The following is a 42,316-nucleotide window of genomic DNA, read 5'->3' as shown; positions in this document are numbered from 1 at the left end:
GCCAGCCGCCCATCACCTGGACCACGGCACTTAGCCTGGCCGGCGCCATGAGCAACCCGGCTACCGGCACCATGGCCCTGATGTCTTTTGCGGCCTCGAAGATTGACAAGCAGACCACCGGCGGGGCTCCCACCAAAAGCACGAAATGTCACTGGTACATTACCCCGGACGCCGAGGCCGCGCAGCAGTTTCTGGACACGAAAGGCTACATCACCAAGCCCAACGTGTGCTACAAGGCGGAACAGAACACGCCGACGGAAACGAAATCACTAGCCATTAAGCCCGGTACCCGGCGGCTCTACGTGTGCGTAAACAATGATAATTACACAACTGATGCTACGGCCACGCTGAGTGTGACGGCGCTGGTACAATCTTGCCAGTAAGCAGCGTCGGCATTAATGATGCTCTTGCTCCAGTCGCTGCAGCATGCGCTTCATCTGGCCAATCTCGCGCTGCTGGGCGCTGATGATGCTGTCGGCCAGGACGCGCGCTTCGGGGTCTTTGATGGTGGCCCGCTTGCTGACCAGAATGGCAATGGAGTGGTGCGGAATCATGGCTTTCATCCACAATTGGTCATTGACGAACACCTGGGTGCGCACCATGAAGGTAACCACCGCAAACAGCACTAGGCTGCCGGCCATAATCAGCGCATTGCGGCGCTTGTCGGGATACATGCTCCACATAAAGCCCATCATAATCAAGGTCATGGGCACCAGCATGAGCAGGGCCATATACAACCGCGTCAGGCTGAAGTACACGTGGTCCCACTCATACACGTTCAGGTACATGACCACGTACATGGCCACCAGCGAGGCGGCCAGCATCAGGAAGAAGCGGGGATAGGGGTTCTTGTGTTCCATAAAGACAAGGGAAGTGGGGTGAGGGTGCCTGGTCAGGCCGGCCGGTGCACCGGTAAGGAAAATCAGCTAGGAAGTATTGATGTCGGTTCAGGAAATCGTGTTCGTAGCGAGGCCCTGCGTCTCTGCTCCTAGCGGGGCGCGGACGGCTCTGCCTACAAGTCGTCTCCTCCTACCCCCAGCACCCGGAGCAGCTCGGCCCGGAAGCCGGCTTCCCGCAGCCCGTTCTCTATCTGCTGCGGGTCAAGGTTGTGGCCCGAAATGCTTAACACGTGGGACTCGGTTTCGGGGGCGATGTCCCACTTCTCCACGGCGGGTAGCTGGTTTAAGAATGGAGCAACGCGGGCTACCTCTTCCGCTGTTGTGACGGTGGTTTTGAATTTTAGCAGTTCCATAGATTCTTCATTTAAGGGCGACGCATGGCACGCGTTTGCCTGCTAGTAGTGAAACGTGAGGCCGGCGCCCCAGCCGTACTGGTTGTCGTAGTTGGTGCTCAGCGAGGCGTATTTGCTGACCATGTAGCGGAAGCCCAGGGTGAATTCCTTGTCGGTGTTGCCGCTGATGTCCATGAATACGTTGTTGCTCAGCGGCAGGTCGCGGCGCTCCAGGCGCAGGCGCAGCTGCCCGGTCAGGTCCGTGCGCAGTTCGGCGCGCACGAGCATCGGCAGCAGGTAGTACACGCCCACTTCGGCCTGCCGGCGGAAGTTGCGGTTGTTTTCGGTCGTGCGGCGGTTGCCGCCCTCGGCATCTGCTTCCGAGCGCAGCGTTTTGTTGTCGCGGAAGTCGTAGCCGACGAAGCCGGCCCACAATTGCCGCTTGTCGAGGTAGCGCAACAGGTGGGTTTCGGTTTCGAAGTTGCCCTCGTAGTTCACGCGGCCCTCAAATTCCAGCGCGTTGCGGTTGTTGGAGAGGGTGCCTTCCAGGTACGCGGCTTGGGAGTGCACCGACAAGTCAAACCACGGGTACACGGCGTTGTCTTCGCGCTTGAGGTACTTGTAGTTGGTTTTGGCAAACTCGTTCTGGGGGCTGGCGTCGTAGCTGATGATGCGGGCCATGCCGGCCATCATGTGGTAGAGGATGTGGCAGTGGAAAAACCAGTCCTGCTCCTCGTTGGCCTCAAACTCGATGGTCACGGTGCCCATGGCCGGGATGTCGAAGGTGTGCTTCATGGGCGAATAGGCGCCCTGAGCGTTGACGAGGCGGAAAAAGTGCCCGTGCAGGTGCAGCGGGTGGCGCATCATGGTCAGGTTGGTGAAAGTCATGCGCACGTTCTCGCCCCGGCGGATGGGGATTTTATCGGCCTCGGACAAGGTCTTGTTGTCGAACGACCACACGTAACGCAGCATGTTGCCGGTGAGCGTGAGCTTGATGTCGCGCCACTGCCGGGTGGAGTCCAGCGTTGTTGGGTTCAGGGCCCGCAGCTGGTTGTAGTTGAAGTCGCCGCCGCTGCCGCCCATGCTCATGCCGGCCATGCCGCCGCTCATGTCCATGCCGGCAATGCTACCGCCCTTATCCTGCATGGTGCCCATGCTCTTGCCGCTTTTTTCCTGCTCGTTCATGGGCCGATTTTGGGGTGAAGGAGCGGTGCTGGCGGGCATGGTGCCGTTCTGCATGTTCATGCCTTTCATGGCCGGGGCGTCGGCCATGTTCATGCCTGACGTTTCGTTGCCCTTCTTCTTTTTACCCATGTCCATGCCTTTCATAGCCCCACTGCCACCTTTCATGTCCATGCCCTTCATGCCGCCGTTGGGGTCCATCTCCCCGTTGCCGCCCATGTCCATGCCGGTCATGTTGCCCATGCTGCCCATCTCGCGCATCATCTGGAAGTAGTTGATGCGCGGCAAATCGGGCGCTTTCATCGGCTCGCCGGCCCCGAAGTAGCTGGAGGAGTAGCCGGTGATGTCGTTGGCGGTGGCCCGCAGCTCGGCCGCCCCCGCGGGCGGAATGGTCACCAGCAGGTCGTACGTTTCGGCCGTGGCAATTTCGAGCTTGGACACCGGGAAGGGCTCCACGTTGATACCATCGGCGGCGATGACCTGCATGGGGCCGCTGGCGTACTGCAGGTAGAAGTAGGAAGAGGCGCTGCCGTTGATAACGCGCAGGCGCACCACCTCCCCGGGCTTGGCGTCGGGGTAGTAGCTTTTCTCGCGGCCGTTGGTGAGGAACTTGTTGTAGTAGATATCCGTGAGGTCCATTGCTGGCATGCGGCCCCACTCCTGCCGGACCTTGTCCTTGAAGTAGCCGGCAGCAATGGCCTCGCCGTAGCTCTGCGTGGCCCCTTTTTGCACGGCAAACCACTCGCCGGCCCGCTTGAGGTAGCGCAGCACTTCCTTGGGCGGGTGGTCGGTCCAGTCGGAGAGCAGCAGCACGTACTCCTTGAGCTCGTACTTCACTTCCCGGGGCTGGATGACGATGGAACCGTACAGCCCGGACTGCTCCTGCAGCATGGTATGGGAGTGGTACCAGTAGGTGCCGCTCTGAATCAGCGGAAACGTAAACGTGTGCGTGCCGCCTGGCTGAATGGGGGCCGTGTTGAGGTAAGGCACGCCGTCGTATTGGTTGGGCAGCAGGATGCCGTGCCAGTGGATGCTGGTTTCGACGCTCATCTGGTTGTGCACCCGGATGATGGCCGTGTCGCCCTCGGTGAAGCGCAGCGTGGGCGCCGGAATCTGCCCGTTGATGGCAATGGCCAGGCGGGTGCGGCCGGTGTAGTTGACCTGGCGCTCGTCCACGTACAGGTCGTATTCGACCCGGTGGCCGGCGTGGCTGGTGCGGGGCGTCACCACGTGGCCCCGCAGCTCCTGGTCCGGTGGCGGGGTAGCCGGGCCGTTGGCGGCCTGGCCTTTGGGCATGGCCTGGTGCTGGGGCATTTGCGCGGCCAGGGGCAGCGCGCCAAGCAAAAAGAAAAGAAGGGCTAATAATCTCATCAGGTCGCTACTGTTTAGCTTTTTGGGGTTTGTTCCGGGCGGGGTTGTTGTCCTCGAAGCGGAATTTGTCCATGGGGTTGGCGGGCATGCTCATGCCGGGCATGGTGCCCATGGCGGGCATCTGCTGGCTTTTTTCCATGCCGGGCATGTCTTTCATGTTGCCCATGGCTGGCGTGGCTTGCCCGGGCTGCTTCGTACTGGAAGCCTTCATGCCCGGCATATCCGCCATGGTGCCCATGCCTTCCATACCGGATTGCGCTTTGGCCGGCTTTTTCGTCCCTGCTTTCGGCGGCCTCATGCCCGGCATGCTCTCCATGCCGGGCATGTCACGCATGGGCTTTTGGGTGGCCGGGCCGCTCATATCCATGCCCGCCGGCATAGGCTGCGTGCTTTTTGAGGCGGGCATCTTCATACCGGACATGCCCGGCATAGCCCCTTTCGGAGCAGTCGGCCGACGCTGGCCCGCTGGCTGGCCGCCGTTCATGTCCATGTTATCCATCGCACCCGAGGAAGTGGGGCTGCCTTTTTTGCCGGCCGCGGGCGAGCTCATATCCATGCCGGGCATGTCGGTTGCCTTCGGAGTGGCTGGGGCGGCGTTCGGGTTGGGCGAAGCGGGCGCGGGGTCCCCGTTGTGGTCATCGGCCTCGGCCGCCTCGTCGTGGGCCTCGCCTTCCATTTCCATGGCCGGCATGGTCTCCCCGCCCCCGTGGCCGTGGTGTTTATCGAGCAGGCGGCCCTGCGGCCCCACGCCCTCCACGTAGACGAGCTGCGCCCCGCGGTGCCCGGCCACCGACAGCACCCCGGCCGTGGCCACGGCCGCCACCAGCACCAGCACTTCGTAGGCCCGCCGCTGAATCTTGAAAAACGTGCCGACCCCGGCCAGCAGCAGCGTAATGCCGGATAGCCACAGGGTGTAGCCGGCGAACTTTTCGTGGGCCTCAAACACGGCCGCCGCCCGGGGAGACAGGCCCAGGGGCATGGCATGGAACACGGTGCTGGCGGCCAGCGCGCCCAGAAAGCCGCCGGCCATCACCCCCATGGTAATCCATTTCACCGGGGGCCAATCCTTGTACACGAGCAGGGCCTGCAGGGCCGCGCTGAGCATGAGCAGGACTATGGGCAAATGCACCACCAAGGGGTGCAGGTTGGGAAAATCTGAAAACATAGGCGCAGGGTAAAAGCGTCCCGGGTACTTCCGTGGGCCGCCGCGTCGTCGGTGGCCCCGCCCCATGGCCCTACTAGCCGCCGAGCTTAAGAGGTAACGCAATAGAGACTAGTAGGGACGAGCCGCTTCTTTTACTGTACGCCATCGGCCCTGGCTAATGTTTGCTGCTATTACGCGCCGCAGCTACATAATTTCCATGATGGGCGCCTAACGGGTCCGGACGGGACCCAAAACGAAAAACGCCCGGACCAGCCGGGCGTTTTTTGACAACTTTTGCCTGCAGGGCGCTTACGCGGCCTGAATCTCGAAGCCGGCGTTTTTAACAGCTTCTACCACCTGCTCCGGGGTGAGCCGGTCGGAGGTGACGGTGAGAATCTTGTCGGGGTTGGCGGTGTCCACCTGCCAGTTGCCGGCGCCGGCTTCCTGGTTGAGGGTGGGCGTAACGGCCTTGATGCAGCCGCCGCAATTGATATTGGTCTTAAACTGAAGGGTTTTCATGGGAGAAACGGGTTAGGCAACCGAGCAGGTCGGTTTCAACTAAATAACGCTCAAAAGTAAAGTTGGGTGCGCAGCCGCGCGTACAGAATTGCGCCGGGGGCTTACATGATTTGCACGGCGCCCGGGGCGGCTAATGGTGGCCCATCCCGCCGCCGAGCAGGTGCATGAGGATGAATAGCACCACCAGCCCGAGCAGGCCCAGCAGCACGTACTGGCCCCAGGAAGTAGGCGTGGCCGCGCCCTGGGCGGGCGCATTGCGCCGCTCCAGCCAGTTGCCGATGCGGCCCCAGGGCTTGTAGACCGAGATAGTAGTTGCGGCCAGCAGCACCACCAGGGCCGCCACGGCGTCGGCAATGAGTCGCAGGCGCATGCCGCGCAGCTCCGTCGAGGACAAGTCGGCTTTGGCGGCGACTTCGGCGAGGTAGCTGATGGGCTGCATGTGCACGAGCAGCAGCACGGTGGCCGCCACGGTCAGCAGCAGCTTCACCAGCACCCAATAGTGCTTGAACAAGCCCCAGGGCGTGCCCAGCGCCTGCACCACGCCCGTGAGCAGGGCCGCGAAGCTGGAGGGCACAATCACAAACCAGCCGCTCAGCCCCATGGCCAGGTAAGCGGCCCGCACTAGCGGCGGGTCGTGGCTGGTCAGGCCCGTGACGGCGAGGGCCAGAAAAACGGCCACCGCCCCCAGCCACCCCACCGAGAAGGTGATGTGGGCGGTGAGCATGAGCTTGCGAAAAGGAGGCGCCAGGGTCATAACGGGAGGGGTTCGTGATTGCGTCAGGAGTTGTTCAAAGCTAGGCGCCAGCCGGCGGGGGTTGGTATACGATTGCGCCGCCGGCTTACAGGATTTCAAGGCCCCAAAGCCAAAAAGCCAGCCCGAGGAGACAGGCTGGCTTCTTTGGTTCGGTTCACGCGTTACGCGGTTACGCTCATGCCTTGACGGCAGGCCTGCTCGCAGCGGCGGCAGGCTTCGGCGCACTCCTGGCAGTGCTGCATGTGAGTGTGCTTGGCACATTCGTCGCCGCAGGCCTTGCAGATTTCAGCGCACTCGCGCAGCAGGTGCTCGGCGTGCTCGGAGCCGCGGGCCACGAAGCGGGCCGTCAAGGCGCAGATGTCGGCGCAGTCACGGTCCAACTGAATACAGCGGGCCATCATTTTGACGTCCTGCTCGCTCAGGCAAGCGGTAGCGCAGTGTTCGCAGGAGTTAACGCAAGCGTAGAGAGCGGCAAGGAGGCTTTGGTTTTGGCTATGCATGGGACTGGAAAGTAAGGTGAATGATGGTTTTCACTGGTTTACTCACAAAAGAGGTCCTTGTTGTGCACGATTGCCAGCCCTTCCATGCATAATTCAACTGGGCTGTCAACACCATCTACTGCTCACCGTCCACATGACTCCCCGTTATTGCCAGGTGCTGCTCCCGGCGGTACTCGCTTGGCGAAGTGCCCGTCTCGCGCTGAAACTGCCGCGACAGGTGCCCCAGGTTGCTGTAGCCCAGCTCCCGGGCCACCCGCCCCACGGGCAGTGTGCCTTCGCGCAGCAGGCGCCGGGCGGCTGCCACGCGCTGCCGGATGACGTACTGCTCCAGGCACAGCCCTTCGGTGGCGGAAAAAACGTCGCTCAGGTAGGCAAAGCGGCGGCCCAGCTGCTGGCTGAGCTGCCGCGAGAAGTGCCCGCTGCGCAGCGCCGCCGGGTTGCTGACCAGCAGGTGGGCGATGAATTCTTTGATTTGGGCCACCAGCCGCTGCTGCGGCGAAAGCTGGTCCAGAATCTCAAATCCTTGCGCCTCCAGGCACTCCCGCAAGCGGGCCCAGTCGATGGTCGTGGCGTCGTCGCGCAGCTCCACTTCCCCCAGCTCCACGCGCAGCGGCACCAGCCCGAGCTCCACGAGCTGTTCGCGCACCACCAGGATGCACTTAACGCAGACCATGTGCCGGATGTAAAGGAGCGTAGAGGCCATAGAGCGGGGATTACAGGGCCGGTGATAAGTCGTTCTGGTCGGCGGGCGGCGTAAGCGGCTGCGCGTCCAGTTCCTGCGGGTGCTCATCCAGCCCCACTTCCTGGTGGGAATCGAAGTACTGGGCCAGGGCCTTCTCCCCTACCAGCCAGAACACGACCGGCGTCACGATGATGTCGAGGAAGGTGGAGCTCAGTAGGCCGCCGAGGATGACGGTGGCCACCGGGTAGAGGATTTCCTTGCCCGGCGCGTCCTTGGCCAGCGTGAGCGGCACCAGCGCCAGCGCGGCCACCAGGGCCGTCATGAGCACGGGCACCAGACGCTCCAGCGAGCCGCGGATAATCATGGGAATGCCGAACTTCTCCCCTTCGTGCTCGACGAGGTGGATGTAGTGCGAAATCATCATGATGCCGTTGCGCGAGGCAATGCCCGTGAGCGTGATAAAGCCCACCAGTGAGGCAATGCTGAAGGTGCCGCCGGTGAGCAGCACCGCCACCACCGAGCCAATGAGCGCGAGCGGGATGTTAAGCATGATTTGCCCCACCATGTAGCTGGACTTGAAGTGCGAGAACAGCACCAGGAAGATGCCGGCCAGCGAAAACAGGCTCAGCCAGAGAATCTTCTGCGAAGCCGACTGCTGGCTTTCGAACTGCCCGCCATACGTCAGGTAGTAGCCCGGCGGCAGCTTTACCTGCGCGTTTACCTTGGCCTGAATCTCCTTCACCGTGGAGCCCAGGTCGCGCTCGGCCACGTTCAGGGAGATGGTGATGCGCCGTTGCGTGTTCTCGTGGTTGACGGTGTTGGGGCCGGGCTCGTAGAGGATTTCGGCAACCTGGCTCACGGGTATCATGGCGCCGGTGGGCGTCTCGATACGGGTCTGGCCGATGGTGGCTATGTCGTTGCGCTGGGCTTCGGGCAGCTTTACCACCAGGTCAAAGCGCTTCTGCCCGTCGAGCATCTGCGAAACCACGGCCCCTTGAAACAGCGTTTCCAGGTCGCGCACTACTTCGCCGCGCTCCATGCCGTAGGCCCGCAGGGCCTCGTCGCGGGGGCGGATGAGCAGCTGCGGAATCTGCACCTGCTTTTCCACCTGCAGGTCCACCACGCCCGACACCGTGCCGGCCACCGCGCGGATTTCGTTGGCGTAGCGGCGCAGCTCCAGCAAATCGTTGCCAAAGACTTTGATGGCCACCTGGGCCCGCACGCCCGAGAGCAGGTGGTCGAGGCGGTGGGAAATGGGCTGGCCGATGTTCACGTTCACCCCCGTTATCAGGCTGAGCTTGTCGCGCATGTCGGCCAGGATTTCGTCCCGGCTGCGCATGGTTTTGCCTTCCTTCTCCAGCTCGGCCTCGGTTTTGAACGCCACCTCGATTTCCGAGTTGTTGACGGATTCGGCGTGCTCATCCAGCTCGGCGCGGCCGGTGCGGCGGGCGGTGTAGGCCACTTCCGGAATCTTGAGCATCTGCTGCTCGCCAAGACTGCCCAGGCGGTTGGACTCGGTGAGCGAGGTGCCGGCCGGGGCCGAGAAGTTCACCGTGAGTGAGCCTTCGTTGAAGGGCGGCAGAAACTCGGTGCCGAAGAAGGGCACCATGGCCGCGGCCATCACAAACAGCAGGGCAGTGGACGCCAGAATCAGCTTAGGGTGGGTCAGGCCCCAGCTCAGCAGCCGGGTATCTTTCTTCTTGAGCCAGCGCACCAGGCCCCCGTCGGTTTCGGGGTGGTCCATCTGCTTCATCTTGGGCAGCAGGTAGTAGCAGAGCACCGGCGTGACGGTGAGCGACACGAACAGCGAGGCCACGATGCTGGTGATGTAGGCAATGCCCAGTGGGGCGAAGATGCGGCCCTCCATGCCTTCCAGCGCAAACAGGGGCAGGAACACCAGCACCACGATGATGGTGGCGTACACAATGGAGTTGCGCACTTCCGAGCTGGCCGCGTAAATGACCTTGAGCACCGGCTGCGGATTGGGTCGCTGCTTGTTTTCGCGCAGGCGCCGGTACACGTTTTCCACGTCCACGATGGCGTCGTCGACCAGCTCGCCGATGGCAATGGCCAGGCCGCCGAGCGTCATGGTGTTGATGCTGATGCCCGCCGCGCGGAACACCAGCGCCGTCACGAGCAAGGACAGCGGAATGGCCACCAGCGAGATAAACGTGGTGCGCACGTTCAGCAGGAAGGCAAACAGCACGATGACCACCAGGATGGCCCCGTCGCGCAGCGCCTCTTCCACATTGGTGATACTCGACTCGATAAACTCGGACTGCTTAAACAGGCGCGTGTTCACCTGCACGTCCTTGGGCAGGGAGGGCTTGAGCTCGACCAGGGCTTTTTCCACGGCTTCGGTCAGCCCCACGGTGGCGGCCCCGGGCTGCTTTTCAATGCTCAGAATAACGGCGGGCTGGCCGTTCACGCTGCCGTCGCCGCGCTTGAAGCGGGCCCCAAACTCTACCTTGGCCACATCGGCCACGCGGATGGGGGACTGCTCGCGGTAGCCCACGATGATGTTTTCGATGTCGGCCACCGAGCGCAGGCGGCCCAGGTTGCGGATGAGTACCTCCGAGCCGTTGCGGTCGAAGAAGTTGCCGGTCGTGTTCATGTTGGACTTGCGCAGGGCCTCCTCCACCTGGTTCACCGTCAGGCCGGTGGCGTTCAGCCGGGGCATGTCCAGCAACACCTGGTACTGCAGGTTGTCGCCGCCGATGGGAATGACTTGCGCCACGCCGGGAATAGAGAGCAGGCGCTGGCGCACGGTGTAGTTGGCCAGGGTGCGCAAATCGGCGGCGTTGGTCTCTTTTCCGCCCGAGAGCCCCACGAGCATAATCTGGCCCATGACCGAGGAGATGGGGCCGAGCACGGGCGTAATGCCCTGCGGCAGCTGCTCGCCGGTGGTTTGCAGCTTCTCGCTCACAATCTGGCGGGCGGTAAAGATGTCGGTGCCGTAGTCGAACTCCACGAAGACCATGCCCAGGCCAATGGCCGAGTTGGAGCGCACGGCCGACACGCCGGTGGCCCCGTTCAGGGCCGTTTCCACGGGCAGCGTCACCAGGGCCTCCACCTCTTCGGGGGCCATGCCGGGCGACTCTAGAAACACGGTCACGCGGGGGCGGTCCAGGTCGGGCAGCACGTCCACGGGCAGCTGCTGGGCCGTGTAGGTGCCGGCAATCAGCAGGCCTGCGGCAAAGGCCAGCATGAGCAGGCGGTTCTGCAGGGCAAAGCGAATGATTTTATCGAGCATCCTCTACTGGTTGAGGTAAATGGATTTAAGCTGGTAGGTGCCCGTCGTAACCACCCGGTCGTTTTCGTTGACTTGGCCCTGCACCAGCACCGTTTGCTCGCCGCTGGCGGCGCCGGGCTGCACGTAGCGAATCTTGAAGTGCTCGGGCTCGGTGTGCACAAACACCACGGGCTTGCCATTCAAGTCGGTAATGGCCGAGGTGGGCACGGTCAGCTGCGGCTTGCCGCCCCCGGTCTGTCCCACGACCTGCACGTTCACGGCCTGGCCGGCGCGGTAGGCGCTGCCCTCCTGCGCGTCGAGCTCCAGCACCAGCTGGCGGGCCTGGTTCACGGGGTTGACCACGTTGCTGAACACCACGAGCCGGGCGGGTACGCCGGGCTGCCCCTGCAGGCCCTCCACCCGGAACACGGCCCCGGGCGTCACCTTGGCCAAGTCCTGGGCAAACACCTGCGCTTCCACGCGCAGCTTGCCGGGGTTAATGACCCGAAACAGCTCGTCGCCCTGGCTTACTTGCTGCCCAACCGCTAGGTTAAACACGTCCACCGTCCCGCTCACCGGCGAGGTGATGCTGACGCGGCGCTGGCTGGCCTGTCCGTTCTGGATGCCGGCATTCTGCCGTGCCTGGCGCAGGCGCAGCTCGGCGGCCACCACGTCCTTGCGGGCGGCGATGTCGGCGATGCTTTGCAGGCGGGCGTAGTCTTGCTGGGCCGCGCGCAATTCGGCCTGGGCGTTGGCCCGCTCGGTGCTAAGGCCGATTTGCTGGGTGGCGTCCAGGGTTTGCTCGATGACGGCCAGCGTCTGGCCCGCCCGCACGGGTTGGCCGACCTTCGCCGCCAAACTCACGATGCGGCCCCCCTGCGGTACTACAATTCGGCCCTCGCCGCCGGCTGCGGCCGACACCGTGCCGTAGAGCGTGGCCCGGCTGTAGGTGGTGGAAAAAGCCGCCAGAGTGGTCTGCACCTGAAACAGGAACTGGCTTTCCTTGGGCAGCAGCACCTCGTCGGTTGGAGCCGCGCCGGTAGAGGCCTTGGCCCCTTCGTCGTGCCCTGGATGGGCCCGTACCAAACCCGGCGGGGGCAGCAGCACGGTCAGGACCAGGCCGGCCGCGGCCGTGACCGCCAGAAATTTATGAGTGGTTTTCATGTCAGTTGAGCGTTAAGCAATGGGGGTGCGGCGGCTGGCGGTCAGTGCCTGCTCCGAGGTTTGCAGCACGGGCTCCGGGCGCCGCCGGCGCATGAGCAGGGCCGTGAGGACGATGCCGAGCACGAAGGCCCCGACCAGGGCCAGAATGGTTTTCCAGGAAGAGAAAAGCGAGGTCGCGGCCGTCGGCGCTGTGGCGGCCACGGGCAGCTTCTCCCCCACTTTGATGCCTTCGAGCAGCATCAGGTCCGCCTTGTCGCCGGCCACGATGTTGGCCGCGAAGCTGTAGGCCTTGTTGGCCGGGAACTGGCCTTCCACCAGGTACTCCCCCGGCCCTTTTTCCGTCACCGCCCACTTCAGATTCGCATCCTCGGGGTTGGTGAACGTGAGCTTGGCGCCTTTGATGGGGGCGTTGGTGGCGTAGTCCGAGAGAAACAAGCGCAGGTCGGCGGGCTTGCCCCCTTCCAGCGGCTCGTAGCGCAGCAGCACCTCGAACTGTTCCGAGAGCGCCGCCACCGAAAAGGACGTGGCGCCGGCCGGGGTCGAGGCCTTGGGCGCGCCGTGGTCTTCGCCCCCGTGGGCGGAGGCCCCGCCGCTCAGCAGCAGCAGGCCCAGCAGCAAAATCAGGAGTTGTTTCATGTTATTCACCCCGCAGGTAGTTAAGTTCGATGAGGGCCTGACGGTAGTCGCGAATGGTGGTCAGGTAGGTATTCTGAATGGTAAAGGCCTGGTTGAGGCTCTGAATCAGCACGAGGTAGCTGATTTCGCCGGCCTTGAAAAGTCGTTGGGATTGGCTGATGATGGCCCTTGACTGCGGCACGCCGGTCTGCTCGTAGTAGCCCAGCGAAGCCGAGAACTTGCGCGTGTCGGCCAGCGACTGCTGGTAGAGCGTGCTCAGCTCCAGGCGCTGGGTTTGCAGCTGGTAGCCGGCAGCTTGGCTGCGGGCCGTGGCCGCCTGCAGCTGCGAGCGGTAGGTCCAGAACCAGATGGGCACCGACACCCCGAACTGGAAGCGGTACTTGAGGGCCGAGTTTTCAAAAGCCTGATTCTGATAGCCCACGGTCATGGCCGGCGTGCGCCGGGCCCGCACCAGGCTGATGCCCGACTGGCTCAGGGCCACGTTCTGGGTGGCGGCGGCCAGCGTGGGACTGCGCACCAGGGCCGTGCTGTCTTCGGCGGGCAGGCTGCTGAGCAGCGCTCCGCCCGTCTGCACCAGCTCGGGGCCGCTGCGGCGCAGGTCGGTGCTGGTGGTCAAGGCGGCCGTGGGCTGGCCCAGCAGCAAGCCCAGGCGGCGCTGGGCGGCCTGCCGGTCGGCGGTGGCCTGCTGCAGCTGCACGCTCACCTGCCGGGCTTCGGCGTCGGTGCTGATGCGCTGCAGCGAGGTGACTTCGCCGGCCGCGAACAGGCGCTCGGTGGCCACGCGCAGGGCGCGGAATAGGCTGTCCTGATAAGTGAGCTGGCGCACTTGCGCTTCGGCAAACTGCAGGCTCAGGTAGGCCAGGCGGGTGTCGCGCAGCACGCTGGCCCGGCTCACCTCGCGGTTGCGCTCGGCCAAGGTGATGCCGGCCTCGGCCACCTGGCGCTGGCGCCGGTACACGTTGGGCAGGTCAATGGTCTGCACCACGCCCGGCGCCCACCGCTCGCCCGTGGGGGCCGAGAACAGAAAGTCCGGGTTGGCGGGCGCGAAGGAGCCCCGCTTGAGGGCGCGCTGCTCCTCAATTTCGCGCTCTGACTGGCGCAGCCGGGGATGGCGGCGGAGGGTCAGGGCTTCGGCGCTGTCCAGGCTGATGGCGGTTTGGGCCCGCGCGGCTTCCGGCAGCAGCCCGAGCAGCAGCGCCAGCACCAGCAGCCCTTGCGCCGCACATGTCATTTTGAGGTACTTCATGTTATCCGATTAGAGTCCGGCTAGGGGCCGCCCACCGTTGCAGCGGCGGACGACCCGAGACGGAGGAGATGGTCCGGACGCACGGCGTCCGAAAAACAGGCTCCGCCTACGCCTTTTTCACGAGGGCCATGCCGCACTTCGGGCAGCTGCCCGGCTTGGTGCTGGCGCTGCCTTCGCACTTCATGGGGCACTCGTAGGCGGCGCCCACGGCCTTGCTGCCCGGGGCGGCCGCGTCGAGCTTGTCGAAGCGGGTGTTGATGGCCTTGCCGTCGGCCGTCAGGCTGACGATGGCCGTGCGCACCTTGGCCCCGGCCGGCAGCTTGGCCACCAGGTGGTCGTCGCCGCCGGCCACCAGCGTCACCGAGGTGGTTTTGTTGTCGGTGGTTTGCACCATCACCTTGCCTGAGAGCGACTTATTGGGCACGGGCGCCATTTTGGCCGCCAGCAGGTAGATGTGCAGCTCGCCGGCCTGCTGCACCAGCTCCATGTGGTAGGGGCTGGCCGAGCGCACCACGCCGCCGTGGGGCGCCACGTGGGCGTGGGTTTCGCCGGGGGCCATGTGCGCTTCCGGCTTGCCACCGGCGGGGGCGTGCTGGGCGTGCGAGGCCAGGGGGGCGAGGGCGAAAAGGGCGGCCGTGGCCAGGGAAATTCCAAAAAGCTTCATTGACAGGGGATTGTGGGGGCTGTGGGGGAGAATTAGGGGGCCGGCCGCGGCCCGCTGCGGGCAACGCTGCCGGCTGCCCGGTTTACATCTTGTCGGCGTTCTGAGCGTGCCAGGTTTTGAAGGCGGAAATCTCTTTTTGCTGGGTATCCACCATCTTCTGGGCCATTTCTTTCAGCTTGGTGTCCTTGCCGTGGGTAAGCTCGGCCTTGGCCATGTCCATGGCGCTCTGGTGGTGCACGGTCATCATCATGTTGAAGTTCATGTCCGGGTTGGCGACCGTTTTGGGCATGTTTTTCATCATGTTGTCCATCGACGTCTTCATCTGGGCCGTGAAGGGGTCGTTGGCGTCCTGGGGTTTGTAGTTGGTCGGCGCGCTGTCGAGGCGCTCGGCGATGGGCTCCAGCTCCCCGATTTCCTTTTGCTGGTCGGCCTTAATCTTTTCGGCCATCTGGCGCATGGTGGCGTCCTTGCCGTCGCGCAGCTCGATGTCGGACATGGCCACGGCGCCGCGGTGGTGCTCCATCATCATGTGGGCAAAGTCGTGGTCGGTGTTGCCCTTGGGCTTCATGGCGTTCATCTTGGCCATCATGTCGTTCATGGACGCCATCAGGGGCGAGTCGCCGGCCGTGCCGCCCTCGGCCATTTTGGAATGGTCCATGCCGGCCATGTCGCCCGAAGCGGTGGCATCGGTCGAAGTGGTTTCGGTGGTCGTGGCCGTGGTATCAGCGGTTTTGTCGCTGTTGCACGAGGAAACGAGCAGGGTGCCCGAGCAGAGAACGGCGAGGAAAAAAACAGACTTTTTCATGGGGTTTGGATTGGTTGAGGGTTGGAAAAAGGAACTGATGACTGGGAAGGAAGCAGCCTAGCTGGCGGCCGGGCCCTGCACGTTGATGGTGAAGTCGCCGGTGTGAATCTTGCCGCCGTGGTTGAACTGCAGAAAGACGCGGTACAGGCCGGGGGCCTCGAAGTTGGTGTTGAAGCCGATGGCCGGGCCCTTGTCGGCCTGGTCGTTGGGGTGCACGTGCAGGTAGCGCTCGGTGTCTTCGCTGATGACCACCACGTGGCCCAGGGCGCCGAGGTAGTTGTCGAGGTCGGTCACGGGCTTGCCATCCTTGCTGATGGTGATTTTCATGCCCAGCAGCTGGCCGGTGTTCAAGGGCTTGTCAAACGCCAGGGTGGCCGAATAGCCATCCTGCGTCCACTGCATGTCGTCGTTCTTGAACTTCACCGGGGCATACGCGGCACCTTTTACCGTCACGGGCTGGCGGCCCAGCTGGTGGCCCGAGCCCGTGGGCGTGTAGTCCTGAAACAGCACGTAGTCGCCGCCCTTGGGGAAGGTGTAGCGGACCTTGTAGTTGCCATCGGCCGTGTACTCGGGGTGCTCGTGGTAGAACTGGCCCAGGTCCTTGCTCACAATGATGAGGTGAATCTTCTTCTCGTGCACCACTGCCAGCGGCACCGGCGCGGCTTCGTTGCCCACTTCCTGCGGTGTGAAAAGCAACTGCGACGGCTGGCCGGCCGTCAGCTGCATGGGCTGCGGCTCGAATTTCATGGCGTAGGACTTGCCGCTCCCGGCCACCTGGTCGTTGTGTTCGAGCTTCATGCCGCACTTGGGGCAGGTCTCCCCTTCCTTGGTGCTGGTCACCTCGGGGTGCATGGGGCAGGCGTAGGTGTGGCCGCTGGCGTGGTCGGCCGTGCCCTCGGCCGGTCCTTCCGTGGGGGTGGTAACGGTGTTGGTGGCGCTGCTCGACGCGGAGTCGGACGAGCAGCTGGCCACGGTTAACAGGCTGGCCACAGCCAGCAGGGAAACGGGTAAGCGGAACATAAAATGGGGTAAGGGTGAGAAAATGGAGGGCCGGCATCGGCGGCCCGGCGGCTGCAGGAGCCGTGTCAGGCCTGCCATTGCTGCCAGAGCACGAAGCCCAGGGCAGCGGCCAGTACGGCGTAGAGCAGGCCCGTGAGCAGGCGGCGCAGCGGCCCGCGGGGTGGCGGGCCGGCGGCCGGTTCGCAACAATCTTTCATTGCGGAGCAGGGGAAACCCGGAAAATGGAGGGGGAGGAAATGCCGGCGTAGGCGGCGCGACGGGCAAACGAAAAGGCCCGCCCCGGACACAGCGTAGCTGTGCCGGCGCGAGCCTTAGCGCGTCGGATTAATCAGACAGTCAGCGACTGGATGAAAATGCGGATGTCGGGTATTTTGGGTTTCAGCTGCCGGCGAGCCACCAGCAGCACGGGCTGCGTGCGGTCCCATTGTTGAAAGCGGACCAACAGGGCCAGCGGGGCCGGGGGCAATGCCACCGGCATGAATGCCATCTTTTCGATGCCGGCTTTCGGCGGATGAGCCAGCGAGGCCCACACGGCGGCGGCATCGTCCTGGCAGCAGGCTCCCTTGGAACCGTGCTTATGGGTGCCGGGAGTTTCGCTGTCGTGGTGCTCGTGTTTGGCCGTGGCACCGCCGTGCTGCTTCCCGTGGGAATGACCTGCCCCGTGGGAATGCGGTGCTTTGTGCTCGTGCCCTTGCTTATGCTCATGGGCCGGCGTACCGGCCGGGTGCTTATGCTGGTGTCCGACAGCCGGCGTGGCGGGCATGGCCAGCGCGCAGACGACCTGCCCAAAGAACACGTTGAGGAAGACCACCAGCAAGGAGGCCGCCATCGTGCGTCGGGAATGGGTCTTGAGTCGGAACATTGGTACGAAGCAACGACAAAATTATTCGAAAGGTTTGAAAGGTTCGTAGTCTGTCTTAACCTCCTCCATTGCCCAGTGGCTTGTTTTGCCGCTGGGCTATTTGCTTGAAAATGCAGCCATTAAGTCCGTGCTACCGATTCAGGCAGGTTGCCTTAGGCTTTGTCAAGTTGGACATTCGGCGCACGGCTCTGGAAATTTTACAAGTTCAGCGGCCTAATCATGTACAACCGCACGGGGCTTCTGGCCGGGGCCACGAATGTTGCAAGCGCTAAGCTCAATTCTACACATCCCTAGCCAACCGAAAGGAGTTTAGATGATGTTGTTTTGCCGGCCGCTATTTGCGCCGCTTCCCCTGACTTATTCTTCCTATGGAAACCTCCCATCACCATCACCCGGCACCTCCGGTGCCCGCCGGCCCGCCCCCGGCGCTGGCCGCCGGCACCGAAACGGCGACCCTCAATATCGAGGGCATGACCTGCGCCTCTTGTTCCAATTTCGTGGAAAAGGCCCTGAGCCGCACGCCCGGCGTGCAGCGCGCCACCGTGAACCTGGCCAGCGAAAAGGCCACCATCGAGTACCTGCCGGGCCAGATTGACCGCGCCGGCCTCAAAGCCGCCGTGGAGCAGGCCGGCTACGGCGTGCACGAGGCCAGCCCGGCCGTGACGGCCAACGTGCTGGCTTCCGACGAGGAGCTGGACGCCCGCAAGGCCGCCGCTTACCAGAACCTGAAGCGCCGCTTTCAGGTGGCCGTGGGGCTAGCCGTCGTCATCATGCCCCTGAGCATGCTCATGCTCTGGCCCGCCATGATGAGCCGCATCTCGACGCCCCTGCTCAACTACGTGCTGCTGGCCCTCACGCTGCCCGTACTGCTCTACAGCGGCCGCGAGTTCTACGTGTCGGCCTGGAACGGCCTGCGGCACCGCACCGCCAGCATGGATACCCTGATTGCCGTGGGCACCGGCGCCGCCTTTCTCTATAGCCTGGCGGCCACGCTGATTCCGCACTGGTTTATGCAGCACGGCCTCATGCCGGAGGTGTACTACGACACCACGGCCACCATCATTGCCCTGATTCTGCTCGGCAAGGTGCTGGAGAGCCGGGCCAAGTCCAAGACCTCGGCCGCCATCAAGGCGCTGATGGGCTTGCAGGCCAAAACGGCCCGCGTGGTCAGGAATGGCCAGGAAGTCGACGTGCCCATCGAGCAGGTGCTCGTGGGCGACGAAGTGGTGGTGCGCCCCGGCGAGAAGGTGGCCACCGACGGGCTGATTCTCACCGGCCGCTCGGCTGTGGACGAGAGCATGCTGACCGGCGAGAGCCTGCCCGTGGAGAAAAAGGAGGGCGACAACGTATTTGGGGCCACGCTGAATAAAACCGGCTCTTTCCGCTTCCGGGTGAGCAAGGTTGGCGCCGAAACCATGCTGGCCCAGATTGTGAAGCTGGTCGAAGAAGCCCAGGGCAGCCGCGCCCCCATCCAACAGCTGGCCGACAAGGTCAGCGCCGTGTTCGTGCCGGTGGTCATTATGATTGCCATTGCCACGTTCGTGCTCTGGTTTGACCTGGCCCCCGAAGCCAGCCGCGTGCCGCTGGCGCTGGTGGGCTTCGTAGCCGTGCTCATCATTGCCTGTCCCTGTGCGCTCGGGCTGGCCACGCCCACGGCCATCATGGTCGGCACCGGCAAGGGCGCTGAGCACGGCGTGCTGATTCGCAACGCCGAGGCCCTGGAGAAAGCCGAGAAAGTCACCACCGTGCTGCTCGATAAAACCGGTACCATCACCCGGGGCGAGCCCGCCGTGACCGATTTTGTGCCCACCAACGGCGACACCCCCGCTCACCTGCTGCCGCTGCTGGCGGCCGTGGAGCGGCAGAGCGAGCACCCGCTGGCCGAAGCCGTGGTGCGCTACGCCGACGCCCAAGGAGTCGCTGCCGGCAGCGCCGCGCTAACGGCCACCGCCTTCCAGGCCTACGAGGGCCGGGGGGCCGGTGCCACCGTCGACGGGCAGGTGATTCTGCTCGGCAACCGGCGCCTGCTCAGCGAAAATAACGTGGTGCTTTCCACCGACACCGAGCAGGCCGCCGCCCAACTGCTGAGCGAGGCCAAAACGGTGCTGTACGCCGCCATCGGCGGGCACGTAGCCGCCCTGATTGGGGTGGCCGATACGGTGCGCGAATCCAGCCGGGCGGCCATTCAGGCCCTGCAGGCCGACGGCATCGAGGTGGTGATGATGACCGGCGACAACCAGCAGACCGCCGCCAAGGTGGCCGAGCAGGTGGGCATCAAGCGCTTCTTTGCCGAGGTGCTGCCGGCCGACAAAGCCGGCAAGGTGAAAGAGCTGCAGGCTGAAGGCCGGGTGGTGGCCATGGTGGGCGACGGCATCAACGACGCGCCGGCCCTGGCCCAGGCCGACATCGGCCTGGCCATGGGCGGCGGCACCGACGTGGCCATGGAAGCCGCTGGCATCACCCTCATGCGCTCGGACCTGCAGGGCGTGGTCACGGCCATCGACCTCTCGCGTCAGACCATGCGCACCATCAAGCAGAACCTGTTTTTTGCCTTCGTCTACAACACGCTGGGCATTCCCATCGCGGCCGGGCTGCTGTATCCGTTCACGGGCTGGCTGCTCTCGCCCATGCTGGCGGCCGGGGCCATGGCCCTGAGCTCGGTGTCGGTGCTCACCAACTCGCTGCGCCTGCGCGGCTACCAGGCCAAGGCCTAACGGCGGGCTATTTCTCTCCCTTTTGTTCTCGTTCTCATGGATACTGCTCAGATAATTGTGACCCTGGTGGGCGTGGGCCTGTTGGCGTTTGTTGGCTGGTTTTTCTTTCTGGCCCCGCACCGGGTGGCGGCGGCCGTGTCCTCTTCGGCGGGCGTGCAGCAGGTGGATATCGTGGTGAAGGGCGGCTACTCGCCCAACGTCATCGAGGTGGAGCACGGCAAGCCCGTGCAGCTCAACTTCTACCGCGACGAGGAAGGCACCTGCTCGGAGGAGCTGCTGCTGCCCGACTTTAACATCCGGCGGGACCTGGCGCCATTTAAAACCACGGCCATCGAGTTTTTGCCCAAGCAAGCCGGTACCTTTGAGTTCACCTGCGGCATGCACATGCTGCGGGGGAGCCTCGTCGTTAAATAAGCGTCATGCTGCAATCCGCCACTTCGGTGTTGCCGGCCCCGGCGGCCGGCGCTACCCGCCTCTCCATTCGCAACATGGTGTGCCCCCGCTGCCTGCGGGTGGTGCAGCGCGAGCTGGAAAAGGCCGGGCTGGTGGTGGACAACGTGGCCCTGGGCGCCGCCAACGTGCGCACGGCCGACGGCAGCCCGGTGGACCTGCCGGCGGTGGAGGCCGCGCTGCAGGCGTTCGGCTTCGCCCTCGTCGACGACCCGCGCGACCAGCTGGTGGAGCAGGTCAAGGCCCTGGTGGTGGAGCTCATTCACTACACCCCGGCCGAGCAGCAGCCTTACCAGACCTACTCGCACTTCATCAGCGAGCGGCTGGGCCGCTCCTACGCCTACCTCTCGCACCAGTTCTCGCTGCGCGAGGGCCTCACGCTGGAGAAGTACATCATTCGCCAGCGCGTGGAGCGCGCCAAGGAGCTGCTCAGCTACCAGGACGCCAAGGTGACCGAAGTGGCCCGCCTGCTGGGCTACAGCAGCGCGGCGCACCTGACCAACCAGTTCCGGCAGGTGACGGGCATGTCGCCGTCCGACTTTCAGGCCCTGGGGCCGGGCAGCGCGGGCCGGCTGAGCCTGCATAATCTGGGCTAAAGCTGGAAACTTTACAACGCCACAGGGCGAATTGTGCGCATACAGGGTAGGGCTTAGTCCGTTTAGAAGAAGGAGCATTTCCTCCATCATTTCGACTAAAAATCCCCTTTCCAATGCTACGTTCCCTCCGCCTCCCCTTGCTGGCTTCCGTGCTGGCCTTCGGTGCCCTGACTTCCTGTGAAAAGGACGACGCCGATGGCCTGATGACCATTGCCCACGACGACAGCGTGTACATGCGCAACATGCACGAGTCGATGGCCATGATGGAAGCCATGCCCAAAACCCAGGACCCCGACAACGACTACTCTTCCATGATGATAATGCACCACCAGGTGGCCATTAAAAACAGCCAGGAGGAGCTCAAAAGCGGTAAAAACGCCGAGATGAAAGCCATGGCTCAGTCGATTATCGACAAGCAGCAGGCGGAAATCACCCAGTTCAACGCCTTTTTGTCGAGCCACCCCGCGCACGCCCCGGCTGTGCCCGAGTTCAACGCCCTGCAAATGATGAACATGATGCAGATGATGAAGGCCGTGGATTTGCGCCCCTTGACGGGCGACCCGGACTTTGACTTCGCGCAGCTCATGGTTGACCACCACCAGTCTGCCATTGAAAACTCGGACGCGCTGCTGAAGTACGGGCGGGAGAACACCACCAAGGCCCTGGCCCAGCAAATCATCACGGACCAGAAAATGGAAATCAAGATGCTGCAGGATTGGCTGCTGGCCAACAAAAAATACTAGGCCGCGGCGGGCCTTGTTCACCTCCAAAAGAGCGGCTCCATTGGGGCTGCTCTTTTGCTTTTCGCGGGCCGCGGCCCTGCTTCTTGACGTGGACCACTGCCGGCTCACCATCAATTTATGGCGGCCGCGCTAAGCAAGCCGGCCTTTCCCTTGTACCCCCTGATTGACTCTGCGCCATGCACCCGATGAATCCGCCGCTGTTTCCCGAGTACCTGTTGTGGGGGTGGTTTGCCCTCACAGCCCTGTCCGCGGCCTACGTGGCCTGGGACCTATTTACCAGCACCCCGGAAATGAAGGTGATGAAGTGGGGCTGGGTGCTGGTGACGCTCTACACCGGGCCGGTGGGGCTGCTGGTGTACTGGTTTTCCTGCCGCGAGCCCTCGCCGGGCACCCACGAGCAGTTTGTGGCCCCCCTGTGGAAGCAGGCCGTGGGCTCCACCATTCACTGCGCCGCCGGCGACGCGACGGGCATCATCGTGGCGGCTGCTATCACCGGCTACTTCGGCCTGCGCATGGGCGTGGACATCTGGCTGGAGTACGCGGCCGGGTTTGCCTTCGGGCTGTTCATCTTCCAGGCCCTGTTCATGAAGGACATGATGGGCATGAGCTACGGCGAGGCGTTGCGCAGCTCGTTTCTGCCGGAATGGATGTCGATGAACGCCATGATGGCCGGCATGCTGCCCACCATGGTCATTCTGATGAGCCGCGACATGCGGGCCATGGAAGCCACCTCGCCCTGGTTCTGGGCGGCCATGTCGGCCGCGACGCTGGTGGGCGTGGTGGTGTCGTACCCGGTCAACTACTGGCTGGTCAAGAACCGACTCAAGCACGGCATGGGCACCGAGCGGGCCCTGGGCAAAGGCGGGGCACCCCAGGAAGCGGTAGCCGCCCCGGCCTACGCCGGCCATGGCATGGCGGCCATGCCCCATATGGCCGGAATGAGCCACGGCATGCCCGCAGCGGCCCCCACGCCTGCCCACACCGGGCACCACATGGCGGCGGCGCCCCAGGAAATGCCGGGCATGGACATGGGCAGCGGCACCCCGGTATCCGGGCTGCGCAAAGCCGTGGTTACGGGGCTCACCCTCCTCATGCTGGCCGTGGGCTACTGGCTGGCGGCGCGCTACGGCGACCTGTCCATGCGGCCGGGCGAGCCCATGACGGACATGCCCGGCATGTCAAAGCCGGGCCATAGGATGTAGGCCAGGCTGGGGCGAGCGTCGGCCTATGCCTACGAGGAATAGTCGCCGAAGTAAAAATGAGCGTCAAAACCTTCCCGAGCGGCTAATGCTCTTTAGCAGTTGATTCTGCAGCAGTTGGTCCCGGTAAGCCCCTTCCACGGCCTGCCGAGCGGGGCCAGGCCGGCCCGCTTCGTGAATGAGGCGGTCGGCTTCCTGCCGCAGCTGCAGGGCTTTCACCATGTTGTCGTTGGCCTGCCCCATGGCTCGTAGCCGTTCGGCTTCGGTCATGGAGTACCGGCCGGGGTTCTTCAGCGTGGCCATGAGCTCGACGCTCTGCGCCGTCATCTCGTCGGCAATCTTCTGGTAGTTGAAAGCCGTTTCGACATTTTTCTTCTTGAGCACTTCCTCGTAGGCATAGGCCGACGCAAAGGCTTCCTGCCGCATGTTCTTGTAGTCGCGGTAGGTAAAGGATTGCGCCCCGCTGCGACCAATATCCAATCCCGAGAAGGCCTGGTACACCGTTTCCACGTCCTGCTCGGTGCGGCGCTGCAGCGCCTGGCGCAGGCGCCGGGCCTTATTCACCGGCGGCATGTAGTCGGGCTGGGAGCTGGTGTTCATGGCCATGGCCCGGCCGAACAGCTCCAACGGATTGGCGTAGCGCAAATCCTTCACCGATGCCACTTTGCGCAGGTCGGCCTGAATCTGGCGCTGCAGCTCCAGCCCTTCGTAGGTAAGCTCCTTCACCTGGCCGGTAATGTCACGCGTGACGCCGGCAATCTGGCGGGCATCCTTGATGACCTGATAGTTCTTAATAGTCTCGGTCCACTGCTTGAGCTGCTTGGCGAATTGACCGATGTGCACGCCCATGTGCACGGGGTCGTTGACGACCATCTGGGCAGAAACGAGGTGCGGAACGGTGCTGGCCCCGACAGCCAGCGCGAGGGCAAAGGCAATCCTTTTCATGGCTTGGAAGTGACGTGATACTTAGTTAGTAGCCGTGGGCGCGCCCGCATCGGTTGCGCCCGTGGTGATTAGCACAGGGTAGCCGTCGGGCAGGCGCACGTCACGCAGCTTCTGGCGCGGCGTAGAGGCCCGACTTACCATGGCGGCCGCTACCCGGCCGCCCACACCGACTACGGAGTTGGCTGCTGAAGCCGAGCGGTCAATGGCCAGGCCTACTTCCTGGGCGCCGATGGCGCGGGCGTCGTTGAGAGGGTTGTCAGCGGCCGGCAGCGGCTGGCGCTTCTGCGGGTCAATCATGAGCCCGGGCAGGTAGTGGTAATCATAGATGTCGGCGGCCACCCGCGTGGGGCCCAGTCGGCTGATGCGAATGGCCACGTGGTTGGTTTCAACGCTGGCCACGCCGGCAAACACCAGGTTTTTGGGAAAGGTCTGCCCGCTGATAACAGCGTCCTCGACCAGGCGCAGCAGCACGACAGAACCCGTGCGAATCTTCTGCTCTCCGTTCACTACGGCTTTATAGAAAATGTCAGGCAGCAGCTGCGTCTGCCCATTATCGGCAGCATAGCGGTAGGAGCCCGCCTTAATGGTGCCAAAGGCATCGTAGGCCATAGCACTATTGCTACCTGGTGCAGTGGCACCGCCGGCCCGCAACGCGGCCCGCCGGTCGAAGTAGCGTCGCCCCGTCATCTGCTCGTACGAGGTGCGCGAGGCCGGGGAAGCCGCGTCGAGCATGTCCAGCACGTCGTCGTTCTGCTCGTAGGGCACCCCATCGGGGGCTGTGCGCGGCCGGGCCCCAGCCCGTAAGTGCCGGCGCGGGTCAGCGCCATAGCCGGCACCACGGCCCCCGGTTTGCACCACCGGGATGCGCACGGCCCGGTAGGCGCCAGTCTGTGCATCCACTGCTGTCACCTCCGTCGAGTCGGGCGGTGGCAGAGCAGCGCGGTTCGCGGCCGCCCGGGCCTGCCGCTCTGCCGCGGCCAGCGTCGTGCGCCGCCGCAAGGCCGCCTGGCCCACCGTATCGACGGCCATACCACCGGCCAACTGGTCCGGGGAGGGAACGGTGCCCGGCAGCTGCGCCCCGGCTTGCCGCGCGGCCGCCTGCTTTTGCTCCAGCACGTCCGTAGGGGCCGGGGCCGCTTCGGGGGTGGCCGGCGCAATCGTGGGCTCCAGATTTTGGGAGGTCGCCGCCACGGGGCTGGCCTGCTGCGCTACTTCCTGAGAAAGGGAGCGAGCGTAGAAAAACAGCGTCACGGCCGTCAGCAGGCCGATGCCGACCAGCAGGGGCAACCAGTGCCGGCGGGCCAGCTCTCCCACCGAGGGGCGAGGCGTTGCGGGCGGAGTGGGTACAGAAGCAGGACCAGAAGCGGGCTGGGGTTCGGTCGTGGAGTTGTCGCCGGCAGGATACACCGGCTGCATGTTGTGCTCAGACATGGTGAGAAGGGTATTAAATGGCGGCAGCCGTGTTGATGACTTTGCTCGGTACTTTCAACACCAGCACCCGGGCCCCGAACTTCTCGCGCAGGGTGATTTCGAGGTGGCCCCGGTCGGTGGCCGCATAGAGCGGCACGGCGTAGAGGAGGTAGCCTGTGGCCCGGGCCGGGATGGTTTGGCTTTCGGCCCCGCCGGCGGGCGCCAGGGGCCGCCGGGCCTCGTTCTTCTTCTTGCCCAGAAACTTCTTGCGCGAGTTTTCCACCAGCTCGAAGTCGGTGAAATCCACGGCGTAGTCGATAGTGGTGGTATTGCGCAGCTTCAGGCGCAGGTAGGTAAAATCCTTGTCGTTGCGCACGTTGGCCAGCGAAAGCACCAGGTCGTTGTCGGCGGTGCGCAGCCCGCTGGTATCGGCGTGTTTGGCGGTGGCCAGCTTGGCTAGGCGCGTCTCGGCCAGCTCCCGCTTTTCTTGGCCCTGGTCCAGGGCCAGCGCATCATCGACGCCGGCGCCGTTGCGGGCATTGCCGCCGGCGCTGACGCCCAAGGCCCCGCCATCCTGAAAGTCGTAGAGCTGCAGCACTGGCCGGCCAGTGTACACCAAGTGCCCCATCCAATAGCGCGAGCCGTAGCGCACCAGAATGGGCGTGGGCGGCGGGTTGCGCCGCTTGGCCCGCACGAAGACGGCGTTGCTCTCAATCTTGACCAGGTAGTGCGGGGCCTGGCCCACGTCGACCAGGGACACCGGCCCTGGGAAAACCAGGTAGGTCGTCGAGGAGTCGGAAACAGCTATTTCCAGCTGCATTTTCGGCGCCACGTTAGCCGGATGCGGGACCTGCACACCGGCAGAACGGGTAGCAGTCGACGCAAGGGTCTGCGCTTGCAACGCGACAGGTAAGAGCGCCAGCAGCGCGCAGGAAGCAAAGGATAAGGGGAAACGCATAAGAAGTAAAGAGAGGTAGCTTACTGAGCAGGTTGAGCGGCAGGAGCCGGCGTGGTGGGGCCTGGTTGCGTTAGGGGCACGCCGGCGGCTTCGGCTTCTTCGCGCAGCTTGCGCTGCCGGGCCTGCTCCTGGTCGCGCAGCTGGTCTTTCTCTTCCTGCGTGACGGGTGGGTTGTAGGGAATGAAGTCGAAGTCGGTGATGAGCAGCCCGAAGGGGTTAGCGTCGGAGCGGTCGGTTTCGATGAGGGCGAACTTGGCGCCCAGGGGCTTGCTCTGGCTTTGCTGGTCGCCGATGAACACCGTCTGCTTTATGTAGGCGCGGCCGGTAATGGGGCGGTGGTTCATGTCCAAGTGGATGCTGTCCACGGTCACGGCCTGCCTGGCGCCGTAGCGGATGTAATTCTGCAGCACCTGCCCGCGTTGGAAGCTCTCGAACAGAAACCGCCCGCCGCGTTCCTCAATCAGGGGCAGGCCAGCATCGAGGTTGTGCTTGAAGCTGTATTGGTCGTGGCCGAACATGGTCAGCAGAAAGGTCTTGACTAGGTTGCGGGCCTCGAAGGGCGTGTGGCCCGCGCCGCGGCCAATCTGGGCCGAGAAGGAGCCAGTATCACTGACCACGTACACGCGCTGGCCGGTGGATTCGTAGGCGCGATAAAGCAGCGCACCGGAGGCCACCGTGACCACCCCCAACAGGGCCAGGGCCGACAGCGCCATGGTGCGCATGGTGATAAACGTCTTATTTAGGTCTTGGACAGAGTTCATGAGTGAGTTTAAGTGGATGGAGAATAAAAGGAGCTCAGCCGCCCGGCCTTTTTGCCCCACAGCCCCCTGCTAGAGCGGCAGGTAAACCATCTTGCGCGAGTCGGGTGGCCCCAGTGGGTTCTGGTAGGGGTACAGCACCAAGCGGGGCGCTTGGCCGGCCGCGGGTGTAGTAGCATAGGCGTAGGCCACCCCGCGCACGGTTACGGGCTGCCCCGGCTTGAGCAGGATGGGCGCAGCCGCTGCCTGGCCAGGAACGGTCACCTCGGGCTCTCGCAGCGAGAAGCTGTTCAGGGTGTCGGGCGTCCACGGGCCGTCCAGCGCCATGGCGGCGGGTATTTTCTCGCCTGGGCCGTAGCCCATCGGCTTCCACTTGAGCACGGCTTCGAAGGGCAGCCGGTAGCCGGGTGCCACCGGTGGGTAATTCCCTTTGATGGGACGCCACAGAATGGGTAGCAGCAGGATAGCGGGCTGCGCTGCATCTGCTGCTTTAACTGATACCAGCTGCAGGTAGCCATCCTTAGGCAGGAGCTGCTCCAGGGCCGGGCGCAAATCAACCGGCTTATCGGCAGTCAATTGCGCAGGTTTGGTTGTAGCAAGTCTCCAGGCAGCCTCTCTGGCTTTGGCTTCGGGGGAATTGGCGGCCGCAGCAGCTACCTGCTGCAGCTTTTCCGCAGCGGCTTCGTTGTCGCTCTTGCAACTGTTGAGAAGTACGCCTGCACCCAGCAGGCTTAAGAGAAGCTTTTTCATAGCAGTGATTGGTTAGCGCCGGCGGCGCGTGGGCGCGCCCGAGTCGGCAGAAGACATGGTGGGCAGCTCGGCCGAGGCTGAACCCGAAGGCGCGCTGCTGGAGCTACCACCGGAACTGCCGCCCTTGTCAGGGCCGAAGCCCAGCTTGCGGCCTAGTGAGCCGCTGGCCCCGCCACCGTAGGCCCCGGGAAACACGACGCTACTCACGGCCCCGGCAGCCCCGGCCACGGCACCGCCGAACATGCCCACGAAGCCCTGCACGGCCGAAGAGCCGATAAGAAAGCTCGTCAGCCAGGGCACCATGCAGTAGAGGATGACGAAGCCGATGGAGTTGATGAGGTAGGTTACATCATTGGCGTAATCGCCTGGGGTCATGCCAGTGGGCAGCAGCACGTTGCCCGTCGCGGGCCGGGTGCCGGCGTAGTTGGCGTAAATGGTATCCAGCAGTGAGTAGGTCAGGGACCAGAACTGCACGGCCATGAAATTCTGCAGCCATTGCTTGCCCAGCTGCGCGAAGGGCGGCAGCGCGGAAAGGCAGATGGCAATGGGCCCGCTCACGTACAGGAAGGCCACGATGTACTGGCGCACCATCACCAGCACCTGCCGGATGAGCACCACGGTGCTGGTCGTGAACAGCTCGGTGAGCAGGTTGAGCAGGGAGAAGTTGGTGAGCTTGTCCCAGAAGGAGGTGATAGCGCCAATCTGGTCGTTGACAAAGCCGGCCGTGTTGGTGGCCTTGTCGGGCTCGATGGAGGCGGCCCCCGCCGGATTGGTCAGGCTTTGCAGGGCCTCGGCAATGAAACCGGGCTTGGCCGGCGCCACCAGGCTGGAAAACCCACCAATGGCCCCGCCAATCAAGTCCATAAAGTCCCGGTAGAAGAACAGGATGAAGTACACGAACAGCGCCTTGAGCAGGGGCGAGAAATCCATGCGCAGCTGTCCGCCCTGAAGGTAGCCGCGGCCCACGGTGTAGAGCAGCGCCACCGAGAGAAACGGCGGAATCAGGTAAAGCTGGCAGGCCTGCAGCACCTTACGCAGGGCCCCGTCCGCCGCCGTGATGAAGTCGGTGTCGAGGTCCATGCCGACGAGCAGCAGCAGGGGCGCGCTCATGCCGGCAGCGCCCCCTTGCGCTTCTGCTTTTCTTCCACGAACTGGTCGACGGCGAAGTCCAGCCGCTGCTCGGTGACGGTGGTGTACGTGGGCCGCCCTTCGGCGTCGCGCACCAGGTTGCCCAGCGCGTCGCGCACTTCCACCGGCCGCTGGCGCTGGTAGTGGCGCACGAGCTGATTGAGGTAGTTGCGCTCGGCGGGCCGCGAGGTCAGCACCGCGTCGAGCTGAGGCGAGGCTTCCAGCGCGTACACCTTGGCCTGGGCGCCCTGCTTGATGAAGAACTCCCGGAACGAGTCGGTGGAGCGCACCGAGCGTATCAAATCCATCTCGTGGCCCGTGAGGCCCAGCGGCGCCTGCAGGTGGGTGAGCGAGGCCTCGTTGGAGTGACGCAGGATGATTTTGGTCGAGGAGTTGTCAATCAGCGTGTAGCCGATGGGCGAGTCGATGATTTCCTGAATGCCCTGGGTGATGATGGTGATGGAGCCGTTGGTTTTGCGGATGGTGCGGTACATCGACACGATAAACTCCTCCAGCACGCCCGAGAGCAGCGCCCAGGCCTCGTCGAGGGCGATGTACTTCACGGCATCCGGAAACTGCCGGAACAGGTCCAGGCTCAGCTCGGTGATGAGCATGGCCACCACGGGGTAGAGCGTGGGGTCGGTTTTCACCCGGGCCAGGTCAAAGCAAATCAGCGGGTACTGACTTAACTGGGCCTCACGGGTGGAGTTGAGCACCTTGGCGTAGCGCCCGCCCGTCACGAACTCACCCAGCACGAGGAAGAACTCGTGCATGTCGATGTACTTCATGTCGGTCTGGTACTGGGCCCGCTGCAGGGCCAGCACGGCGGTACTTTCGTCCGGGGCGTCGCCCTCCCCTGCCGCCGGCGTCTCGGCCCGCATCCACTGGTCAAAGCGCTGCACGTACTTATAAAAGCTTTCCATTCCCGGAAACTCCTCGTCCGACTGGCCCAGCCGCTCGTGCTGGTTCAGGTCGTGGTAGTAGCCGGTCAGAAAGCGCGAAAGGATGGTGCGCTCAGATTTGCTAAGCGCGCGGTCCTTGCCGCCTTTCCAGAGTGCGGCCAGCAGGGCCAGGTGGAAGTTGAGCTTTTCGTCGGAGTAATGCCAGGGGCCGTTTTCGCCCTCCCTCGGTAGCAAAAAGGGGTTGAACTCAATCGGGTTCTGCGGGTCGTACTCGAAGTAGGTGTTCTCGAAGTCCGGCCCCATCAGGCTCTGGAACACGTTGCGGTAGGTGCCCCCGATGTCGATGATAATCTGGCGGGCGCCGCGCTCGTAGCGCTGCACAATGAAGTTGCCGAAGGTGTAGCTCTTGCCCGAGCCGGAGGGGCCGATAACCAGGGCGTTCTGGTTGTCAAGGTCGGTGTTGAACAGGTTTACCTTGACCAGGTTGCGGAACCGGTCGCAGAGGTATTCGCCGGTGGGCTCGGGCCGGTAGGTGGTGGTCCAGTGGAAGTAGCAGGCGGCGCGGTCGGCCGAGGTGGTCAGCCAGCGGTCGGGCACCTGGTAGGCGTTGCCGGGCGCCAAGCCGAAGAACAGCGGCAGGGTTAGGTAGCTTTCCACCACAGCTTCGGCCCCGAAGATGGACCGGAAGGCCGCCGTGGTCTTTTCCACGTGCTCGCGCCGGGCCTGGTCGTCCACGTCCCAGAGCAGCACTGACAGGTGCAGGCCCACGACCTGCTTGCTGCCCGAGCGCACTTCGGCCGTGAACTCGTCAATCTCGGCGGCGCGCAGGTGGTTGTCCTGCGTGGCCAGAAAGGACAGCGAATTGTTGATTTTCTTGTCGTTGTCGAGGCTCTTGAGCTCGGTGCGGGAGTCCTGAATCAGCATGGCCTGGGTGAGCACATGCGGGCAGGAGAGAAACGCCGTGAGCGGGTAGAGCATGGGCGAGGTCACCCCGTAGCCATTGCGCACGGCAGGGTGGGCCTCACTCCCCTGCCCTACCAGCGAGACGATGCTCACACGGTTCTCGCCCACGGTGAAGGCCCCCGGCACGTTGCTGATTTCGCGGGTTAGACCGGCGGGCATCTGGTCGAACTCCAGGTTGAAGTATTGGGTGAAGACCTGCGGCAGCTGGGCCTGGTTGAGGCGGCGGTAGTCCAGTCCCCCGAGGCCGCGCAGGCTCTGCAGCAGTTCGGTGGCGATGCGCTCGGCCGCGTCCAGGGTCTGCACCACGCCGGCAAACGGGTTCTTGGCCAGCTTCTCGCCGGCGCGGTTCACCAATGCACTCAAAGCATTCGGCCGTACGGGCTTGGCTTCGTCGGCGGGCGCAAATGAAACGAACAGGTAAGCCCGGTGGAAGAGCACCAGCCGGTCGGAAAAGTGCGCATTCATCTTGCCCTCGAAGTAGCCGGGGCGGGCGTCGCCGAGGCCTTGAAAGGGCCGGTCGTAGTAGATGTCGGTTTTCTGCACCACCGTGCCCACGGGCAGGGTGCGCAGCGCCCCGAGCAGTGCCGACTGCAGGTTGGCAAACTCTTCAGCCTGCCAACTCTCCATTTCGGGGCATTCGAGGACAAAGCCGACGCCCACGCGGCCATCCCGGAAGATGACCTTGTCATCCTGATAGGCATAGGCCGGGTGCAGGTCCGCGAAGTCGGCGGTGCGGTCGGCAGCCTTAGTGTTGGGAATATTCATGAGAATGAGGGACTGCGGAAACGCCGCCTGCCGAAGGCCCCGACCGGGCGCGGCCCAGGGCAATGCGGCGCGGCTGCCGCCGGTGGAAGGAAAGCCAACTGAGCAGAAAGCCCGGCGGGCGGTGCTTGGCCAGGTAGCGCAGGGCATAGAGCAATACCACCAGCACCACCAGAATCAGCAGGTAGAGAAAGCGGGGGACGGTGACGACCAGGCCCGCGACGCCAATGGCCAGCACGGCGGCCAGAAACAAGCCCACCACCAGCCCCAGGTCCGGCAGGTTCATGCCCAGCACCTGGGCCGGGCGCTCGATGCTTTTGTAGGAACGCATGGGCCGGTGTGCTTAGGGCGTTACCCCGCCTTCGCCCCCGCCCATGGCGCTGGCCAGGTCTTCTTTGAAGTAGTTGAAGCCGAACCAGAGGATGACGCCGCCCATGAGCCAGCCCAGGGAGCCCAGCGCATCCGGCGCGCCGCTGATGAACTTCTGCACCACCCGCACCAGGCCGATGGCCAGCACGATGATGAAAAGCACCTGCACGATGCTGATGACGATGGTCTGCACGCTGCGCAGGGCGCCCACGGCGCGGCCGCCGGCACCGGATTGGCCGAATACCAGGGCCGGGGAAGTGGCCAGCAGCAAGGCCATGGCGAAGCGTTCGGCGCGGGAAGGTTGGTAGGTGTGGCCCGCCGCGAGCAGGCGCAGCCCGCCGGCCGCCGCTTGGGCGGCGCCATGGTGCAGGCGCGTGAGCAAGGGAGTTTGCATGGAAAAGGAAATGGGTGAATGGAATGAAAAAGCAGATAAGGGAAAGCGTAGTCTTTAAGCGGGGGCCGGCGCTGCGCGGCGGTTTTCCAGGGCGGTGCCCATCAGGGCGCGCATTTTGGCGCGGCGCTCGGCCGCGGTGAGCTCCACGCCACGGTTGTGCTCGTCGGTTGCCGTCGGGGCCGGCGCCGTGAGGTAGTTGTGCCGGGCGCCTTCCGGCAGCTGCCCGGCTTCGGACGTTTGGGTCGTGGGTTCCTCCGATTCGGTCGGCGCAGTTTCGGCTACTGGTGCCTCTTCCGGGCTGAGGGTGGGCTGCTCCGGGTTGGGAGCAGGGTCCGGGGCCGGCGGCACCACTACAGGCGCCGGGTAGAAATCAGCCAGCCGATAGTGCCGGGTGCGCAGCGAGGGGTGGTTGCCACTGAGCACTGGCGGAGCCACCGATGCCCCAGGGCCCGTGGGCATTGCAAAGCGCCACCAGAGCACGCCCAGGGCCGACAGCAGCAGAAAGAGCAGCAACCAGAGCATCGAGTTCAAGCAAGCGGGTCGAAGTTTTTTGTGAGCATTTGCGGCAACTATACGGAGCACTTCCGTATAAGTTCTGCTTTAGGAGAAGTTTTGAAGCAACTATGCCGAAGCTTTGAAGTCGTTTGACGCCAAGACCGGCCTAGCTATGTACCGACAGCAATTGAGTAGTGCACGCGGCCGGCTGGTTTGCTACCTTGCGCGCCCTTTAATTGCTGCTGCATGACCACTTCCATTCCCACTCCCCCGGCTTCCACCCCCCTTGAGCCGGTTAATGCGGGCTTTCCGGACCCCGCCCTTATCGTTTCCTATGCCACTGTTCTGCGCTATATCCGCCACCGCCTCAACACCCTGCTGCACGGGCAGCTCAAGCCCTGGGCCCAGGAGCATAAGTTCAACTACGCCCGGCTGATTGAAATCAAGAAGCTGGAGGAGGAAACCCAGGCAGTGCTGCTGCAGCGCCTGATGGCCCACTTCCAGTTTCCCACCGAGCTGCTGCGCATCATCGTGCACCAGTCGCGCCGGCACTTTTTCATGTTCACCTCGCTGGAAAACCTAGCCCGCTTCAAATCCGAGCTGAACCTGTTCGACAATCCGCCTTTTGACGCTCCGGCGTCGCCCAACTCCCCTACTACCTAGCGGAAAGGCCCTGGAGCCTGTCCGCTCCACGTTGCTCTTTTCCCTATGCCCGTTTCCGTCGCTCCCCGCCGCCCGGCGAAATCCATTACTTCCCCGGCTGCCCTGGGCCCTCAGTTGCCCGACCCCGCGCTGGCCATCACCTACGACGAGGCCCGCCGCTACGTGCAGCTGCGGCTGCGCAGCCTGCCCCACGGGGGCCTGCGGGCCACCTGCACCGCCTTTGGCTTTCCCTACACGACCAGCGTGGGCCTGAAAACGGGTAGCCTGCAGCGCGAGGAATACCGCCTGGTGCAAAAGCACCTGCGCGTGTTTGGCTTCGAAACTGAGCTGGTGCGCCTGTACGTGGGTGGCCAGCTCTGCGAGCACTACCTCTTTGCTGACGCCGCTCTGCTGGCCACCCTGCGCGAGCAGCTGGCGGCCCACGAGCAGCTGGTCAGCTAGCGCTCCCTCCCTCCTACTTCCTGACTTACGCCCCACGCCCACTCCTGCGGGTGCGGCTACGGCATACCCTTTCCTATCCTGCTTATGCCCGCTTCAACTTCTTCCCCCCGCGAAAACGACCCCCAGGAGCTCGACCGCTTCAAGCAATCCATCGACCTGGTTGACTACGCCACCCAGCGCCACGGCTACGACGTGAAAAAGGCCGGAGCACGGGGCCAGTGGCACCAACTGGAAAAGGACGGAGAGATGCTCATTGTCTCCCGCAAGGGTGACCACCAGGTGTACCTGAATCCCGGGGATGACCGCGACTCCGGCTCCATCATCGACTTTGTGAAAACCCGCGAAAACCAGACGCTGGGCCAGGTGCGGCAGACCCTACGCCAGTACCTGGGTGAACCTGAGCAAGGCTGGCAGGCGGCCACTTCTCCCCCACTGCCCGCCCCTGACGCCTACGCCCCCAAGCCCAGCGATTCGGCGGAAGTAGAAACCGAAGCGGAGCGGCGGGCCCGCCTGGTGGCAGCTGTGATGGGCACCCATGCCGCCCTGACCGACCGCACCTATTTACACCACCGGCACCTTTCGGATGAGACCATTGACAGCCCGGCTTTTCAGGGACGGGTATTCACCAGCCAGCAGGGGAATTTCCGCAACACGGCTTTTCCGCTCTACAACGAGCACGGCATTGCCACGGTGGAGCAGCGCAACGACGACTACAAGCACCTGCTGCAGCTGCCCAAAACGGGCGTGTGGGTGTCACATCCCACGGAAGGAAAGGATACTCCCGTGCAGCGCCTGGTTGTGTCGGAAAGCCCTGTGGACGCCATGAGCTATCACCAGCTGCACCACCGCGGCGCCGAGGGCCAGCCCAATACGCTGTACGTGGCTACCAGCGGCACCGTCACCGAGCGGCAGGTGGAGTTGATTCAAAAGCTCATCGACAAGCAGGAGCCCAAAGAAGTGGTGCTGGCCAACGACAACGACGCGGCCGGCCGGCGCTTCAACATCAATTACCTCAACGAGCTGCAGGCCCCGCGCCGCGCCCGCGAAGTGGCCGACGGCCACGTGGCCTACGATGAGGCACCCCGCCCCGTGGAATGGCACGCCACGGCTGCCGGCAAGTACCACACGGCCCTGCGTGTGGAGTTTCACCACGCTACCCGCGCCGAGGGCACCGAGCACCTGGCCCAGCTCACGACGCAGGTGCAGCAGCTGCGGCCTGCCGCCGACGAGGCCCTGAGCCTGGAAGTGCAGCGGGCCAGCCGGCAGGAAACCGTGGTGCGCCTGGTCGCCCCCAATGCCGACAGCCAGGCCCTGGAAGAGTTGGCGCGCAGCCTACACGCCCAGCGCGAAATGCAGCGCGAGCAGCTGGAGCGACAACCCGCCGAGCCCGGCCGGCAGCCTGAGAACTTCATTCGCACCGAGTACGCCATCAGCAAGGATTTCAACCGGGACCTGGAGCTGTTGAGCCAGGGCCTGACCCGCGAACAAGTGGCCCAGCAGGCTCGCGCCGACGAGCAGGCCAAGGAGCAGCAGCGCCAGGAGCGCGCCCGCCAGGAACAAGCCGAGCGGCAGCAGGCCGAGCAGCGCGCCGCCGCACAAAGCCCGGATACCCAGCGCCGGGAAGCGGAACAGCAGCGTCAGGCCGCGACGCTGGCCGTAGCCACCGGGAACCCGGCTCTGCAGCGCGCCGTGCAGCTGACCGTAACTGAACCGAGCCCCGCCGACGAGGCAACGCCCAGCCAGGCCCAGCAGATGCGCGAGCTGCTGCGCAAAGCCGGCGCCGACGTGGCGCTCCGAGCCGAAACGGACCCGACCAGTGGGCAGCTACGCAGCGAGCTGGACGTACGCTACCATCCCCACGCTACGCCCGGCGGGCTGCGCCAGCTCAGCCAGACGCTGGACGCGCTGGACAAGTCTCCCCTGGTAACCCTGCGCGAAGATGCCGGCGAGCAGGCCGAGCGCCGCGAGCTGGCCGCGGCCGCCCCGCCCCAGGGAGTTACCAAGACGGCCATTATTCGCATCGACGAGCCCGAGCCCCGGCCGGGCAGCACCGGTCAGGCCGAAGCCGTAGCCGAGCAACTGCGCGAGGCCGGCCTGAATACTGGCTCACTGCGCAGCTCCACCGAACCGGCCACACACCAGCGTCACAGCGAGATAGAAGTCAGCTACCGGCTCGACCAGCCGAACCTGGCCCGGGTAAATGCTGCACTCGACGAGGTGGCCCGCACGCCCGGGGCGCAGCTTCACGAACATTCCGGCGACCGCGCCGAGCGGCACCGTCTGGCGCCTAGTGGCATAGGCGCCAATGCCCTAGCCGAGCGCACGGCCGGGCCCGAGCGGTAGCAGGTAGTCGGCTTGCCGAGGAAATTCCCGGGAAATATGGTCTGATTCTTTAGTTTTGCGGGCATAGCAAGCTGCTCACCATGCAGGCGAAAACAGGGTTTCCATCTTTTTATGCGCCGTCCGTCCTGCCGCGAGCAGGCCGGACCCTGGCACCCGCTGCCCAACGGCCGCTGCCTATTTCCGAGCGCCCGGCCCTATTCGTGGGTCCGCATCGAAGCTAATCCAACTTTCTGGTAAACACCCCGCCGCAACAGCTGCGGCTGCCATCGGCTTGCTAATAGCCGACGGGTAGGGCTGTCTATTTCCGGGCCTCGCTACGCGCTAGGCTTGGGACCCTCGTTGCATTCCCTTCCACGCCATTACCCCTGTTATGATATCTACCGGTCACCGGCCTTTTTCTAGTTTTTGCCCCGTCATGAAGGGGCTGATTTTACAACTCATACGAGACGAGTACCAGCCGCTGCTGCAACTGCCCGTGGACCTCTCGGACGAATCCTGGAGCGAGGCCGTCACCAAGGCCAATCCGGTCTTGTTCTACCTCAACGACGGCGCCCCCCTGATTCAAATCGGCGAAGCCTCCCGGGCGAGCCTGCAGAAATGTCTGAAGCAGGAACTCAGCCAGCCCGAGTAAGCTACAATTCGATGCGGTAAGAGTGCCCGACAGCAAACCTGTCGGGCACTTTTGTTACCTCTTTTACGGGTGAGTGGGTAGGCGAACCCAGCGCCAGGGGCAGTGGGGGAGAAATGGTTTAGCGAAGCAAAATAATGGCCTCAATAGCTGATTTTTGTTGTCTTTTTAGCAACAAAAACGCCTGTATTTTCGTTTAATAAGTAAGGAAACGGTTTTAGAAACAGTCACTTAGCCTCTACTTAGCGATGAAAAAGCAAACCAGCACCGCCGCCCAAACGACCACCCGCCCCGACGTGTACCAGATTGTAACGGACCGGGTAATTGCCGCACTCGAAGCGGGCCAGATTGCCTGGCGCAAGCCCTGGCATGCCGCCTACGGGTTGCCCCGCAATTACGTCAGCGGGCGGGCCTATACCGGTATCAATGCTTTTTTGCTGCACCTGGTAGGCAGTACGCCGTTTTTTCTCACGTTTCGGCAGGCAAAGGAGCTGGGCGGCAACATCCGCAAAGGGGCCAAGGGTATGCCCGTGATTTACTACAACGTCACGACCCGTACGGACAAGCAAACCGGTGAAGAGGAGAAAACTCCCTTTATCAAGTACTACACCGTCTTTTCCGTGGATGACGTCGAAGGGGTGGACATTGTTCTGCCCGAGCAGCCCCAAGACCGGAACCACGAGCCTTTGGCCGCCGCCGAAGCCCTGGTAGCGAACTGGGCTACCTGCCCCCGCATCGAGCACGGCGGCGCGCAGGCCTACTACGCCCCCGGCCCCGACTTTGTGAATGTTCCCCGCCCGGAAACCTTTATCAGCGGTGAGGCCTATTATTCGACCCTGTTCCATGAACTGACCCACGCCACCGGCCACGCCAGCCGCCTGGACCGGCCCGACCTGGCCGAGGCTCTGCGCCCGAGCGGCCGTGCCGGCTACGCCCGCGAGGAACTGACGGCCGAGATGGGTGCCGCCTTCCTGTGTGGCCATGCGGGGCTGGACCCTAGCGCGACGCTGGAAAATACCGCCGCCTACCTGCGGTTTTGGCTGGAGCAGCTGCGCGGTGATAAAAAGCTGGTGGTGCAGGCCGCCAGCCGGGCGCAGCGGGCCGCTGAGTTTATCCTAGGCACCGCGGGCGCCGATGATACCGAGCCCAGTGCCCCGGAGCCGACCCCGCCCAGCGCAGGCCCCGGGGCCATGGAGGTAAATAACGAGCCCGAAGACGCCTCCGCCACTGCACAGCTCGTTGATACCGGGGCCGTGCTGCCCCGTCTGTCCCTGCCGTCCTTGCCCCTGGTTGCTTTGGGACAGGAAACGCTGCCTACGCTCACCACTGTCGTGGTTTCCACGCAGCGCATCGAGCTTATGCGCCTCATGGAGCACCCCGCTTTCAGCGACGAGCAGCGCCGCACCGCCACGGCCCGAATTCTGGCCGAGGCAGACCCCGCCCGGCTGGGCCGCTGGCTGACCAACATCATGCGGCAGATTGCGGAATGGGAGGAACTCACCTTGGCCGAGGAGGCGCGGCAGAACCCGCACTTTGCTGCTTTGGAGCAGGTGCTGGAATAGCCCTTGACCTTGTGCCTCGCCCAATACCAGGCGGGGCCGGGGGCGGTGGGGTACCCGGCCGCCACATTTTTTTCATTCTCAGTCAAATTTTGCACCATCATGCCTAACACTCCTCCCCTACCGCCCAATGGCCCGGTTGAGCCATCCGCCCCGCGGCGATTCACGGACTTGCTTCGCAACGGCCGCTACCAGTTTACTGAGCGCGAACTGATGGAGCATCTTCGCATGACCTACCGCACCATTAAGCAACGCGAAGCGGAGCCTTCTACCCTCACCGTTGCAGAGTTGCTGCGTGTAGCTGACTTACTCGACGAGCCCGTGCAGTCAGTTATTGCTGTGGTATTGGCCGAGGTGCAGGCCAACGCTCAAACAGTAGTTGACCAAAAAACCCGTGCTGTTAAATAGAGTCACGTTTTCGCAGGCAAAAACGTGACTCTATTTGGTGCTTCTAACAGGTTATCACTCTCGCTTGCCTATGTAGGGGTCCAATTGGCAACATGCCCACCAGCAACGGCTGGTTTTCCCCCTGAACTGCCGCCTGCCTGCTTCGACTTCGTGACCGAGCCAGTCCAGTTTGGCGCGGTCGCCGCGGCCCTGAGCCATTTGAGCCAAGAAGAATTGTTCGCCCGCTACCCGGCTGCTGGCGGTGGGATGGTGCTGCCGGCTTCGGCGCCGGTGCGGGTAGCGCGGTAGTGGGGCGACATGATTTCGACGCCGGCGCGGGCAAACTCGGTCTGAATGTGCTGGTGCAGCTCGGAGTACAAGGCCGCCTGCCGGTGCGGCTGCCGGGTGTAGGCGTTGATTTGGTAGGAGACGTAGAAATCGTCGAGGCTGGTTTGCAGCACGAAGGGCGCGGGGGCGGCCTCCACGCCCTGGGTGGCGCGGGCGGCCGTGAGCAGCAGCTCGTGCACCTGCGGCCAGGGCACGTCGTAGCCGATGGTGATGGTGGAGTGCAGCACCAGCCCCTCGCGCGCGGCCGCGGCGCTGTAGTTCACGGTGTGGCCGGTGAGGATGTTGGAGTTGGGAATGGTGATGTCTTCGTTCTTGATGGTGCGCAGGCGGGTGACCAGCAGCGTTTTTTCGAGCACGTCACCCACCACCTCGCCAATCTTGACCCGGTCGCCCACCTTGTAGGGCCGCATGTAGGTGATGACGATGCCGGCCACCAGGTTGCCGATGGCCGAGGTGGACCCGAAGGAAATGATGAAGCCCAGCAGCACCGACACGCCCTGAAACACCGGCGAGTCGGAGCCGGGCAGGTAGGGGAAGATGACGATGAACATGAACACGTACAGCGCGAAGCGCACCAGGTTGAAGGTGGGCAGGGCCCAGTCGGGGTAGAAGCCCTGGATGACGAGCTTGCCCTCGGCTACCTCGCCAGCCAGAAAGCGCAGCAGGCGCACGGCGTTGGTGGTAAAGAAGTAGATAACGGCAATGGTAAGCAGGTTGGGGATGTAGTGCACGATGGCCAGCACCACCCGCTGCACGGGGCCCAGCACGTAGCCCAGCAGCTGCCGCGAAAAGCCTTCGGTCCAGGGAAATAAGCTGAAGAGCAGCGGCAGCGTGAGGTACACTGTGAGGGCCACCAGCACCAGGCGCAGCACCTTGAGTAGCGTGCGCAGCAGCTCCAGCTGCCGCTCCTGGGTGAGCAGCTCGTAGTTGTTGATGCGCCAGGGCTTGAGGGGGCTGCCGCGCCAGCGCAGGATGCGCTGGTTGATGGCGCGGAAAAAGCGGTTCAGGCCGTAAATCAGCCCGGCCAGCATCAGCAGCGTAAGCACGGCCAGGGCGCCGCGCTTGAGCAGCTCGGGCAGGGAACTAGCTTGCTGGGCAGCCGTGAGGTGGCGGCGCAACGTGGCCAAGTACTGCCGGGCGACGGCCTGCCGGGGTTGGCCCTGGGCCTGCGCTTCGGCCTCGCCCACGCTCAGCACATGGGCATCGGCGTACATGATTTCGGAGTCCTGCTCGGCGTCCACCACGTAGAGCGAGTCCGGGGCAAACAGCGGCGCGTCGAGCAGGGCCTGCAGGCGGCGCTGAATGGCCTCGGCCCGCTCTCGGGGGCCAAACGAGCCCACCCGGCCGTACACCCGAAACAAGGTATCGGCGGGGGGGAGCACCACGGCCGCGCCGGCCAGTGCCGTCGGGGCGGACCGGGCCGCCGGGGCCAGGGAATCGGGCGTCTGGGCTGCCGCGCACCAGGCCAGTAACAGCAATAAGCAAGTAAAAAATGGCTTCATAAGTGGGAAAAGTACAACAAATAACCCTCCCGACTGGTCCAGCATTCGGGTCAAAAGACGGCGGCCCTACTCGGCCGCCGTGGGTCGCAGCTGCGCTAGCAGCGCCGGCGACACGTCCAGGGTGCGAATGGGGAAGGGGATGACAATCCCGGCCTCATCAAACGCTCGCTTGATGCGCATAATAGCCTCGCTTTTGGCCCCCACGTAGTCGACCTGCTTCTGGTAGGGAATCCAGAAGCGCAGGGTGAAGGTGATGGCGCTGTCGCCGAAGCCGGTAAACATCACCTCCGGCGGCCGGTCGGTGAGCAGCTTGGGGAAGCCCTGCAGGCTGCCCAGCACCACGTCGCGCACCCGCTCCAGGTCCGAGTCGTAGGCTACGCCGCAATCCAGGTCCACGCGGCGGCGGGTGGTGACGGTGTAGTTAATCACGGCACTTTCGAACACCTTGCGATTGGGCACGCGTACCAGCTCACCGGTGACCTGACGCAAATCCAGCGTGCGCAGGTTGATGCTCTCGATGGTGCCGAAGTACTTATCGGTTTCGATGACGTCGCCCACCGTGAAGGGCCGCTGCACGGCGATGATGATGCCGCTGATAAAGTTGGCCGCCAGGTCCTGAAAGGCGAAGCCCAGCGCCAGCCCGATGATGCCCACGCCGGCCAGCAGCGAAGTCACCGTTTTGTCGAGGCTCAGCACCTCCAGCGTGAAAAAGATGCCGATGAGCAGCACCGCCACATAGGCCAAGGTGCCTACCAGGGCGTTGAGCGTAGCGTGGGCCGACATGCGCGGCAGCACCTTGCCCATGAGCCGGCGCACCAGCCGCGCGGCAAAGAAGGTGACGACCAGAATGAGCAGGGCAATGAGCAGGTTGGGCAGCAGCAGAATGAACTGCTGCATCCAGCGAATGAGCTTGCCCGATAGTAAGGTAAAGGCGCGGTTAAGGTCGGTCATGCGGCCGGGTAATGGTGGAGGTTATCCTTACCTACGGCCGGGCAGCGGGTTTGGGTCCCCTGGCGTGAGAGCGGCATGAAAAAGCCCCAGCAGCGGCCGGGGCTTGGAGTATCTTTCTAGGAGCTCAATAGGAATGGTGCATGAACCGAGTTTAAGAGCCTAATGGGTGCGCATATTTTATCTGATTTTCTTGTAAATGTTTCTCAATAATTCTTTTTCACTTTCATTCTCTGTTATTAAGCCTTTGAGTACTATGTAAGCCATTTCCTTTACTTGGTCTAAATTTTTATTCCTTGTTTGTATAAAATCTCCAAAGTCAAACCATTTTTCACCTTTTATCTTCAGCGCAATTTGAAAGGAGTAATAATTATTATTCCCGTATATCCTAATTTGATGGTGGGCATGAGTTGTAGAAATATATTCTTTGGAATTTTTAGACACTCTGGACTCCCAGTTTGAGGTATCTATAAACTCACTTATCCTTTTAAGAATCTTCAAAACCTCCTGACTTATATATTGGTCTTCTTGGGTCAGGTGTTCAACACAAGAGCTTCCTACTGATTTATATCCCCATTGTGGATGGTAAGTAACGTGTGCATATCTAAGCTCCGCTCCGCAGCCTTTTCGCTCGCAAACACCATATAATCCGCCCAGGTCATCAATAGAAATCAGAGTCCACCCTGTATTGGGTTCAATCAGATTATGTTCCCTGGCATGGCACCCTTTGCATAAGGTTATGCAATCACTCATGGGGTATTCCCAAGGTTCAAGCCCCTTTTTATATGCTTTATGATGAGTTTGTAAAATAGTTTCTTCGCTGGTCCTTCCGCATTTTAAGCAAGCGTGATTGTCTCTGGCTTGAATGGCATCAGAGAAAGCAAACCATTTTGCATTATAGTACGACCTTCTTTTTTGTTTCACTTAAGTGTGAACATTAGATTCTCAT

Annotated in this window: 42 protein-coding genes; 12 read left to right on the top strand and 30 right to left on the bottom strand. The window is 63.4% G+C overall.

What is annotated here, in order from left to right:
- The coding region (locus EI293_RS22190; RefSeq protein WP_170170488.1) for a hypothetical protein at positions 1 to 383 on the top strand (383 nt) is incomplete at its 5' end.
- Positions 384 to 395: 12 nt separating this feature from the next.
- On the opposite strand, the gene EI293_RS21435 is transcribed toward EI293_RS22190, so the two are convergent.
- From EI293_RS21435 to EI293_RS21360, 17 genes are all read right to left on the bottom strand, one after another.
- Positions 396 to 860 (bottom strand): DUF305 domain-containing protein, encoded by a 465-nt coding sequence (locus EI293_RS21435; RefSeq protein ID WP_125440608.1) that lies wholly within the window; start codon positions 858 to 860, stop codon positions 396 to 398.
- A gap of 152 nt (positions 861 to 1,012) precedes the next feature.
- The gene (locus EI293_RS21430) at positions 1,013 to 1,252 is read right to left on the bottom strand and encodes a copper chaperone (RefSeq protein WP_125440607.1); all 240 of its coding nucleotides are present in this window, start codon (positions 1,250 to 1,252) and stop codon (positions 1,013 to 1,015) included.
- Between the two features lie 42 nt (positions 1,253 to 1,294).
- Positions 1,295 to 3,757, bottom strand: coding sequence for a multicopper oxidase domain-containing protein (locus EI293_RS21425; RefSeq protein WP_170170487.1), 2,463 nt, complete (start codon positions 3,755 to 3,757; stop codon positions 1,295 to 1,297).
- Between the two features lie 34 nt (positions 3,758 to 3,791).
- The gene (locus EI293_RS21420; RefSeq protein ID WP_125440605.1) at positions 3,792 to 4,949 is read right to left on the bottom strand and encodes a DUF2231 domain-containing protein; all 1,158 of its coding nucleotides are present in this window, start codon (positions 4,947 to 4,949) and stop codon (positions 3,792 to 3,794) included.
- A 288-nt stretch (positions 4,950 to 5,237) separates the two neighbouring features.
- Entirely contained in the window at positions 5,238 to 5,447 is a 210-nt protein-coding gene (locus EI293_RS21415; protein WP_125440604.1) for a heavy-metal-associated domain-containing protein, read from the bottom strand.
- A 130-nt stretch (positions 5,448 to 5,577) separates the two neighbouring features.
- Positions 5,578 to 6,201: a hypothetical protein gene (locus EI293_RS21410; protein WP_211339627.1), complete on the bottom strand. Its 624-nt coding sequence runs from the start codon at positions 6,199 to 6,201 to the stop codon at positions 5,578 to 5,580.
- A gap of 161 nt (positions 6,202 to 6,362) precedes the next feature.
- On the bottom strand, positions 6,363 to 6,701 hold the full coding sequence (locus EI293_RS21405; RefSeq protein ID WP_125440603.1) for a four-helix bundle copper-binding protein: 339 nt from the start codon (positions 6,699 to 6,701) through the stop codon (positions 6,363 to 6,365).
- Positions 6,702 to 6,816: 115 nt separating this feature from the next.
- Complete coding sequence (locus tag EI293_RS21400) at positions 6,817 to 7,404, bottom strand: helix-turn-helix transcriptional regulator (RefSeq protein ID WP_170170486.1); 588 nt, start codon at positions 7,402 to 7,404, stop codon at positions 6,817 to 6,819.
- A gap of 10 nt (positions 7,405 to 7,414) precedes the next feature.
- Positions 7,415 to 10,636, bottom strand: a complete 3,222-nt coding sequence (locus EI293_RS21395) for an efflux RND transporter permease subunit (protein ID WP_125440601.1) — start codon at positions 10,634 to 10,636, stop codon at positions 7,415 to 7,417.
- Between the two features lie 3 nt (positions 10,637 to 10,639).
- On the bottom strand, positions 10,640 to 11,779 hold the full coding sequence (locus EI293_RS21390; protein WP_125440600.1) for an efflux RND transporter periplasmic adaptor subunit: 1,140 nt from the start codon (positions 11,777 to 11,779) through the stop codon (positions 10,640 to 10,642).
- A gap of 12 nt (positions 11,780 to 11,791) precedes the next feature.
- The gene (locus EI293_RS21385) at positions 11,792 to 12,415 is read right to left on the bottom strand and encodes a hypothetical protein (protein ID WP_125440599.1); all 624 of its coding nucleotides are present in this window, start codon (positions 12,413 to 12,415) and stop codon (positions 11,792 to 11,794) included.
- Position 12,416: 1 nt separating this feature from the next.
- Positions 12,417 to 13,661 carry a TolC family protein gene (locus EI293_RS21380; RefSeq protein WP_125440598.1) on the bottom strand — a complete coding sequence of 415 codons (1,245 nt, stop codon included), beginning with the start codon at positions 13,659 to 13,661 and terminating at the stop codon, positions 12,417 to 12,419.
- 106 nt (positions 13,662 to 13,767) lie between these two features.
- Complete coding sequence (locus tag EI293_RS21375) at positions 13,768 to 14,325, bottom strand: heavy metal-binding domain-containing protein (RefSeq protein WP_125440597.1); 558 nt, start codon at positions 14,323 to 14,325, stop codon at positions 13,768 to 13,770.
- A gap of 82 nt (positions 14,326 to 14,407) precedes the next feature.
- Positions 14,408 to 15,130 carry a DUF305 domain-containing protein gene (locus EI293_RS21370; protein ID WP_125440596.1) on the bottom strand — a complete coding sequence of 241 codons (723 nt, stop codon included), beginning with the start codon at positions 15,128 to 15,130 and terminating at the stop codon, positions 14,408 to 14,410.
- Between the two features lie 57 nt (positions 15,131 to 15,187).
- Entirely contained in the window at positions 15,188 to 16,150 is a 963-nt protein-coding gene (locus tag EI293_RS21365) for a heavy metal-binding domain-containing protein (RefSeq protein WP_125440595.1), read from the bottom strand.
- Between the two features lie 65 nt (positions 16,151 to 16,215).
- Positions 16,216 to 16,347 carry a hypothetical protein gene (locus tag EI293_RS22530; protein WP_262490459.1) on the bottom strand — a complete coding sequence of 44 codons (132 nt, stop codon included), beginning with the start codon at positions 16,345 to 16,347 and terminating at the stop codon, positions 16,216 to 16,218.
- Positions 16,348 to 16,478: 131 nt separating this feature from the next.
- The gene (locus EI293_RS21360; RefSeq protein ID WP_125440594.1) at positions 16,479 to 17,012 is read right to left on the bottom strand and encodes a hypothetical protein; all 534 of its coding nucleotides are present in this window, start codon (positions 17,010 to 17,012) and stop codon (positions 16,479 to 16,481) included.
- 368 nt (positions 17,013 to 17,380) lie between these two features.
- Between EI293_RS21360 and EI293_RS21355 the strand changes: the two genes are divergently transcribed.
- The 5 genes from EI293_RS21355 (at position 17,381) to EI293_RS21335 (ending at position 22,717) form a co-directional block, all read left to right on the top strand.
- A complete protein-coding gene (locus tag EI293_RS21355) occupies positions 17,381 to 19,726 on the top strand; it encodes a heavy metal translocating P-type ATPase (protein ID WP_125440593.1) in 2,346 nt (781 codons plus the stop codon).
- A 36-nt stretch (positions 19,727 to 19,762) separates the two neighbouring features.
- Positions 19,763 to 20,140 carry a cupredoxin domain-containing protein gene (locus tag EI293_RS21350; RefSeq protein WP_125440592.1) on the top strand — a complete coding sequence of 126 codons (378 nt, stop codon included), beginning with the start codon at positions 19,763 to 19,765 and terminating at the stop codon, positions 20,138 to 20,140.
- 5 nt (positions 20,141 to 20,145) lie between these two features.
- Complete coding sequence (locus EI293_RS21345) at positions 20,146 to 20,772, top strand: helix-turn-helix domain-containing protein (RefSeq protein WP_125440591.1); 627 nt, start codon at positions 20,146 to 20,148, stop codon at positions 20,770 to 20,772.
- A gap of 113 nt (positions 20,773 to 20,885) precedes the next feature.
- Positions 20,886 to 21,515, top strand: coding sequence for a DUF305 domain-containing protein (locus tag EI293_RS21340; RefSeq protein WP_125440590.1), 630 nt, complete (start codon positions 20,886 to 20,888; stop codon positions 21,513 to 21,515).
- 176 nt (positions 21,516 to 21,691) lie between these two features.
- The gene (locus EI293_RS21335) at positions 21,692 to 22,717 is read left to right on the top strand and encodes a DUF4396 domain-containing protein (RefSeq protein ID WP_125440589.1); all 1,026 of its coding nucleotides are present in this window, start codon (positions 21,692 to 21,694) and stop codon (positions 22,715 to 22,717) included.
- A gap of 63 nt (positions 22,718 to 22,780) precedes the next feature.
- On the opposite strand, the gene EI293_RS21330 is transcribed toward EI293_RS21335, so the two are convergent.
- The 10 genes from EI293_RS21330 to EI293_RS21290 all read right to left on the bottom strand — a co-directional run bounded on the left by EI293_RS21330 (position 22,781) and on the right by EI293_RS21290 (position 32,575).
- Positions 22,781 to 23,659, bottom strand: a complete 879-nt coding sequence (locus tag EI293_RS21330) for a hypothetical protein (protein ID WP_125440588.1) — start codon at positions 23,657 to 23,659, stop codon at positions 22,781 to 22,783.
- A 21-nt stretch (positions 23,660 to 23,680) separates the two neighbouring features.
- Positions 23,681 to 25,090 (bottom strand): conjugative transposon protein TraM, encoded by a 1,410-nt coding sequence (gene traM / locus EI293_RS21325; protein WP_125440587.1) that lies wholly within the window; start codon positions 25,088 to 25,090, stop codon positions 23,681 to 23,683.
- A 13-nt stretch (positions 25,091 to 25,103) separates the two neighbouring features.
- Positions 25,104 to 26,027, bottom strand: coding sequence for a DUF4138 domain-containing protein (locus tag EI293_RS21320; RefSeq protein ID WP_125440586.1), 924 nt, complete (start codon positions 26,025 to 26,027; stop codon positions 25,104 to 25,106).
- A gap of 20 nt (positions 26,028 to 26,047) precedes the next feature.
- Entirely contained in the window at positions 26,048 to 26,788 is a 741-nt protein-coding gene (locus tag EI293_RS21315; protein ID WP_125440585.1) for a conjugal transfer protein TraK, read from the bottom strand.
- A gap of 69 nt (positions 26,789 to 26,857) precedes the next feature.
- Positions 26,858 to 27,535: a hypothetical protein gene (locus EI293_RS21310; protein WP_125440584.1), complete on the bottom strand. Its 678-nt coding sequence runs from the start codon at positions 27,533 to 27,535 to the stop codon at positions 26,858 to 26,860.
- 12 nt (positions 27,536 to 27,547) lie between these two features.
- Positions 27,548 to 28,645, bottom strand: coding sequence for a conjugal transfer protein TraG N-terminal domain-containing protein (locus EI293_RS21305; protein ID WP_125440583.1), 1,098 nt, complete (start codon positions 28,643 to 28,645; stop codon positions 27,548 to 27,550).
- A complete protein-coding gene (locus EI293_RS21300; RefSeq protein ID WP_170170485.1) occupies positions 28,642 to 31,293 on the bottom strand; it encodes a VirB4 family type IV secretion system protein in 2,652 nt (883 codons plus the stop codon). Before EI293_RS21300 ends, EI293_RS21305 begins: the two co-directional genes overlap by 4 nt.
- Positions 31,274 to 31,621 carry a hypothetical protein gene (locus tag EI293_RS22185; protein ID WP_170170484.1) on the bottom strand — a complete coding sequence of 116 codons (348 nt, stop codon included), beginning with the start codon at positions 31,619 to 31,621 and terminating at the stop codon, positions 31,274 to 31,276. Before EI293_RS22185 ends, EI293_RS21300 begins: the two co-directional genes overlap by 20 nt.
- A 12-nt stretch (positions 31,622 to 31,633) precedes the next feature.
- Positions 31,634 to 32,053, bottom strand: coding sequence for a hypothetical protein (locus EI293_RS21295; protein ID WP_125440581.1), 420 nt, complete (start codon positions 32,051 to 32,053; stop codon positions 31,634 to 31,636).
- Positions 32,054 to 32,107: 54 nt separating this feature from the next.
- Positions 32,108 to 32,575 (bottom strand): hypothetical protein, encoded by a 468-nt coding sequence (locus EI293_RS21290; RefSeq protein WP_125440580.1) that lies wholly within the window; start codon positions 32,573 to 32,575, stop codon positions 32,108 to 32,110.
- 219 nt (positions 32,576 to 32,794) lie between these two features.
- On the opposite strand from EI293_RS21290, the gene EI293_RS21285 reads away from it, so the two are divergent.
- From EI293_RS21285 to EI293_RS21260, 6 genes are all read left to right on the top strand, one after another.
- Positions 32,795 to 33,211 carry a hypothetical protein gene (locus tag EI293_RS21285; RefSeq protein ID WP_125440579.1) on the top strand — a complete coding sequence of 139 codons (417 nt, stop codon included), beginning with the start codon at positions 32,795 to 32,797 and terminating at the stop codon, positions 33,209 to 33,211.
- 45 nt (positions 33,212 to 33,256) lie between these two features.
- A complete protein-coding gene (locus EI293_RS21280) occupies positions 33,257 to 33,652 on the top strand; it encodes a hypothetical protein (protein WP_125440578.1) in 396 nt (131 codons plus the stop codon).
- Positions 33,653 to 33,736: 84 nt separating this feature from the next.
- Positions 33,737 to 35,995 (top strand): toprim domain-containing protein, encoded by a 2,259-nt coding sequence (locus EI293_RS21275; RefSeq protein ID WP_125440577.1) that lies wholly within the window; start codon positions 33,737 to 33,739, stop codon positions 35,993 to 35,995.
- Positions 35,996 to 36,410: 415 nt separating this feature from the next.
- A complete protein-coding gene (locus tag EI293_RS21270; RefSeq protein ID WP_125440576.1) occupies positions 36,411 to 36,626 on the top strand; it encodes a hypothetical protein in 216 nt (71 codons plus the stop codon).
- Positions 36,627 to 36,871: 245 nt separating this feature from the next.
- On the top strand, positions 36,872 to 38,185 hold the full coding sequence (locus EI293_RS21265) for an ArdC family protein (protein WP_125440575.1): 1,314 nt from the start codon (positions 36,872 to 36,874) through the stop codon (positions 38,183 to 38,185).
- A 99-nt stretch (positions 38,186 to 38,284) separates the two neighbouring features.
- Positions 38,285 to 38,590 carry a hypothetical protein gene (locus tag EI293_RS21260; RefSeq protein WP_125440574.1) on the top strand — a complete coding sequence of 102 codons (306 nt, stop codon included), beginning with the start codon at positions 38,285 to 38,287 and terminating at the stop codon, positions 38,588 to 38,590.
- 224 nt (positions 38,591 to 38,814) lie between these two features.
- Here the strand turns inward: EI293_RS21260 and EI293_RS21255 are convergent, their stop codons facing one another.
- The 3 genes from EI293_RS21255 to EI293_RS21245 form a co-directional block, all read right to left on the bottom strand.
- Positions 38,815 to 40,419 (bottom strand): mechanosensitive ion channel family protein, encoded by a 1,605-nt coding sequence (locus EI293_RS21255; protein WP_170170483.1) that lies wholly within the window; start codon positions 40,417 to 40,419, stop codon positions 38,815 to 38,817.
- 66 nt (positions 40,420 to 40,485) lie between these two features.
- On the bottom strand, positions 40,486 to 41,370 hold the full coding sequence (locus EI293_RS21250) for a mechanosensitive ion channel family protein (RefSeq protein WP_125440572.1): 885 nt from the start codon (positions 41,368 to 41,370) through the stop codon (positions 40,486 to 40,488).
- A gap of 177 nt (positions 41,371 to 41,547) precedes the next feature.
- Positions 41,548 to 42,291 (bottom strand): HNH endonuclease, encoded by a 744-nt coding sequence (locus tag EI293_RS21245; protein WP_125440571.1) that lies wholly within the window; start codon positions 42,289 to 42,291, stop codon positions 41,548 to 41,550.
- Between the last annotated feature and the right edge of the window lie 25 nt (positions 42,292 to 42,316).

The sequence above is a fragment of the Hymenobacter perfusus genome, from assembly GCF_003944765.1.
In the GTDB taxonomy this organism is placed as follows: Bacteria; Bacteroidota; Bacteroidia; order Cytophagales; family Hymenobacteraceae; genus Hymenobacter; species Hymenobacter perfusus.
Note: the sequence above shows the minus strand (reverse complement) of the source record. Positions and strands in the feature narration are given on the sequence as shown.

Bases quoted from the DNA above. Each gene is read 5' to 3' on its own strand.
- EI293_RS22185 (WP_170170484.1), bottom strand. From the start codon at position 31,621: ATGCGTTCCTACAAAAGCATCGAGCGCCCGGCCCAGGTGCTGGGCATG.
- EI293_RS21390 (WP_125440600.1), bottom strand. From the start codon at position 11,779: ATGAAAACCACTCATAAATTTCTGGCGGTCACGGCCGCGGCCGGCCTG.
- EI293_RS21400 (WP_170170486.1), bottom strand. From the start codon at position 7,404: ATGGCCTCTACGCTCCTTTACATCCGGCACATGGTCTGCGTTAAGTGC.
- EI293_RS21335 (WP_125440589.1), top strand. From the start codon at position 21,692: ATGCACCCGATGAATCCGCCGCTGTTTCCCGAGTACCTGTTGTGGGGG.
- EI293_RS21380 (WP_125440598.1), bottom strand. From the start codon at position 13,661: ATGAAGTACCTCAAAATGACATGTGCGGCGCAAGGGCTGCTGGTGCTG.
- EI293_RS21275 (WP_125440577.1), top strand. From the start codon at position 33,737: ATGCCCGCTTCAACTTCTTCCCCCCGCGAAAACGACCCCCAGGAGCTC.
- EI293_RS21330 (WP_125440588.1), bottom strand. From the start codon at position 23,659: ATGAAAAGGATTGCCTTTGCCCTCGCGCTGGCTGTCGGGGCCAGCACC.
- EI293_RS21435 (WP_125440608.1), bottom strand. From the start codon at position 860: ATGGAACACAAGAACCCCTATCCCCGCTTCTTCCTGATGCTGGCCGCC.
- EI293_RS21315 (WP_125440585.1), bottom strand. From the start codon at position 26,788: ATGAACTCTGTCCAAGACCTAAATAAGACGTTTATCACCATGCGCACC.
- EI293_RS21305 (WP_125440583.1), bottom strand. From the start codon at position 28,645: ATGAGCGCGCCCCTGCTGCTGCTCGTCGGCATGGACCTCGACACCGAC.
- EI293_RS21295 (WP_125440581.1), bottom strand. From the start codon at position 32,053: ATGCAAACTCCCTTGCTCACGCGCCTGCACCATGGCGCCGCCCAAGCG.
- EI293_RS21430 (WP_125440607.1), bottom strand. From the start codon at position 1,252: ATGGAACTGCTAAAATTCAAAACCACCGTCACAACAGCGGAAGAGGTA.
- EI293_RS21360 (WP_125440594.1), bottom strand. From the start codon at position 17,012: ATGTTCCGACTCAAGACCCATTCCCGACGCACGATGGCGGCCTCCTTG.
- EI293_RS21320 (WP_125440586.1), bottom strand. From the start codon at position 26,027: ATGCGTTTCCCCTTATCCTTTGCTTCCTGCGCGCTGCTGGCGCTCTTA.
- EI293_RS21260 (WP_125440574.1), top strand. From the start codon at position 38,285: ATGCCTAACACTCCTCCCCTACCGCCCAATGGCCCGGTTGAGCCATCC.
- EI293_RS21355 (WP_125440593.1), top strand. From the start codon at position 17,381: ATGGAAACCTCCCATCACCATCACCCGGCACCTCCGGTGCCCGCCGGC.
- EI293_RS21385 (WP_125440599.1), bottom strand. From the start codon at position 12,415: ATGAAACAACTCCTGATTTTGCTGCTGGGCCTGCTGCTGCTGAGCGGC.
- EI293_RS21250 (WP_125440572.1), bottom strand. From the start codon at position 41,370: ATGACCGACCTTAACCGCGCCTTTACCTTACTATCGGGCAAGCTCATT.
- EI293_RS21270 (WP_125440576.1), top strand. From the start codon at position 36,411: ATGAAGGGGCTGATTTTACAACTCATACGAGACGAGTACCAGCCGCTG.
- EI293_RS21340 (WP_125440590.1), top strand. From the start codon at position 20,886: ATGCTACGTTCCCTCCGCCTCCCCTTGCTGGCTTCCGTGCTGGCCTTC.
- EI293_RS21345 (WP_125440591.1), top strand. From the start codon at position 20,146: ATGCTGCAATCCGCCACTTCGGTGTTGCCGGCCCCGGCGGCCGGCGCT.
- EI293_RS21255 (WP_170170483.1), bottom strand. From the start codon at position 40,419: ATGAAGCCATTTTTTACTTGCTTATTGCTGTTACTGGCCTGGTGCGCG.
- EI293_RS21265 (WP_125440575.1), top strand. From the start codon at position 36,872: ATGAAAAAGCAAACCAGCACCGCCGCCCAAACGACCACCCGCCCCGAC.
- EI293_RS21405 (WP_125440603.1), bottom strand. From the start codon at position 6,701: ATGCATAGCCAAAACCAAAGCCTCCTTGCCGCTCTCTACGCTTGCGTT.
- EI293_RS21365 (WP_125440595.1), bottom strand. From the start codon at position 16,150: ATGTTCCGCTTACCCGTTTCCCTGCTGGCTGTGGCCAGCCTGTTAACC.
- EI293_RS22530 (WP_262490459.1), bottom strand. From the start codon at position 16,347: ATGAAAGATTGTTGCGAACCGGCCGCCGGCCCGCCACCCCGCGGGCCG.
- EI293_RS21290 (WP_125440580.1), bottom strand. From the start codon at position 32,575: ATGCTCTGGTTGCTGCTCTTTCTGCTGCTGTCGGCCCTGGGCGTGCTC.
- EI293_RS21410 (WP_211339627.1), bottom strand. From the start codon at position 6,201: ATGACCCTGGCGCCTCCTTTTCGCAAGCTCATGCTCACCGCCCACATC.
- EI293_RS21285 (WP_125440579.1), top strand. From the start codon at position 32,795: ATGACCACTTCCATTCCCACTCCCCCGGCTTCCACCCCCCTTGAGCCG.
- EI293_RS21350 (WP_125440592.1), top strand. From the start codon at position 19,763: ATGGATACTGCTCAGATAATTGTGACCCTGGTGGGCGTGGGCCTGTTG.
- EI293_RS21415 (WP_125440604.1), bottom strand. From the start codon at position 5,447: ATGAAAACCCTTCAGTTTAAGACCAATATCAATTGCGGCGGCTGCATC.
- EI293_RS21375 (WP_125440597.1), bottom strand. From the start codon at position 14,325: ATGAAGCTTTTTGGAATTTCCCTGGCCACGGCCGCCCTTTTCGCCCTC.
- EI293_RS21310 (WP_125440584.1), bottom strand. From the start codon at position 27,535: ATGAAAAAGCTTCTCTTAAGCCTGCTGGGTGCAGGCGTACTTCTCAAC.
- EI293_RS21370 (WP_125440596.1), bottom strand. From the start codon at position 15,130: ATGAAAAAGTCTGTTTTTTTCCTCGCCGTTCTCTGCTCGGGCACCCTG.
- EI293_RS21420 (WP_125440605.1), bottom strand. From the start codon at position 4,949: ATGTTTTCAGATTTTCCCAACCTGCACCCCTTGGTGGTGCATTTGCCC.
- traM (WP_125440587.1), bottom strand. From the start codon at position 25,090: ATGTCTGAGCACAACATGCAGCCGGTGTATCCTGCCGGCGACAACTCC.
- EI293_RS21300 (WP_170170485.1), bottom strand. From the start codon at position 31,293: ATGAATATTCCCAACACTAAGGCTGCCGACCGCACCGCCGACTTCGCG.
- EI293_RS21280 (WP_125440578.1), top strand. From the start codon at position 33,257: ATGCCCGTTTCCGTCGCTCCCCGCCGCCCGGCGAAATCCATTACTTCC.
- EI293_RS21395 (WP_125440601.1), bottom strand. From the start codon at position 10,636: ATGCTCGATAAAATCATTCGCTTTGCCCTGCAGAACCGCCTGCTCATG.